This is a genomic window from Pseudomonas sp. DCB_BI (assembly GCF_026240995.1).
In the GTDB taxonomy this organism is placed as follows: Bacteria; Pseudomonadota; Gammaproteobacteria; order Pseudomonadales; family Pseudomonadaceae; genus Aquipseudomonas.
This window is the reverse complement of sequence record NZ_JAPFCG010000013.1, coordinates 1-55,989: the sequence shown is the minus strand read 5'-3', so window position 1 is coordinate 55,989 and position 55,989 is coordinate 1. Positions and strand designations below refer to the sequence as shown.

Sequence of the window (55,989 nt, the reverse complement as noted above, 5' to 3'; positions counted from 1 at the left end):
CTCTTCCTCGCGCAGGGCCTGCGGCAGGATCGAGTACTTCACCGGGCCGAACAGCGCCGAGTGGGTACCCATGCCGAACAGCGCCACCAGCATCAGCGCCAGGTGGTTGGTGATGAAGCCCAGTGCACCAATCGCCATGATGGCGATTTCGGCCAGTTTGATCGCGCGGATCAACGCGTCCTTGGCGAACTTCTCGCCAAACTGCCCGCCCAGCGCCGAGAACAGAAAGAACGGCAGAATGAACAGCAACGCGCAGAGGTTGACCCAGATCGACCGGTCGCCTTCGCCCAGGCTGAGTTTGAACAGGATCGCCAGAATCAGCGACTGCTTGAACAGGTTGTCGTTGAAGGCACCCAGCGACTGGGTGATGAAAAACGGCAGGAAGCGCCGCTTGCCGAGCAAGGTGAATTGCGAGGAGTGACTCATCGTCCTTGGTCCTGAGGGCTTTTCAATTGGAGGCGCACCGTGCGCTTCAGGCCACAAATCTGCATGGGAAATGCACCCGCTGGCAAGCACCGGCACAGGCGCTACCTCATTCGAAGCCGAACAGCACCCGCGCAGTATCCACCAACAGCGCCTGGCGCAACTCCGCCGAGCAGCCCAGCGCCTCGAACTGTTGCACTGCAGTGCCGAAGCTTACTGCCGATTCATGCTGGGTATGCGGCCAGTCACTGCCCCACATCAGCCGCTCGGCACCGTAGTGCGCTTCCAGTGCACACAGCGCCGAACGGGCAAAGGCCAGGTTTTCTTCAGGCTCACCTTCCAGCCGGTAGATACCCGACACCTTCACCCACACCTTACCCTGCCCACCCAGGGTCAGCAGCTCGGCAAACCCAGGCTGCCCCAACCCACGGCGGGCATCGGGGCGGCCGAAATGGTCGATGACGATGTCCAGGCCATAGGGCTGCAACGCCCGCACCAGCGTCGGTATATCCGCCACCTGCCGATGCAGCTCCAAATGCCAGCCCAGCTCGCCAATACGTTCCAGCAGCGGCCGCCATTCGGCGCCGGCCAGGTTGGGCAGCGCCTGGCCCATGAGGTTAAGGCGTACACCGCGTACCCCCAGACGCGCCATGTGCTCAAGGGTTTCCCGCTCGACCTCACGCTCCAGCATCACCACCCCGCGCAGTTGCCCCGGCACGGTCTGCAGGGCACTGAGCAGGTAGCGGTTGTCGGTACCGAGGAAGCTGGGCTGCACCAGCACACCATGGCTGAAACCATGGACCAGCAACTGGCCCAGGTAGTCACCCAGCGGCGCGTCGTAGCCGGGCGCATAACGCCGTTCGCTGGCCAGGTTCAGCCCACGGCTGAACACGTGGGCGTGGCTGTCGATGGCGGTCAGGGGTAAATCGGAAGCGTCAGGCATGGTTCTCATACAAGCAAAGTCAGGTTACTTTGCAGCCGCGCCGGCCATTTCCGGTGCGGGTGCAGTTTCAAGGTTGCGGCCTCGGGTTTCCGGCAGGCACAAGGCGGCGATCACGGCCACGCCGTAGGCGATGCCGGCGTCGATGCCGATGGCACTGCCCAGCGACATCGACTCGCTCATGTGGCCGACCAGGAACGGGAATACCGCCGACAGCACACGGCCGAAGTTGTAGCAGAAGCCCACACCGGCGCCGCGCACTTCGGCCGGGTACAGTTCGTTGAAGAACGCGCCCAGGCTGGCCGGGATACCGGCAGCGAAGAAGCCCAGCGGGAAGCCCAGGAACAGCATCTGGGTATTGCTCAGCGGGAAGAACACATAGGCCTGCACGGTCAGTACGCAGCACAGGGCGAACAGCAAGATGTTCTTGCGCCGGCCGATTCGGTCGATCAGCATGCCGCTGACCACGCAGCCGCACCAGAAGGCCAGGATGATCACTGCCAGGTAGCCGCCGGAGTTAAGCACCGACAGGTTGCGCTCGGTTTTGAGGAACGTCGGCAGCCAGGTCATTACCGCGTGGTAACCGCCGTGGGCACCCAGGCCGAGCAAGCCGCCAAGCAGGGTTACGCGCAGCAGTTCTGGGCGGAAGATGCCAGCCATCGACTGGAGGAAGCTGGTGGGGATGGCGTTTTCCTTCTGCAGGCGCTGGAAGCTATCCGGCTCAGGCACATTGCGGCGCACCCAGATGATCAGCAGCGACGGCAGCAGACCAACGAAGAACATCACCCGCCAGGCGAACTCCTGCGGCACCAGCGAGTAAATCAGCGTGAACAGCGCCACCGCCAAGCCCCAACCCACGGCCCAGGCACTCTGCACCGTACCCATGACCTTGCCGCGGTATTTCGGGTTGATGGTCTCGGCCATCAGCACCGCGCCGGCGGCCCATTCGCCACCAATGCCGAAACCTTGCATGGCCTTGACGAACAGCAGCGGGTAGAAGCCGGTGACGAATGCCGAAAGAAAGGTGAAGAACGAGAACCAGAGGATCATCCATTGCAGGGTCCGCACGCGGCCGTAGCGGTCGGACAAGGTGCCACCCAGCCAGCCGCCGATTGCCGAGGTCACCAGGGTCAGGCCACTGATCAGGCCCGCGTCGCCCTTGGTCAGGGAGAACGCAGCGATCAGCGCGGGGATGGCCAGGCCGAACATCTGTACTTCCAGCGCGTCGAGCGACCAGCCGCCGAAGCAGGCCCAGAACGTCTTGCGTTCCCGTGAGGTGATCTGGCGATACCAGCTGAACATGATTGTTATCCTTCTAGTCGTGGGTGTAACGGGCAGGCGAAGCCACTGCGCCGTGGCAGCACGGCGCAGGCAGGTAAAAGGGTGACGCGACCGGTTTAGCGAATGTCGATGCGGTAGCGGAAGTGCTGCGCATGCCCGCGCGAGCGGCGCCATTCCAACGGTTTGCCGGCGTAGTCCCGGGCCAGGCGCTCGATCACCACCACCGGGCTGTCGGCCGGCAGTTGCAACAAGCGGCCATGCACCGCGTCGACCGCTTCGGCGGTCAGGGTCTCTTCGGCGTAGGCGACCACCTGACCGCACAGCGCTTCGTAGATCGGGTACAGCAGTGGGCCCTTGCTGTTCAGATCCACGTCCAGCAGCGGCTGGAAGGTTTGGCGCGGCAGCCAGATTTCTTCAGCCAGCACCGGCTGGGCGCCGAGCAGACGGGTGCGAACGATGCGGATCACTTCTGCCTCCCCCGCCAGGCCCAATGCCTCGGCCACCGCCGAAGGCGCCGGAAGCGACTCGATGGAGAGAATGCGGCTTTCCGGCACTATGCGCTCGCCATTGGCGGCCTCGAAACGGAAGAAGCGGAACAGCGACGACTGGAACTGTGGGCGGCGAATGAAGGTGCCTCGGCCCTGCTGGCGCTCCAGCACGCCTTCGGCCACCAGTACATCGACGGCCTTGCGCACGGTGCCGATCGACATGTCGAACTCGGTAGCCAGGGCTGCTTCGGTCGGGATCGCTTCCCCCGGACGCCAGCGATTGTTGGCAATTTGCCCGACCATGTGGTCGCGCAGTTGTTGGTAGCGGGGCAGTCGAGCATCACCGGTCAATGGGTGCATGGGTCTCGCTCTCGTCTTGTTATATAAACATATATATGAATTTTTCGTGAGTATTCCCCGAGCCTGACGGGCTGTCAATCCTCCGCCTGTCGCCCATTTGCCCGTGAGGCGGCCTGGTGTCGCGAGTGGCTGCCCCGGTGCTGCTGCAATTACCGCATGTGGCTTATGCTTGTGCTCGGCAAACCCGCACAACAAGGACGTGGCAATGCTCGCCGCCATAAAACGCTACCCGCACACCGTTCGCCTGCTGCTCACCACCACCTTCACGCTTACCGTCGCCCGCGCCCTCACCCTGCCCTACCTGGTGGTTTACCTGGCTGACAATTTCCAGCTGCCGATCAGCCAGATCGGCCTGCTGATCGGTGGCGCGCTGATCGTCGCCTCGCTATTGAGTCTGTATGGTGGCCATCTGGTCGACAGCTTGAGCAACCACACGCTGGTCAGCGCCAGTACCCTGCTGTTCGCCCTGGCCTTCGTCGGCGCGGTCGCCAGCCGTTCGGCGCTGCCGTTCTTCTTTTGCCTGGTGTTGATCAACCTGGCCCTGGCGGTGGTCGACATCGCCGCCAAAGCGGGCTTCTGCGCGTTACTGCCGGTCGGTGAGCGGGCCGAGGTATTCGCCATCAAGTACACCCTCAGCAACGTCGGCTATGCCGCCGGCCCGTTGCTGGGCGTGGTCATGCTTGAACTGAACGACCATGTGCCGTTCCTCGCCTCTGCCCTGCTTGGCCTGGCCATGTGCCTGGCTTATTGGCGCCTTGGTGATCGCAGCCTGCAGGCAAGCGCGCCGGACAAACCCGCGGCCGGCTTCGGCCAAGTGGCGCTGGGGCTGATGCGGGATCGTCGGCTGGTGTGCTTTACCGTGGGTGGGGTGCTGAGCGCGGTGGTGTTCGGCCAGTTCACCGCCTACCTGTCCCAGTACCTGGTGGTGACCAGCAACCCAACCGAAGCCGCACGGCTGATCGGCTATCTGGTCACCACCAACGCCGTGACGGTCATTGCCTTGCAGTACCTGATTGGCCGGCGTATCAGCCGCCAGCGTCTGATGCCGTGGCTGTTGGCCGGCATGGGCCTGTTCATCGCCGGCTTGCTGGGTTTTGCGCTGGCGGGCTCGGTGCTGGCCTGGTGCCTGGCGATGCTGGTGTTCACCTTGGGCGAAATCATCGTGATCCCAGCCGAGTACATGTTCATCGACCTGATCGCACCGGAGCACTTGCGCGGGGTGTATTACGGCGCGCAGAACCTGTCCAACCTGGGGGCGGCACTGGGGCCGGTGATGGTGGGGTTCGCACTGGTACACCTGTGGCCAGGGGCGGTCTTCTACCTGCTGGTGTTGTCGGTGATACTGGCAGGGGTGTTCTATTGGTTGGGGACCCGCAGGGGTTGATGTTGCCTGTTCCGGCCTATTCGCGGGTGAACCCGCTCCTACAACCATCGTCGGCGCTGACGAAGCGGCACGCGCGTGCCAGACTGACTGATCGGGACCGCGTTATCTTTTTGCTTCGGAGTCTTCATGTCGTTGTCCAGCGGGCTGATCGCCGTGGTCGCCCTGGCCTATATGGCCGTCATGTTCGCCATCGCCTTCTATGGCGACCGCCGCAGCACGCCGTTGCCGCCGAAGCTGCGTGCCTGGGTGTACAGCCTTTCGCTGGCCGTGTACTGCACCAGCTGGACCTTCTTCGGCGCTGTCGGCCAGGCCGCCGAACAGCTGTGGGCGTTTCTGCCGATCTACCTGGGCCCGGTGCTGCTGATGGTCTTCGCACCTTGGGTGCTGCAGAAGATGGTGCTGATCAGCAAGCAGCAGAACATCACCTCGATCGCTGACTTCATCGCTGCGCGCTACGGCAAGTCGCAAAGCCTGGCCGTGGTGGTGGCGCTGATCTGCCTGGTCGGCGTGCTGCCGTACATCGCCCTGCAGCTCAAGGGCATCGTGCTGGGCGTGAACCTGCTGATCGGCGCCAACGCCGATGCCACCGGCACCCGTGTTCAGGACACCGCACTGGTGGTGTCGCTGGTGCTGGCGCTGTTCGCCATCGTCTTCGGTACCCGCAGCCTCGACGTGACCGAGCACCACCGCGGCATGGTCCTGGCAATTGCCTTCGAATCGCTGATCAAGCTGCTGGCGTTCCTTGCCGTGGGCATTTTCATCGTCTTCAACCTGTATGACGGTTTCGATGACCTGTTCAGCCAGGCGCGCCAGTCGATCCACTTGCAGGACTACTGGCAGGAAACCATCAACTGGCCGTCGATGGTGGTGCAGACCGCCGTGGCGATGATGGCGATCATCTGCCTGCCGCGGCAGTTCCACGTCACCGTGGTGGAGAACATCGAAGCGCAGGACATGCGCCTGGCGCGTTGGGTATTCCCGATGTACCTGGCGCTGGCCGCGCTGTTCGTGGTGCCGATTGCCCTGGCCGGGCAGATGCTGCTGCCGGGCACGGTGATTTCCGATTCGTTCGTCATCAGCCTGCCGCTGGCCGAGGCACACCCTAGCCTGGCCCTGCTGGCGTTCATCGGCGGCGCCTCGGCGGCCACCGGCATGGTTATCGTCGAAGCCGTGGCGCTATCGACCATGGTCTCCAACGACATGCTGCTGCCCTGGTTGCTGCGCCGCAATAACGCCGAGCGGCCGTTCGAAGCGTTCCGCCACTGGATGCTCTCGGTACGCCGGGTAACCATCGTGGTGATCTTGCTGCTGGCGTATGTCAGTTACCGCTTGCTGGGTTCCACCGCCAGCCTGGCGACCATCGGCCAGATCGCCTTTGCCGCCGTGACCCAATTGACCCCGGCCATGCTCGGCGCGCTGTACTGGAAACAGGCCAACCGCCGTGGTGTGTTCGCTGGCCTGGCCGCTGGCATTTTCCTCTGGTTCTACACCCTGGTACTGCCGATTGCAGCACACAGCCTGGGCTGGTCGCTGCAGCTGTTCCCAGGGCTGGCGTGGTTGCACGGCAACCCGCTGAATCTGCCGATCAGCCCGCTGACACAGGGCGTGGTGCTGTCGCTGGCGGGCAATTTCACCCTGTTCGCCTGGGTGTCGGTGCTGTCACGCACACGGGTTTCCGAGCATTGGCAGGCCGGCCGCTTCATCGGCCAGCAAACCAGCGCGCGGCCCAGCAGCAAGCCGCTGCTGGCGGTGCAGATCGACGACCTGCTGACCCTGGCTTCGCGCTTTGTCGGCGAGGAGCGCGCACGGCAGAGTTTCATCCGCTTCGCCTACCGGCAGGGCAAGGGTTTCAACCCTAACCAGAACGCCGACGGCGACTGGATCGAACACACCGAACGCCTGCTGGCCGGGGTGCTCGGCACTTCATCGACCCGCGCCGTGGTCAAGGCTGCCATCGAAGGCCGCGACATGCAGCTGGAGGACGTTGTCCGCATCGCAGACGAAGCCAGCGAAGTGCTGCAGTTCAACCGCGCCTTGCTGCAAGGGGCCATCGAAAACATCAACCAGGGCATCAGCGTGGTCGACCAGAACCTGCATTTGGTGGCCTGGAACCGCCGCTACCTGGAACTGTTCAACTATCCGGACGGGCTGATCAGCGTGGGCCGGCCCATTGCCGACATCATCCGCTACAACGCTGAACGCGGGCTGTGCGGCCCGGGCGAGGCCCAGGTGCACGTGGCGCGGCGCCTGCACTGGATGCGCCAGGGGCGCGCACACTCTTCGGAGCGCCTGTTCCCCAACGGCCGGGTGATCGAACTGATCGGCAACCCGATGCCCGGCGGCGGCTTCGTCATGAGCTTTACCGACATCACCCCGTTCCGCGAGGCCGAACAGGCCCTGCGTGATTCCAACGAAGGCCTGGAGCAACGGGTGGCAGAGCGCACCCACGAGCTGTCGCAACTGAACCAGGCATTGTCCGAAGCCAAGAGCCAGGCCGAAGCGGTGAGCAAGTCCAAGACCCGCTTCCTGGCCGCAGTCAGCCATGACCTGATGCAGCCGCTGAACGCCGCGCGGCTGTTCTCCGCGGCCTTGTCGCAACAGGCCGAGGGCATGAACGAAGAGGCCCAGCAGTTGGTGCAGCACATGGACAGTTCGCTGCGCTCGGCCGAAGAGCTGATCAGCGACCTGCTGGACATCTCGCGCCTGGAGAACGGCAAGATCACCCCGGATGCCAAGCCATTCGCCCTCAACGAACTGTTCGACACCCTGGGCGCCGAGTTCAAGCTGCTGGCTGCCGAGAAGGGCCTGGAATTCCGCCTGCGTGGCAGCCGCCTGCGGGTGGACAGCGACATGAAACTGCTGCGCCGGGTGTTGCAGAACTTCCTCACCAACGCCCTGCGCTACGGCAAGAGCCCGATTCTGCTAGGGGTGCGCCGCCAGGGCGAACGCCTGTGGCTGGAGGTATGGGACCGTGGCCCAGGCATCGCCGACGACAAGCTGCAGGTGATCTTCCAGGAGTTCAAGCGCCTGGACAGCCACCAGACCCGCGCCGAAAAAGGCCTGGGCCTGGGCCTGGCGATCGCCGATGGCCTGTGCCGGGTGCTCGGCCACCCACTGGAAGTGCGTTCGTGGCCAGGCAAGGGCACAGTGTTCCGTGTCAGCGTGCCGATTGCCCGCCAGGCGGCCCCGGCACCGAGCGCGCCGGTAGAGCAAGTCGGCCAGCCGCTGGCCGGGTTGCAGGTGCTGTGCGTGGACAACGAAGACAGCATCCTGATCGGCATGAACAGCCTGCTCAGCCGCTGGGGCTGCCAGGTGTGGACCGCGCGCAACCAGGCCGAATGCGAAGCCTTGCTGGCCAAGGGCATGCGCCCGCACCTGGCGCTGGTGGACTATCACCTGGACGACGGGGAGACTGGCACCGGGCTGATGGGCTGGTTGCGGGCACGGCTGGGTGAGCCAGTGCCAGGGGTGGTGATCAGTGCCGACGGCAGCAAGGAAACCATCGCCCTGGTGCACGCATCAGGCCTGGATTACCTCGCCAAGCCGGTCAAGCCTGCGGCCCTGCGCGCCATGCTCAACCGCCATCTGAGCCTGGCTCAGTAACCGCTTCGTCGGGCAGCGCCTCGTCGGATAGCGCCCGCTCCAGCAGGTCGGCCGGCAGGCTCTTGCTGGCTCGGGCGCCCAGCAACTTCAGTTGTTCACTGCGGCTGACCAGGTTGCCGCGCCCTTCACAGAGCTTGTTGCGCGCCGCAGCGTAGGCCTTGTCCACCTGTTGCAGGCGACTGCCCAGCTCGTCCAGGTCCTGGATGAACAGCACGAACTTGTCGTACAGCCAACCGGCGCGCTCGGCGATTTCCCGGGCGTTCTGGCCCTGGCGTTCCTGCTTCCACAAGCTGTCGATCACCCGCAAGGTGGCGAGCAAGGTGGTCGGGCTGACAATCACGATCTGCCGGTCGAAGGCTTCCTGGAACAGGTTCGGCTCGGCCTGCAAGGCTGCCGAGAAGGCTGCCTCGATTGGCACGAACAGCAGCACGAAGTCCAGGCTGTGCAGCCCTTCGAGGCGGTTATAGTCCTTGCTCGAAAGGCCTTTGACGTGGCTGCGCAGCGATTGCACATGCTGCTTCAGCGCGGCCTCGTCGTTACCGGCAACGAACTGCTGGTACGCGGTAAGGCTGACCTTCGCGTCCACCACCACCTGCTTGTCACCAGGCAGCATGATCAGCACATCGGGCTGGAAACGCTCACCATCGGCGCTCTTCAGGCTGACCTGGGTCTGGTACTCGCGCCCTTTTTCAAGGCCGGCATGCTCAAGCACCCGCTCAAGGATCAGCTCGCCCCAGTTGCCCTGGGTTTTCTGACCTTTCAGGGCCTGAGTGAGGTTGGTGGCTTCGTCGGACAGGCGCAGGTTGAGCTGTTGCAGGCGCTCGAGCTCCTTGCCCAACGAAAAGCGCTCGCGGGCTTCCTGCTGGTAGCTCTCCTCCACGCGTTTCTCGAACGACTGGATGCGTTCTTTGAGCGGGTCCAGCAGCTGGCCGAGGTGCTGTTGGCTGGTCTGGGCGAAGCGCTGCTCACGCTCGTCGAAGATCTTGGTGGCCATGTCGGCGAACTGGGCACGCAGCGTGTCACGTGCCTCCTGCAGGTCTTCCAGGCGCTGCTGGTGGCTTTCCTGTTGCTCGCGCAGTTCGGCGTCCAGGCGAGCGGTTTGGGCCTCCAGGCGGCGCAGCTCGGCTTCACGGTTGGCGCGCTCAAGGTGCCAGGCGTGTGCGGCATCACGGGCGTTGTCGCGGTCGATCTGCAGCAGCTCCAGTTCACGGCCCTGGGCGGCCAGCTGGGCCTGCTTGACGGCGTTGGCCTCACTGAGGTCGCTGACTTCATCGCGGCTGGCATCCAGTTGCGCCTGCAAGCCGGCTTGGGCCAACTGGGCAGCGTTGAGGCGTTCCTCAAGCAAGGCCTGCTCGCCTTGCCGGGCGCCCTGGCGGCGCTGCACCTGCATGATCCAACCCAGGCAGGGTAATGCGCCTGCCACCAAGCCCAGCAGTATGCTGGCCAGATCCACTGTCATGCTTACCCCGATGCTCTGATGCGAATTGAGTGCAGCTTATCAGCCTGACGGGTGTGTTGCCTGTAGCTACCTTAGCCAGGAAACCACTGCCGCAGCAGCCGCCGCGCGTCCTGCGAGCCCTGCCCTGCCGCCAGTTCCAGCCAGTAGCGGGCCTGTTCAGGCTCGCTCTGCTGGCACAGCTGCGCATATTCCAGCTGCGCCCGCCAGTCACCGGCACGGGCCGCCTGGCGTAGCAACTCATGACCAATGCGCCGGTCGCGGGCATTGCCGCAATCACGGCACAGCATCTGCCCAAGGCGGCTTTGCGCCACCACCACGCCCTGGCGAGCGGGTTGCTTCAACAGGCGCCCAGCCAAGTGCTTGACTTGCGGCTTGTCACCCAGGCGCGGGCTGTCGAGCAGCCACAAGGCTACCTTCAATGAAAAACGCTTCGCGGGAGGGGCATGGGTCGATACAGCGGGACTGGCGAGGTGTTTACTGCGGAACTTCATGAGCAACAGGTTTGGCGACTCGAAAGGCGCGCCACTCTACTCTTTTTTTTTCGCCCTGACCTGTCGATTTCTGGGGGATTGAAAAAAAATTTCGATGATCTTTTCTTGACGTTTCCAGGTGGATGACCAACCGGTCCGTTAGCGCATGTCGATTGTCGGACAGTTCCCTCGGCTGCTGGCACGCCCGTGCTAGAGCAAGTGCCAGGGACAATCCACAGTTCCTGTGGATAACTCGGTGGACAACCCCCTCGCATACCCCGCAAACCCCCGTGAAATGGGGGCCTTGGTCAAACTGACGATTTTTTCACCAGCTGAAAATAGTGTTTTTTTTCATTGACTTAACCACCCAGTCAAGGCATTGGCGAGACCGACCTGGGGTGTTGCCAAGCCGTTACAAGCGCCGCCCCAAATGTGAACAAGTGCACCAATAACATTCAGTTGAGTGCACGAACAGGGCACATCAGCGCGGATATGGGCCATTTGCCCCTCTTCCCAGCGGCGCAGATACGCGCCATACTGCGCGGCTACCCTCTACGAACGTAGCGCTTGCCAACCACCTGCATTTAAGGTAAGGTGCGCCTCGTTAGTACCAAGCTGAAAGTCAATTCTGGCCCCAATGTCCTTGCAGACGCCCTCCCCCCAAGAGTGGCCCTGCTGAAATCCGGACCGGCCCTTTCGATGATTCACTCGCCAGCCTTGCGCTGTTCAAGCACGAATCACCTTACAGATTGATCAGGATCCCACCCGACGGCCTAGAACCTTGGCCCCGGCGTGCTGCCTGCCCTCTGAAGTACCTACCAGTCAGCCCAGGCGCAAACCTTTGATCGCGCTCCCTCTGGCTGCCCTGTTCCAGTCAGGTTCGTTCGTCCCTTAATAAAGGCGTCACTGGAACGTTTCTATCATGCACGGATCATAACCCCCGTGTTTAAAGCAGGAACCTCCAACAATATGCAAACTCATCATCAAATTCAGGCTGCCATTGGCACCCTCTCCCAGGCCTTCTCGCCGCTGAAGTGCCTTATCGTTGCCCCACGCAAGGGCAGCTTCAGCTTCACCCTGGTAGACGAACACGGCGTCGCCTGCCACACCGAGCGCCTGTACCCTGAACAGTACAGCCGCACCGAACCGCTGCAGGCGGTGATCGCCCGGACCCGCCAGTCGCTCACCGCGTGAGTGGCGAATACCGCGGTATTCAAGCGCTGAATCGAGCCGTCTCGAGCCTGCCTGAACGTTCTTGGCGTAATTGCCTTAAGGCATATAGCCAAGGGCGTCCGGCAGCAATCGATTTAAAAACAGCCTTTTACACCACGATTATCACACTACACTTCAACTCGAGCGGTGCTTGCCGCTTCCGGCGGGCCTGATCATTCACCAGCTGCCAAGCTCCAGCGCCCGTCCGGCCCTTACTTGCTCGAGGGCATCATGGGTATTGCGGCGAATGAATTGTGTCAGTATGTGATCCGACCCACCCTGGTCTACCTGAACCGTCACTGCGCCAGCGCCGAAGCTTTGTTGCTGGGCATCGCCGCCAGCCAGTCGGCACTCGGCTCTGCCTTGCACGACCGGCGAGGGCACGGCCTTTACCGCATTGGCGAACATCGTCACCAGGCGCTCTGGGACGACTACTTGGCCCGTGACCCCGACCTGGCCAGCATGATCCGCGGCCTGGCCAGCCAGCACGCCTTCCTGGGCGGCCCGCATCTAGAGCTGACCGTCAACCTTCGCTACTCCACTGCCATTGCCTGGATGCTCGTCGAGGAGCAGTCCACGCCCTTGCCTGCGGCTGACGATTTGTTGGCGCTTGCGCGGATCTGGCGACAGATTTTCAACCCCCAAGGTCGCCTGCGCGACTTCATCAACGCTTGGCATACCTGCATAGATCGGAGATTGCCACAGGCATCTTAAGACGCGTCCTACAATAAAACCGGAAAAAAGGGAATTTTGGTCGGATTGTCCTACAAAAGCGCGCTAACTCCTGCGATTGAGGCTATAGCGCAGCGCGTGATTTGTTGGTAGCTTTTCGCCCCGGAGATCCCAAGGAGTTTTCTAATAATGAAAAAAGTAATGCTCAAAACCTCCCTCGGCGTAGCGATTGCGCTTGCTTCCAGCCAACTACTCGCCAGCGGCTTCGCGCTCAACGAACAGAGCATCAGCAGCATGGGGACAGGTTTCGCGGGACGTTCTTCTTCTGCCGATGATGCCAGCACCGTGTTTGGCAACCCGGCTGGCATGTCCCGCCTCAAGCGCGAACAGTTCACCGTGGGCGGCGCCGCCGTCATTGCCAAGTCCGACATCTCGGGCCCAGGCAGCAACCTCGGGGGGGAAACCGATGGTGACATGGTGCCTGTGGTTGGCGTGCCCATGGGCTACTACGTCAAGCCGATCGATGACCACTGGAGCGTAGGCTTCGGTGTCTATGTACCGTTCGGCCTGGTAACCGACTACGGCAGTGATGACGCCGCACGTTACTGGGGCAAGAAAAGCCACGTACAGGTTGTCACTTTCCAGCCGACTGTCAGCTATGCCTTCAACGACAAGGTCTCGATTGGTTTCGGCCCGACCATCAACCGCATCGAGGGCGAACTGGGCTCAAGCCTGATCAACCCGTTCAGCCCGGGCAGTAACGACGGCGAAGTCAAGATCAAGGGTGATGACACTGCCATTGGCTACAACATCGGTATCCTGGTCCAGGCCACCGACCGTACCCGCGTCGGCCTGACCTACCACTCGATGGTCGACTACAAGCTGGAGGGCAAGACCCGTGTCAGCACCCCGCTGATCGGGCCGTTCGACGGCGACAAGTTCGACGCCACGCTGAAGATCAAGACGCCGGAGTCTGTCGACCTTTCGGTTACCCACGAACTGGACGACCAGTGGACCCTGTACGCAGGCAGCACCTGGACGCGCTGGAGCCGCCTGGAGAACATCACCGTCCAGAACGATGTACCGGCACCATTGGCTGGTTCGGCGTTCGAGACCATCACCGAAGAGCAGAACTGGCATGACACCTGGGCCCACGCCATTGGTGCATCCTACAAGGTGAACAAGGAGTGGGTGCTGCGCACCGGCTTCACCGTCGACCAGTCGCCAACCAACAACCACGACCGTTCGCCACGCATCCCGACCGGTGACCGCAAGATCTTCAGCCTGGGTGCCGGCTGGAGCCCGAACGACGACATGACCATCGACGTGGCCTATTCCTATCTGTGGGAAGAGGACACCAAGGTCAATCAGGTCAGCGCAACCAAGGGTAGCTACCAGGCCAAGTACGAGAACAGCGCTCACGGTATCGGTGCATCCCTCACCTACCGTTTCTGATTCTTGTGCGTTGCAAGAAAAACCGCCTTCGTGGCGGTTTTTTCATTCCTGCACCTGCCAGCTATCACCCAGGCATTCGCGCAGGTAGTCCATGAACACTCGCACTTTCGTCGTCATGGCAAAACGGTCAGCCAAGCACAGATAGATGTCCATGGGTTCAGTCTGGGCGTAGGCCTGGCCACTGTCACTGAATTCGAACAATGGCACCAAGGCGCCAGAAGCCAAGTGCGGCCGCACGATGAACTCGGCCAGCCGGGTTATGCCTCCATCGTGGAGGGCCATCTGGGTAAGGGCGTCGATGTCATCGCTTATCAGCACGTTGCCAAATACTGGCTCAAAGCGCAGTCCGTCGCGCATGAATCCCCATCGCAGGAAGCGGCCGTCCACGGGGTAGCGGAACACCAGGCAGCGATGATCGCGCAAGGCCTCCGGTGTGGCCGGCTCACCGGCATTTTGCAGGTACCCGGGCGATGCACAGCAAATGAACGGGATGCGGGCGATGTGCCGGGCCAACAGCTGGTCTTCCAGTTGCGGTGCGATGCGCAAGCTCACGTCAACGTCTTCACGCGCATGGTTGACCCGGCGATCAGTCGTTACCAATTCTATCGAAAGCAGCGGATAGCGGGCGCTGAATGCGGGGATCAGTGGCGCCAGCACATGGCGGCCGAAGGCTGTCGTCGAGGCAATACAAAGCCGCCCCTGAGGTTCACTGTCCGGGGTGGTGACGGCTTGCTCGGCGAGGGCGAGGTCACGCTCTATATGGCTGACCCGCTGGTAATACTGAGTGCCAGCGGGTGTCAGGGCCATACTGCGTGTACTGCGGCTGAGCAGGCGCACCTGCAGGTGGCCTTCCAACCGGGCCAGGTTCTGGCTGACCGCCGCCGGGGTGAGACCCAGGTTGCGGGCGCCAGCGACGATGCTGCCGGCTTCAACCACCTTGATGAAGCAACGGATGGCGTTGAGCAGGTCCATGGGAAGGCTCGTGGATTCGTAAGAATTTCTTTATAAAGTACTCAATCCTGCTGGTCTACAGCTGCGACTACGCGCGTTGCTAACCTGCAGCTCCATCCATTTTCAGGAGCTTGCATGAACAACCTTTCCCAAGCGCGCAGCCGACGCAAATTGCACCCAGCCGCCACGCCCTACGTTTTCGCTTTTTACATGTCGTCGATCATGGCGCTGTTGATGTGTTTCGTGATCACTGCGGCGAATGCGGGGATTACCCCGGAGTACCTGAGCAATGTGCTGAAGGCTTATCAGTTGGCGATGCCGGTGGCGTTTGTTTGCGTGTTGGTGGTGCGGCCAGTGGTGGTGAGGCTGGTGGCGTGTACGGTGCATACGAAGTAACACAGCCCGCAAGAAACGCCGCTGTCTCGATCTCGATCTCGATCTCGATCTTGATCTTGATCTTGATCTTGATCTTGATCTTGATCTTGATCTTGATCTTGATCTTGATCTTCGCGACTTCAGGAGGCCGAACGCAGGCATTGCGGAGGCAGGTGACGGGCATGGATGCCCGTCAAGCGCTGAGGCCCCAGGATGGGGCCTTCGGCGCGGTCCTGCCGGGAGCAATGCCGGAGTGAGGGAACCCCGGAGCGCAGCGCAGGGGCCGGATGATGGGAGCGCAGCGTTTTTTGGTTACTTTTTGTCGCGTTTGACAAAAAGTGACTCGCCGTAAGGGCGAAAAGGTGAGTCAGAGTCGCCATCGCAACCGGCCTATGCGCGCCATCAAAACCAGCGCTTTCCGCTTTTCGCTTTCCGCTTTCCGCTTTTCGCTTTTCGCTTTCCGCCTCAAGGCGTGGGCATCAACATCACAGTCAACATTCATTTTCAAAGGCGGCGCGCAGTCACCTTTCCGCCCTTACGGCGGGTCACTTTTTGTCAAACGCGACAAAAAGTAACCAAAAAACGCTGGCTCCCATCATCCGGCCCCTACGCTACGCTCCGGGGTCCCCTCGCTACGGGCATGCTCCCGGGAGTACGCGCCGAAGGCCCCATCCATGGGGCCTCAGCGCTTGACGGGCATCCATGCCCGTCACCTCCCTCCGCATGCCCTTCGCTCGGCCTACTGAAGTCGCAACCTGTGTCGCCTGAACTATCGCGCACTTAGAAGCAGAATCAAAAACCGGAGCAAGAGCTAGAGCCAAAGCAAGCACCAGTAACCGGCAACCGGCAACCGGCAACCAGCAACCAGCAACCAGCAACCAGCAACCAGGTTACTGCTTCGAGGCGATAGCCTTTTCAATCGCTGCCCGGAACGCTGGATCATCCGGCTTGGTGAGGCTGGAGAAATTTCCGATCACCTTGCCCTTGCGATCCACAACATACTTGTAGAAATTCCACTTCGGCGCACTACTCTGGTTGGCCAGCTCGGCGAACAGCGGTATCGCATCTTTACCCCGCACCGGCTGGGTCTTGGTCATGGTGAAAGTAACGCCATAGTTGGCATAACAGACCTTCGCGGTCTTCTCGCTGTCGGCGTCTTCCTGCTTGAAGTCATTGGACGGCACGCCGAGCATCTCCAGGCCCTGCTCGTGATAGTGCTTGTAAGTCGCCTCAAGCCCCTCGAACTGCGGCGCAAACCCGCAGTAACTCGCAGTATTCACCACCACCAGCGGCTTGCCCGCAAACCGTTCGCACAGCTCGACCTGGCCCTTGCCCCGCAACTCCGGCAAGCTGCCCTGCAACAACGCCGGGCAATCGGCAGCCCAGCTCGATGCGCTGGCAAGTAACGCTAGCACCGGCACCGCAAACCCATGTGCACGCATGGTTCGTTCTCCCGCATTGAATCCTTGAACCTGCAGGGTAGCGCCAGAAGCACGCGAATGCCCACTTTGCGTTACGAACCCATAGCCGACGCATCGAGACATGTGGCCCGCACCACAACACTGAATGAGCGCTACCTCCGAGCAAAAGACCCGCTTCCGGGAGCCATGAAAAGGCGGCCCTATCGCCTAACAAACCCCCATGCCCAGTTGCATCAACGCCATCCCACCCCGGTGCCACCCCCACCACACCAGCGCCAATAGCGCCAGCGCAGCGACGGCCAGCAAGCCACGGGTCAGGTAGCGGTTCATGCGGCCTGTGCCTGCAGGCGGGCAACCGGGCGTTCGCGCACGGGCCAATTAAGGGCTGCAGCCAACAGGCTAAGCAGGATGGAAATTTGCCAGACCAAGTCGTAGCTGCCGGTACGGTCATACACGACCCCGCCCAGCCAGCCACCCAGGAAGGCACCCAGCTGGTGGAACAGGAACACGATACCGCCCAGCATGGACAAGTTGCGCACGCCGAACACCGTGGCCACGGTGCCATTGGTCAGCGGCACCGTGGAAAGCCACAAAAGGCCCATGGCGATGCCGAACAGATACGCACTGAACTCGCTCACCGGCGCCCACAGGAACAGCACGATCACCACCGCACGCAACAGGTACAGCCCGGTCAGCAAGCGCGGCTTGGACATGCGCCCGCCCAGCCAACCAGCGGTGAAGGTACCAACGATATTGAACAGGCCAACCAACGCCAGCACCGTGGTACCGGTAGTTGCGGCCAGGTGCTGGTCAACCAGGTAGGCCGGCAGGTGCACACCAATGAACACGACCTGGAAGCCACAGACAAAAAAGCCCAGCGCCAGCAACCAGAACCCCGAATGCGAGCAGGCCTCGCGTAGTGCCTGGCCCAGCGTCTGCTCGGTAGCACTACTGGGCAACGGGCGGTCACGCAGCAGGCCGACGAAGGGCACGATGAACGCCACCATCAACCCCAGCACCAGCAACGCTGCCGACCAGCCCAGCCACTGGATCAGGCCCAGGGTACCCGGCAGCATGGCGAACTGACCGAACGAGCCAGCGGCACTGGCGATGCCCATGGCCATGCTGCGCTTCTCGGCAGGCACTGCACGCCCGACTACGCCCAGAATGACCGAGAACGAGGTGCCGGAAAGGCCAATGCCGATCAGCAAGCCGGCACTCAGCGACAACGACCAGGCCGAGTCAGCCATGCCCATCAGGATCAGGCCGCCGGCATACAGAATGCCGCCAATGATCACTACCTTTGCCGCGCCCAGGCGGTCGGCCAGGGCACCCGCGAACGGCTGCGCCAGCCCCCAGATCAGGTTCTGCAAGGCAATTGCGAAGGCGAACACCTCGCGCCCCCAACCGAAATCGGCGCTCATGGGTGCCAGGAACAGGCCAAAGCCGTGCCGCACACCCAGGGACAGCGCCAGGATCAAAGCCGCCCCCAACAATACCCATCCGCTGGTACGCCACACCGAAGTCATTGTCGTTATCTCCAGCACATCACAAGGTTTTTGCGGGTATATACCCGCTCATAGTCGTATCGATTCAGGCCAGTTGGTCCAGCAAACGCACCAGTTCATCCCGCTGCCCTTCCCCCAGCCGCGCCACCAACTCGACCTGGGCCTTTTCCCAGGCGGGGTGGGCTGCCTGCAGCAACTGCACACCCGCATCGGTCAATAGCACCACGCGGTTGCGCTGGTCGTCGCCACCGGCCAGTGCCACCAGCCCCTCGGCCTCCAGCACCCGCAGGTTACGGCCCAAGGTGCTGCGCTCAAGGCCCATGGCCTCGGCGAGGGTGGTAATGCTGGGGCGGTCGAGCCTTTGCAGGTGCCGTAACAGGGAAAACTGCGCGACATTGACCCCGAAGCCGGCAAGGGCCTCGTCGTAATGCCGGCTCACCCCACGGGCGGCCCGACGCAAATGGGTACAGATGCATTCACTGGTCAGCATGGATACGTGTATATACCCGCGTCACCAGTGTTGCAATCAATTTCATGGTCTGGCTTCAAGCCAACCTGGGGCCAAGCGCTTGCGGATGGGCTCGAACTCCACCGTGGCCTTGCGCGGCAGCGGGTCCGGCGCCCCCTGGTCAATCGCCTGCCAATAGCGCCACGGCACCTTGGCCGACCCCAGTTCGTAGTCCATGCCATCCCAGCTGTCTTCGCGGAAGCTATAGAACGCCCAGTGCAACTGATCGCGCTCCATGACTCCGAGCACGTCCTCGAGATACTGCAGGCAACCCGGCAACCGGCGCATGCAGCCGAACTCGCCCACCACCAGGCGTGAACGCGGCACGTTCATGGCCTCTGCCCACGCCATTGGTTGCTGCAGGTACTGCTCCACGCGCTGCCTGTTCCACTGCTGGGTTTGCCCGGCAAACGGTGCGGGGCCGGGATAGGCGATGGGCTGTTTGCGCGCCATGTTGGGCGAGCTGGTCACATGATAAGGCTCGTACATGTGCACGCTGTACAGTACCCGCTGGTCTTCCAGGGCGCTCGGCCAGTATGCGAACGCATCTGCAGCCGCGAACCAGCCGGCATCGACCATGATCGGCGTGTCAGAGTCCTCCTCGCGAATGGCCGCTATCAGTTGCCGGTATAACGCCGGCAGATCACGCGCACCGCCCTGTTCTCGGGCATACCACTGCTGCATCTGCCCAGGGTCAGCATGCTCGGCCAAGTCGCTGTGCTTTTCTGGCGCAGGCTCATTGATCAGGTTGTAGGCGGCGATGGCTGGGTGGCCTTTCAGTTCACGCGCCATGTCCTGCCAGAAACCTGCAGCCTGTAACCAGAAGCGTTTGTCCTGCCACAGACGGTCATCGAACCGGCCCTGGTTGTTTTGCGACCAACGCATGCCGGGCAGCGAGAGCGGCGCGATGACCACCTTCAGCCCCGCCTGGTGCGCACGGTCGAGCGTGGCGCGCAGCGTCGCCAAATCGGCAGCGGGCAGGCCGACATAGGAATCAGCGTTGCCGAGGAGGAAATCACGGTCTGCCGGTTGCCATTTGTCGTAGGAAAGCCGCACCCAGGTGGCACCGTAGCCGCTCAAGGCATCGAAATAGGCTTGGTCGGGTGGCAATCGGTTGAAGCTGTTGCCGCCGTGGCGGGGGGCGTCCCAGAACGCCATGAGGTCAGCTGCAAACACAGCGGGACTCATGGCTATCAACAAGATCGTGAGCACGTAATGACGCATGGGCAGATCCTCCCCTTCGACCAAAACCGGGAGCATAAGCCAACTGAAAGATCTGCGCAGTTTCTGGGTTTTTCCAGACAGTTACCATCCGTTTCTGCTCAGAAACGTCTTACAGAAACCGCCTCACCTTCGACAGTTTGCGCCTGCAGATGCTGCGCAAGGCAACGGTTCAAATGCCCAATGCCAGCGCCAGCACTACGGTCAGTTCGAGCAGCTCCAGCATTGCGCCTGCGGTATCCCCGGTGGTCCCGCCCAAGCGCCGACACATCATCTGCCGCAACCAGGCGAACACCATCAGCGCCAGCAGCACGGCCCATCCGCCCAGGCACAGGCAGAACAGCGCAGTGCCCAGCAACACCCACCCGGCTGCACGTCGGGGCAGGTACTCGGCCAGCGCCTGGCCCAAGCCACCTGGCCGAACATAAGGCGTGCAGAGAAACAACCCCAGCATCGCCGCCCGCCCGATCAGTGGCGCCAGCAGCAACTGCACGCCAACTCCCTGCTCTACCAGTACCCACAGGGCGCAAAACTTCAGCAGCAGCACCACCACCAGGGTGACCACGGCAATGGGCCCACTGCGCGGATCCTTCATGATGCGCAAGGTGCGCTCACGGTCGCCAAAGCCGCCTAGCCAGGCATCGGCGCTGTCCGCCAGGCCATCCAGGTGCAAGGCACCACTGAGCAGCACCCACAGCGTCAGCAGCAACGCCGCATGCAGCGGCGCCGACGTGCCTTGCAGCAGATGGCTCGCCAGCCACAACAGCAGGCCGAACAGCAGCCCGACCAGCGGATAGCACAATAATGAGCGCCCGGTATCACGGGGCGCCGGCATGCCCGGCAGGCTCACCGGCAGGCTGCTGAGAAACTGCAAGGCTATCCAGAAAGGCAACATCTCAAACTTCCTCGACCCACTGCCCGCTGTCATCCGAAACCAGCCGCATCAACGCGCCATGCCCGACTTCGACCTGCAGCAAGTGCTCTCTCGGCAAACCACGAGCACGGGCCAGCAGCAGGCGCATCACTCCACCATGGGTGACCAGCAGCACGCGCTTGCCGGCATGTTGAAGGCGCAAACCCTCGACTGCCGCCAACACCCGCTCGGAGAACGCTTCGACCGGCTCACCATTGGGCGGCGTGAAGGCGTAGGGGTCAGCCCAGAAACGCCCGAGTGCATCCGCCTGGGTTTCCATGATCTGCGCAGCGCTGTGGCCTTCCCAATCGCCAAAATGCAGCTCCTGCAAACGCGGTTCGCGCTGCACCGGCACATCCAGGCGCGCACCCAGCTCATCGGCAAAACGCGCACAACGCTGCAGCGGCGAGCTGACCAGCACCTGCCACGGGCCGGCCTCGGCCACGGCACTGCGCATCTGCGCCCAGCCCTTTTCAGTCAAGGCATCGTCAAGGCTGCCGCGCAGGCCGCCCTGCTCGGTTTCACCGTGGCGCAGCAGATCGAGGATCATGCCGGACGGTCCGCCACCGCGGCCTCGGCAAAGGTCGCCATCTGCCCGTGCAGCGCACAGGCCAGGCGCAACAGTGGCACTGCCAAGGCAGCGCCACTGCCCTCGCCCAGGCGTAGGCCCAGGGCCAGCAACGGCTCAGCCTGCAGCGCAGCGAGCAAGGCCTTGTGCCCAGGCTCGGCCCCTTGATGGGCGAACAGCAACCAGGCCCGACACTGCGGGTTGAGACGTACCGCCACCAGCGCAGCGACGCTGCAGATGAAGCCGTCCACCAGCACCACGACGCCTGCCTGCGCGCAGCCCAGGTAGGCACCGGCCAGCGCGGCAATCTCGAAACCACCTACACAAGCCAACGCTTGCAGCGGCTCCTCGGCACGCAAGCCATGCAGTTGCAACGCCCGCTCGATGACCTCAGCCTTGTGCCGCACCCCGGCGTTGTCCAAGCCGGTGCCCGGCCCGCTCAGTTCTGCTGCCGGGCAGCCCAGCAGGACGCTGGCCAAGGCCGCGGCCGCCGTGGTGTTGCCAATGCCCATTTCGCCACCGATGAACAACTGCGCGCCCTGTTCGGCTGCACGCAGCGCGCTCTCGCGCCCGGCCTGCAAGGCGGCTTGCAGTTGGGCCTCGGTCATCGCCGGCTGGCGGGCAAAGTTGGCGGTGCCGGCGCCGAGGCGCAGATGGCGCACGCCGGGCAGTTCCAGCTGTGGGTCGATGGTGCCGAGATCGACCACGTCCAGGCTGGCCTGCAGTTGCCGCGCCAGCACGCTGATAGCGGCGCCGCCGCCGACGAAGTTGCGCAGCATCTGCCCAGTCACCGCCTGCGGGTAAGCCGAGATGCCCTCCTCGACCACGCCGTGGTCGCCGGCAAAAATGCCGATCGCGGCCTTATCGAGCGAGGGGCGTTCTTGCCCCTGCAAGCCAGCCAGCTGAATGGCCAGGCCTTCGAGCTGGCCCAGCGAGCCGGCAGGTTTGGTCAGCTGTTGCTGACGGGCGCGGGCCTTGTCCATGGCGGCGTTGTCCAGAGGTTGGCAGGCTTCGCGCCACCAGGCTTGAGTCATAGAGCAGGTCCTTTGAGTATCAGGGGCAGGCCGGCCACGGTCAGCACCACGCGCTGACAGCGCTCGGCCACGGCTTGGTGCAGCCAGCCGGCCAGGTCGACATAACGCCGGGTCAGCTCGCCCATGGGCACCACGCCCAGGCCGGTTTCGTTACTGACCAGAATGAGGCTGCCGGGCAACTGTTCCAGGCAAGCCAGCAAGGCATCACGCTCCTCGGCCAGGCGCTGTTCGTCTTCGAGCATCAACAGGTTGGTCAACCACAGGGTCAGGCAATCGACCAGCAAGCAGCGCCCTTCGTCCGCCTCGGCGCGCAGCACGGCAGCCAAGGCCAGAGGCTCTTCAATCAACCCCCAATCAGCAGGGCGACGCTGGCGGTGCAGCTGAACGCGTTCGTTCATTTCACCATCCAGCGGCTGACTGGTGGCAATGTAGGTCACGGGCAGCCCGCTGGCACTGGCCAGCTGTTCGGCCAGGCGGCTCTTGCCGGAACGCGCGCCGCCAAGGATCAGGTTAAGCATTTCAGGCCACCCCACACAGCTGGCGCAGGCGCGCGGTGTCCAGGTGCGTTTCCACCAGGTCGGCCAGGCGCTCGATGTCGCGCTCGCGCAGGGCCTCGTAATCAATCATCTGCACATCCTCCAGGCCAGCCCAGCGCAGCAACGCAGCGCACGACTGGCTACCTTCGAACAGACCATGCAGGTAGGTGGCAAGCACCTGCCCGTCGGCACTGATGGCGCCATCGCAGCGGCCATCTGCCAACTGCATGGCAGGCCGCTCCAGAGCCGGGCCGGTGGTGACTCCGGCATGGATCTCGTAACCGCTGACCGGCGAGGCTTCAAGGTTGAGCGTGCCCGCCACGTTGCGCAGCTGCTTCTCTGCTTCAAGCACCGTGGTGTAATCGAACAGGCCCAGCCCCGCGCTTGAGCCAGCAGCCCCCTCCAGCCCGAGCGGGTCATGCACCGCGCGGCCAAGCATCTGCAGGCCACCGCAAATACCGATCAGCTTGCCGCCATAGCGCAGATGCCGATCGATGGCCTTGTCCCAGCCGCGCTCGCGCAACTGCGCCAGATCGCCCCGCACACTTTTGGAGCCTGGCAGGATGATCAGGTCGGCAGCGGGGATCGGCTGGCCCGCGGCGATGAACTGCAGGTCTACCTGCGGGTGCAGGCGCAGTGGGTCGAAATCGGTGTGGTTACTGATACGCGGCAATACCGGCACGATCACCTTGAGCACGCGTTCGTGCTTCGCGCCCTGGCGCATGTCGATACCGTCTTCGGCCTCCAGGTGCAGGTCGGTGACGTAAGGCAGTACGCCCAGCACCGGTTTGCCGGTGCGCTGCTCCAGCCAATCCAGCCCCGGTTGCAACAGCGCGATGTCGCCACGGAAGCGGTTGATCACAAACCCTTTCACCCGAGCCTGCTCACTGGGCGAAAGCAGCTCCAGGGTGCCCACCAGATGGGCGAACACCCCACCACGGTTGATATCGGCGACCAGGATCACCGGGCAGTCCACTGCTTCGGCAAAGCCCATGTTGGCGATGTCGCCAGCACGCAGGTTGATCTCCGCCGGCGACCCTGCGCCTTCAACCATCACCACCGGCCAGGCGGCACTCAGGCGCTGGTGCGAGGCCAACACTGCCTGCATGGCGATCGCCTTGTAATCGTGGTAGGCCACTGCGTTCATGCTGGTAACGGCGCGGCCTTGGATGATCACCTGGGCGCCGGTATCGCTGTTGGGCTTGAGCAGCACCGGGTTCATGTCGGTATGCGGCGCCAATCGGCAGGCCTGGGCCTGTACCGCCTGGGCGCGGCCGATTTCACCGCCATCGGCGGTCACGGCACTGTTCAACGCCATGTTCTGCGGTTTGAACGGCACCACACCGATACCCTGGCGCAACAGCCAGCGGCACAGCGCGGTCACCAGCGTGCTCTTGCCGGCGTCGGAAGTGGTGCCTTGCACCATGAGGGTGGTCATGCCGTTTCCTTTTGATAGGCCGCCAAGGCCAGCGCCAGGCGCTGCTCATCCACTTCAGAGGCAGGCAGGCCCAGGCGCACCGCCGCAGGGTGTTCGAACAGGCGCACCAGGATGCCGCGGCGGGCGAGAAAGTCGTGCAATCGCGCAGCACGTTCGCTGCGCACGTACTGGAACAGGTCGCAGCCACCACTGGGCGCCAGGCCAGCACCGCTCAGCATCGCTGCGAGCCGGTGGCTGGCCGCGGCACAGCGTTCGATCTGCGTACGCTGCGCAGCCTGATCAGCCAGGCTGGCCTGTGCCAGCACCCGGGTCGGGCCATTCACCGTCCATGGCCCAAGCCATTCGGCCAGCCGCAGCAGCAGGCTGTGCTCGGCAGCGACGAAACCAAGGCGTACCCCGGCCAGGCCGAAGAACTTGCCGAACGAGCGCAGCACAATCAGGCCCGGGCGCTCGGCGCAGTCCATCACGCTGCCTGCCGGGGTGTTGTCCATGAAGGCTTCATCAACTACAAGCCAGCCACCCCGCGCGGCCAGACGAGCATGCCAGGCCAGCAGGCGATCACGCGGCACTCGGTGCCCGGTGGGGTTGTTGGGGTTGACCAGCACCAGCACGTCGAGGCTGTCGAGCGCCGCCTCAACCTGGCTTTCGCCCAGCTCCACCAGCTGATGCCCTGCGCGCTGCCAGGCATACGGATGCTCGGCATAACAGGGTGAAAGCACCCCGACCCGGCAGGCTGCGCGCATCAGCGGCAACGCCTGGATAGCCGCCTGCGAGCCGGCCACCGGCAGCAACTGGCTGGCGCCATAATAGGCACGCGCGCTGTCTTCCAGGCCGTCCTCGGTTTCCGGCAGGCGGGCCCAGGCATCGAGTGGAATTGCCGGAATCGGGAACGGCCAGGGCGCAATGCCGCTGGACAAGTCGAGCCACTGCTCGCGGGCAATTCCGTATTGGCGCACCGCGCGCAGCAGGCGACCACCGTGTTCAAGCATTGATATAAGCCCCCAGGCAGATCACCAGCAGCCACAGCCAGACGCCGCGCTGCACCAGGCCCCAACCGCGTTCGATGGCGTCGGCATCGGCCATCGGCCCTTCACCCAGGCGAGGCCGCTCGTGCAATTCGCCGTGGTAAACCGCCGGGCCGCCGAGCTCCACGCCCAGCGCCCCGGCGCCGGCAGCCATCACCGGCCCGGCGTTGGGGCTGTCCCACAGCGGGCCCTGCCTGCGCCAGCAGGCCAGGGCCAGGCGGGTCTTGCCGAGCAGCGCATAGGTGAGCGCCACCAGCCTTGCGGGAATATAGTTGAGGACGTCGTCGATGCGCGCCGCACACCAGCCAAAGCGCTCGAAGCGTTCGTTGCGGTAACCCCACATGGCATCCAGGGTATTGCTCAGGCGGTACAGCACCACGCCTGGTGCGCCAGCCACGACAAACCAGAACAGCGCAGCGAACACGGCATCACTGCCGTTCTCCAGCACCGACTCGGTGGCCGCCCGGGCCACCGCCGGCTCGTCCAGTTCGCGGGTTTCGCGGCTGACCAAAAAGCCGACCCGGCGCCGCGCTTCCTCCAGGTCACCCTGCCGCAAGGCGTTGGCTACCGGCAGCACATGCTCGCCCAGGCTGCGCAACCCCACCGCACAGTACAACGCCAGCACATCCACCAGCCAGCCGACATACGGCAGCCAGGACAGCACCAGCGCCACCAGGGTCAGCGGTAATACCGCCAGAACCCAGGCGCTCACGCCATGACTGCGCCAACCACGACCGCCAGCATTCAATCGGCGCTCGAGGTTGCTGGCCATCTTGCCGAAGGCCACCAGTGGATGGCGCCGCTGCGGTTCGCCCAGCAATGCATCCAGGGCCACCCCGGCCACGGTCAGCAAGGCCACGCTCATTGCTGCTCTCCCCATTGGTTCTCAAACAGCATTTCACTCAAAGGCCGTGCTTCGGCCCAGTTTTCCTGCACCAGCATCGGCACTGGGTAAAACTCGGTGACCGGGCCCAGGCACAGCACCGCGACCGGCTTGGCACCCGCAGGCATACCCAGCAGCGCCGCCAGTTCAAGCGGGTCGAACAGCGACACCCAGCCCATCCCCAGCCCTTCGCCACGGGCTGCCAGCCACAGGTTCTGGATGGCACAGGCCAGCGAGGCCAGGTCCATTTCCGGCAGGGTGCGGCGGCCGAAAATGTGCGGTTCGCGGTTGTCCATCAAGGCTGCCACCAGCAGTTCGGCACAGTCGTTGATGCCTTCCACCTTCAGCTTCATGAAGTCGTCGGAGCGTTCGCCCAATGCCGCGGCAGTGCGCACGCGCTCCGCCTCAACCAAGGCCTGGATCTGCCCACGCAGCTCGCGCCGGGTAATGCGGATGAAGCGCCAAGGCTGCATGAGCCCGACGCTGGGCGCCTGGTGCGCAGCGGCCAGCAGGCGACCGAGCAAGGCAGGCTCAACCTGGCCGCCAGCGAAGTGGCGCATGTCGCGGCGCTCGCCGATGACGCGGTAGATCGCGGCGCGTTCGGTGTCGCTGAAAGCGTGTTCGCTCATGGTCGCAACAGCGCCGCCGCCGCATCCGGGTTGGAAGGGAAGTAGAAGTGCACGTAGGAGGCCGTCAACCGCCCCAGACGGTACACCGCTTCGTTGCCGCGCCCGCCATTGGGGCTCAGGCCGCGGGCAATCGGCTCCAGCCCGGTGCTGGTCAGCGAATGGTGATAGGTGTGCCCGCGCAAGGTACCTTCCGGTAACTCCACCGCCTGCAGCGCCAGGGCCGCGAGGCGCTTCTGCATGGTCGCCTCGCCCGACAGCAGGCCAAGCAGTTCGGCGCGTTCGCCTGCCACATCGGTCAAGGCATCGAGCAGGTACAGCATGCCGCCGCATTCGGCCAACAACGGCTTACCCTGTGCGTGGTGGGTGCGGATCGCCTCGCACATCGATGCGTTCGCTGCCAGCGCCCGGTGATGCAGCTCCGGGTAGCCGCCCGGCAGGTACAGGCTATCGACCTCCGGCAACTCGCGGTCGTGCAACGGCGAGAAGAATTCCAGATGGGCGCCGAGGTTGCGCAGCAGGTCGAGGTTGGCGCCATAGGTGAAGGCGAACGCCTCGTCCCGCGCCACGCCGATTCGCACACCGGCCAGCGCGGCCACGCAGGCTTGAGGCTGCGGTGCGGCAAAGCTCACCGGCGGCGGCAAGGCGGCGTCACAACTGCCACCTAGCGCCTCGGCAGCAGCATCCAGGCGGGCATCCAGGTCATTCAGCTCACTGGCCTGGACCAGCCCCAGATGGCGGCTGGGCAGCTCGATGCCGCGCTCGCGGGACAAACCGCCATACCAGCGCAGGCCCTCGGTCAGGCTGCCCTCCAGCAATTGTGCGTGGCGCAGGCTGCCCACCCGGTTGGCCAGCACGCCGGCAAACGGTAAGTCGGCCTGGTAACGCGCCAGGCCCAGGGCCAATGCACCGAAGGTCTGGGCCATGGCTGTGCCATCTATCACCGCCAGCACCGGTACGCCAAAATGGCGCGCCAGGTCGGCACTGGACGGGGTGCCATCGAACAGCCCCATCACGCCTTCGATCAGGATCAGGTCGGCCTCCCCGGCGGCTTCCCACAATAGCCGGCGGCTTTCCTCCGCGCCGATCATCCACAGGTCCAACTGGTACACCGGCGCGCCGCTGGCCCTTTCCAGGATCATCGGGTCAAGGAAGTCTGGCCCGCACTTGAACACCCGCACCTTGCGCCCGAGATTTCGGTGCAGGCGGGCCAGTGCGGCAGTAACCGTTGTCTTGCCCTGGCCAGAAGCGGGTGCCGCGATCAACACGGCGGGGCAATGGCGCGCCTGGCTCACAGTTCGACGCCCTTCTGTGCGCGGATGCCGGCCTGGAAGGCATGCTTGAGCATGCCCATCTCGGTCACGGTGTCGGCCAGTTCGATCATCTCAGGCTTGGCTGCACGGCCAGTGACGATCACATGCTGCATCGGCGGGCGGGCCTGGATGTCGGACAACACCTGATCGAGGTCGAGGTAGCCATGCTTGAGCGCAATGTTCAGCTCGTCCAGCACCACAAACTGTACGTTCGGGTCCTGCAGCAGCTGGCGCGACACCGCCCAGGCCGCTTCGGCCGCAGCGATGTCGCGTTGACGGTCCTGGGTTTCCCAGGTAAAGCCTTCGCCCATCACGTGGTAGCGCACCTGCTCGGGGAAGCGCCGGAAAAACAGCTCTTCGCCGGTGCTGTTGCGGCCCTTGATGAACTGCACCACGCCGCACTGCATGCCATGGCCCAAAGCGCGCGCGAGCATGCCGAAAGCCGAGCTGCTCTTGCCCTTGCCATTGCCGGTTAGCACCAGCAGCAAGCCGCATTCGTTGGGGGAGTTGGCGATACGTTCGTCGATGACCGCCTTCTTGCGCTGCATACGCGCCAGGTGGCGTTCGTCGCGTTCGGTGGATTCGCTCATCAGGGTTCTCCGCTGGCTGGCACCGCGGCAACGCGCGACGACAGGTAATAGGCAGGCAGACGGAGAGCGCGCAGGGGCCATGGCAAGCGCCACGGTGCACCGCGCATCACCCTCCGTGATGCCGTTGGCAGATATCAGGCCGGTCTCCGGGCTTGTGAGCGGGCCTAGGCCCTGGCCTGCGCGCCTTCCCGGGTGTTGGCACCCAGTGGCCATGCGCGGCCGCGACTCACCTACCGTTGCGGGGGCAGCGCCGGAATCGCGCCACGCTGGCGCCCACCGGCTTCCCAGTTTCACCCTGCCCAGTCGAGGCTGGCAGGGCACCTGAAACACGCGCGAAGGTTAGAGGGTTGCACCCATAGCGTCAATCCAAGCGGCCCGTTTGCTGTCGAACAGGCGTTTTGCTTGACGGCGGGGGGCGGTATCACCGTCAGCATTCATTTTTTCAAAGGGAACCGGCGCTTTGGCTTTTGGGCTTTTGGGCTTTTGGGTTGTGGGCTTTCACATCACGCAGACATTCATTCGCGATAGTGGCGCCTACTCACCTTTCCGCCCTTACGGCGGGTCCCTTTTTGTCCTGGCAAAAAGGAACCAAAAACCGTCCGCTCCCATCATCCGGCCCCTACGCTACGCTCCGGGGTCCCCTCGCTACGGGCATGCTCCCGGGAGTACGCGCCGAAGGCCCCATCCATGGGGCCTCAGCGCTTGACGGGCATCCATGCCCGTCACCTCCCTCCGCATGCCCTTCGCTCGGCCTACTGAAGTCGCAATCTGTGTCGCCTGGGCTACCGCGCGCTTAGAAGCAAAAGCAACAGCTAGAGCCCCGCCGGCCCTGTGGCTTGCGATCGCTTGGCGCTTTTCGCTTTTCGCTTTTGATCTTGCTTCTAAGCGCGCGGTAGCTCAGGCAACGCAGATTGCGACTTCAGGAGGCCGGAGCGAGGGAACCCCGGAGCGCAGCGTAGGGGCCGGATGATGGGAGCGCAGCGTTTTTTGGTTACTTTTTGTCGCGTTGACAAAAAGTGACTCGCCGTAAGGGCGAAAAGGTGAGTCAGAGTCGCCATCGCAAATGGACTATGCGCGCCATTAAAACCAGCACTTTCCCGATTCAAGCTTCAAGGCGTGGTGAGCCAGCCTGTCAACCGAACCTGCCGCCCGCCCCTCAGGGGTTCTGAGCCAGGTGCCCTTGCGGGATCACCCGCTTGGCCTGCAGGTAAGCCTTGGCCCAGTAGCTGTTCGACAGGTAGTCCAGGCGCACCGTGCCACCCGTAGAAGGTGCATGCACGAAGCGCCCCTCGCCGACGTAGATGCCGGCATGGCTGACCTGCGAGCCGCCGCTGGTGGCGAAGAACACCAAATCACCCGACTGCAACGACTTGGCATCCACCGTGGGTGCACGCATCACGATCATTTCCCGCGTCGAACGCGGCAAGCTGATGCCGGCAGCATCTCGGTAGACGTACTTGATCAGCCCGCTGCAGTCAAAGCCAGAGTCCGGCGTGTTGCCACCCCAGCGATAAGGCGTGCCAACCAGACCGATGGCGCGAATCAACACGTCGTCTGCAATCGGCGAAGGGCTGGGCTGGCTGTAGGTCACCTGCGGCTGTACCACAGGGGCCGGCGCAGGCGCACGGCTGGAGCAGGCAGCCAGCAAGGCTGCCAAGGAGAGAAATGCGAAGCGCGCCATCTTTATCATGGCCAGAACATCCTGTCTGAGACCGCTGCGCAGCAGCCGAAAAGAGTTGAGAATTTAGATTAGACGCTTTCTGTAAATGCGCACGGCGGCGAGCTTTTTTCAAAGCATCGCCGCCGCGGCAGGATATATCATTTGGCCATCAGTTGCGCGCGATATTCGTCGGCGCCATGGCCAGGGCACGCTTGGCCTCAATGAAGGTCTTGCTCCAGTAGCGATCACCGAGGCTGTCGATGCGCACGCCACCGCTACGGCGGCTGCTGGAGTGGATGAATTGGTTATCACCCAGGTAGATGCCGGCATGGCTGACGCGACCGCGGCCATTGGTGCTGAAGAACAGCAGGTCACCTGGCTTGAGCTTGTTGCGCGCCACTTTAGGGGCATCGACGTTGATCATTTCACGCGTGGAGCGTGGCAGGGTCATACCTGCCTCCTCGCGGAACAGGTAGCCGATGAAGCCACTGCAGTCGAAGCCAGACTTTTCCGAGGTACCACCAAAGCGGTAGCGGGTGCCGATCAACGACATGCCGCGCTCGAGAATGCTGTCAGCCAGGACTGGCAGCTGGTAAGGCTTGCTGCTGGAGAAGGACGCCAGGTCATCTTCGGTGGCCAGTTCTTCCGGCTCGCCGAACACCGACGAGGGCGAGGCTTTGGCCTTGATTGCCGACTGTGCGGCGATCGGGGTGTGATCCTGAGGCTGTGGCTCTGAATGAGACGCCGGGCCTTGAGCCGCGCAGCCAAAAAGCAGGGTCACGAGTGCGAGTGGCACGAGGGGTGCGAAGCGCTTCAGCATGGGCACGACCGTGTCTGTAATCCTTTAGAAGGGTGAAACTATGCCCTCTATCATGGCCATTTGCAAATTTTATCGAAAAAGATGTGACTTTTTCGTTTTGCCGCTCTGGCCCAGCGTTTTCAGGGGGTTACCAGCCGAGGGTTTCCTTGAGGAAAGGAATGGTGAGCTTGCGTTGTGCCTGCAGCGAAGCCTGATCGAGGCGCTCCAGCAGGTCGAACAATGCGCTCATGCTGCGCGCGCCACGGGTAAGGATGAAATGGCCGACTTCGTCGGTGAGGTGCAGGCCACGGCGGGAAGCGCGCAGCTGCAAGGCACGCAGCTTGTCTTCGTCAGACAGACCACGCATCTGGAAAACCAACGCCAGGGTCAGGCGCGACTTCAGGTCCGGCAGCTTGATCGGCAGTTCGCGCGGCGATGCCGAGGCAGCCAGCAGCAGGCGCCGGCCGCTGTCACGCAGGCGGTTGAACAGGTGGAACATAGCCTCTTCCCAGTCGGCCTTGCCGGCGATCACATGCAGGTCGTCGATGCATACCAGTTCGTACTGGGCGAGGTAGTCAAGCAACTCTACGCCGCGGTCGAGCAACTGTGCCAGGGGAAGGTAGACAGCGGGTTCGCCGCGCTGCTGGAAGCGGTGGGTGGCAGCCTGCAGCAGGTGGCTACGGCCAACACCCTGCTTGCCCCACAGGTAGATAAGGCTCTCGGTCCAGCCGGCGTCGGCTTCGCATAGCCGCTCGACGTAGCCCAATGCCGCAGCATTGGCGCCCGGATAGTAGTTGATGAAGGTGGCGTCATCGCGCAGGCGCACACCCAGGGGCAACTGGATCGGTGGTTTCATGCTCGCGGGCGGTCGACAGGACCGCAGGGGGCCTTTGCTGAACAATGTGCAAAGTCTATACCTGCAACGCGGGGCGCACAATCACGGCAATGGATAGCACAAGTAAAATCAACAAGTTGCGCCAATGCGAGGCTGATGGTGTATGTCATTCGATCTCACAGGCGCCCCAAATCCAAGGATGAACGTGCCGGCCATCACAACTCCGGGTCAATGTCTCCGGCGTACATGTCCGATTCCTTGTACAGATCATGCACATGCCGCAACAGCACCATGATCACCGCCGCCACCGGCAGCGCCAGCAGCACCCCGGTAAAGCCGAACAGCTCACCGCCGGCAAGAATCGCAAAGATCACCGCCACCGGGTGCAGGCCGATGCGGTCGCCGACCAGCAGCGGCGTCAGCACCATGCCTTCCAGCGCCTGGCCGACCATGAACACGGCGACAATGCCCAGCATCGGGTAGAGGTCGCCGCCGAACTGGAACAGGCCGGCCACCAGCGCGGCTCCGATACCAATGATGAAGCCCATGTACGGCACAATGGCCGCCAGGCCGGCGAGCATGCCGATCAACAGCCCCAGCTCCAGCCCAACCAGCATCAGCCCGGCCGAATAGATGATGCCCAAGGCCACCATCACCATCAGCTGCCCCCGCACGAACGCACCCAGTACCTCATGGCATTCACCTGCCAGGCCCACTACCTGTGGCTCATGCTGGCGCGGCAGCAGGCCGCGCAGCTTGGCCATCATCACGTCCCAGTCCCGCAGCAGGTAAAACCCTACAACCGGAATCAGCACCATGTTGGCCAGCCAGGCAATCAGCGCCAGGCTCGAGGCCGTGGCCTGGGACAACACCACGCCGACAATGTCGGTGGTCTGGCCCATGTGTTCGCTGATGGCGGCCTTGATCTTGTCGAACTTCCAGAACCCGTCTGCCAGCCCCAACCGATGCTGCACCCACGGCAGCGCCACATGCTGCAGCCAGTCAAGCATCTGCGGTGCCAGCTCATAAAGCCGCACCAGCTGCTTGGCCAACATTGGAACCAGGACCAGCAACAGGGCCATGAGCAGCAGGGTAAAGAGGCCGAACACCACGACCACACCCCAGGTCCGCGACAACCCCCGACGCTCCAGCCAGTCAACCAGCGGGTCGGCCAGGTAGGCCAGGAGAATGCCGATCAAGAAAGGGGTAAGGATGTTGTGCAAACCATACAAAAGCACGGCAACCAGCAGCGCGGCACCCAGCCAGATCCAGCGGCGCATGTCAGACAATGTCAGTACTCCTTACCAACGAAAACGCAGGCCGTCGAACGGCTTGGGGACGGGCTGCTGCGGGGCGGTCGGCTCCTGGCCGGCAGCCGCCGGTGGCGTGGCTGGTGCTACTGGCGCCTGCTCTACCGGCACTTCCTGCAGCTTGGCCAGGCCCAGTTGAGCCCGTAGCTGCTCACGGTTGCCAGTCACCCCGTAGGTCAAGGTAGTGCCTTCGGCGAGTTGCAGGCGGGGGCCATAAGGCTCCAGTACGCGGGCCAGTTCGGCGTAGCGCTGCAGGTTCATACCCTGTACTTGCAGCTGCAACTGGCTGCTGGCGCCTGGTCGGGTGACGTAGCGCGGCGCCAGGCGGGTGCTTACCGCCAGCATTACCGCATCGGCCAGCGCAGCCTGGTCGGCGCCCTCGGCACTGCCTTGCTCACGCTGGTCACCCAGCCACAGCTGCCACTTGCCTTGCCACTTGCCATCGGCCTCCTGGGCATGTACCGCCAGCAAGGCATCGGCGCCATAGCGCTCGGCAGCCTGGCGCAGCGGCGCCGGGTCGCTTGCTTCGAGCTGCTTGGCATTGGCCACCAATTGTTCCTGAAGGTCGGCCAGCGGCAGGCGCAGCGGTAGCCCGCGGTGCTGAGCGGCGCGGCGCAAGGGCTGGGCACTGGCCTGGCCGTCACCGACCAGATTACTGCCTTCGGCGCTGTCGTACAGCCACCAGCCAAGGATCGACGGCCGGTTGCTGCCCCACAAGGCCAGGCCTGCCTTGCGCAGGGCCCGTTCGGTGCTGCCGGGGTCGAACTCGACCAGTACGGATTCAGGCGGGCCGGCTTCGCTGCCGACCTGATTGATGACTTGCTGCGGGTCTTTGCGCAGCTCGGCCAGCGCCGGGTTCTGCGCAGCCTTGGGGTCGCCGGTGAGGCGCAACACCAACGTGTCGAGCGCCTTGGCGGTCGCTGCAGTACGGGCTTCGGCGCCCTGCCCGCTGACGGGTTCGCGTACCTGATAAAGGCCCGAAACATTTTCAGCCATGACAGAGGCCGACATAAGGGCCAGGCAACCGGCTGCCACAATATTGAACAAACGCATGGAAGGTTCCTGTCCATTTACCGCAATGCCTATACCTTATACACGGGGGCGCAAGGTAACCAGTCGCGACGGGTGAAAGATTGGTTGCGGGAGATATGCGTGGGGTCTGACAGATGCCCGCGCCGAGAGGTTCAGCGCCCAACTATTTACCCATTTTCATGCCCTGCCCGTCGGCCTGAGGATGGCCGCTGCCCGGCAACCCTGATAAAATCGCGCGCCTTCACAGACCACTGACGTTTCAGGCAGCCGCTGCTTACCCGCCGGCCTTGGCCGTCATGGTCGTTTTTAAGAATCCCTCCCTCCTAAAGGCCTGGATCAATGAGCAAGCAACCCTCCCTGAGCTACAAGGACGCCGGTGTAGACATCGACGCCGGCGAAGCACTGGTCGAACGCATCAAGGGCGTGGCAAAACGCACCGCACGCCCTGAAGTCATGGGTGGCCTGGGCGGCTTCGGCGCCCTCTGCGAGATCCCGGCCGGCTACAAGCAGCCGGTGCTGGTCTCCGGCACCGACGGCGTCGGCACCAAGCTGCGCCTGGCACTGAACCTGAACAAGCACGACAGCATCGGCCAGGACCTGGTCGCCATGTGCGTCAATGACCTGGTCGTCTGCGGTGCCGAGCCGCTGTTCTTCCTCGACTACTACGCCACCGGCAAGCTCAATGTCGACGTGGCCGCCACTGTGGTCACTGGCATCGGCGCCGGTTGCGAACTGGCCGGCTGCTCGCTGGTCGGTGGTGAAACCGCCGAAATGCCTGGCATGTATGAAGGCGAAGACTACGACCTGGCCGGTTTCTGCGTCGGCGTGGTGGAAAAGGCCGAAATCATCGACGGCTCCAAGGTTGCCACCGGTGACGCGCTGATCGCCCTGCCGTCCTCGGGCCCGCACTCCAACGGCTACTCGCTGATCCGCAAGATCCTCGAAGTGTCCGGCACCGACATCGAGAACACGCAACTGGACGGCAAGCCGCTGACCGACCTGCTGATGGCGCCGACCCGCATCTACGTCAAGCCACTGCTGCAACTGATCAAGAACACCGGCGCCGTCAAGGCCATGGCCCACATCACCGGTGGCGGCCTGCTGGACAACATCCCGCGCGTCCTGCCGAAAAACGCTCAGGCCGTGGTTGACGTGGCCAGCTGGCAGCGCCCGGCGGTGTTCGATTTCCTGCAGGAAAAAGGCAACGTCGACGAGCACGAAATGCACCGTGTACTGAACTGCGGCGTGGGCATGGTCATCTGCGTGGCCCAGGACCAGGTCGAAGCCGCCCTGAACGAACTGCGCGCCGCTGGCGAGCAACCATGGGTGATCGGCCACATCGCCGAAGCCGCCGAAGGCGCTGCCCAGGTCGAGCTGCACAACCTCAAGGCACACTGATGCCGAGCAAGACCTGCAATGTAGTGGTACTGCTGTCGGGTTCCGGCAGCAACCTGCAAGCGCTGATCGACAGCAGCAAGGCCGCAGACAGCCCGGTGCGCATCCGTGCGGTGGTTTCCAACCGCGCCGATGCCTTCGGCCTGCAGCGCGCCGCAGCGGCCGGCATCGACAGCGCCGTGCTCGACCACACCCAGTTCGACGGCCGTGAAGCCTTCGATGCCGCGCTGATGGCGCGGATCGACGGCTTTGCCCCGGACCTGGTGGTGCTGGCCGGCTTCATGCGTATCCTCAGTGGCGACTTCGTGCGCCACTATCAGGGGCGCCTGCTCAACATTCACCCGTCGCTGCTGCCCAGATACAAAGGCTTGCATACCCACCGCCGAGCGCTGGAAGCGGGCGATGCCGAGCATGGCTGCAGCGTACACTTCGTGACTGAGGAACTCGATGGCGGCCCATTGGTCGTACAGGCTGTGGTACCGGTGGCGCCTGACGACACCGTCGAAAGCCTGGCCCAGCGGGTACACCAACAGGAACACCTGATCTACCCACTGGCGGTGCGCTGGTTCGCAGAAGGTCGCTTGCGCCTTGGCGAACAAGGTGCATTACTGGATGGCCAGCCGCTGCCGGCCAGCGGTCACTTGATTCGATCCTAGGAGAATTTATGCGTCGCGCCCTGCTCTTGGCTCTCGCCGTGCTCGCCCTGCCCCTCCAGGCAGCTGATCTGAAGCCTTTCTCGGCCAGCTACACCGCCGACTGGAAGCAACTGCCCATGAGCGGCACCGCCGAGCGCAGCCTGGTCAAGAATGCCAACGGCACTTGGGACCTTAACTTCAAGGCCTCCATGATGATCGCCAGCCTGACCGAGCAAAGCACGCTGCGCCTGGATAACGACACCCTGCTGCCGCAGAAGTACCACTTCGAGCGCGGCGGCCTGGGCAAGGCCAAGAAGGTTGACCTGAACTTCGACTGGAACGCCAAGAAAGTCACCGGCAGCGACCGTGGCGACGCTATCACCCTGCCGCTGAACCGTGGTGTGCTGGACAAGTCCTCCTACCAGTTGGCCCTGCAGCATGACGTGGCCGCCGGCAAGAAGAGCATGACCTACCAGGTGGTCGACGGTGACGAGATCGACACCTACGACTTCCGCGTACTGGGTACCGAAAAGGTCACCACCAAGACCGGCCAGGTCGATGCAGTGAAGGTCGAGCGCGTGCGCGACCCAAGCCAGAGCAAGCGCATCACCGAACTGTGGTTCGCCAAGAACTGGGACTACTTGCTGGTGCAACTGCGCCAGGTAGAGACCGATGGCAAGGAGTACGTGATCGTGCTGCAGGATGGCACGGTCGATGGCAAGCCGGTGAAGGGTAACTGACCCCGCGCTGCCAGCAGCACCCGAAGCCCCGCCCAGTGCGGGGCTTTTTTGTGCCCGCCTTGCGCAACCTCCTGCAGGAGCGGTTCATGAAACTTGTTTCATGGCTGTTTTATTTACTTAGGCAGCTAACAAACTCTATAAAGAGGGTGTGCGACACACTGTCGCAGCCAACTGAAGAAGTGGAGTTTACCGATGACTGTCCAAGTAACCGAACGCGACGAATCGAAAATGTCCCACGAAGGCCAGGCCGCCGGCCTGCGGATCTGGGATGTGCACCAGCAAGGCCAACTGGTCGGCATGTTCCATAATGAACACGAAGCCCACCAGTACCGTGCAGAGCTGGAAAACCTGGAAAACCAGCGCACCACGCAATGATCAGTCTTCCAATGAAAAACCCCGCCAAGGCGGGGTTTTTCGTGTTTACCACATCAGATCATCAGGGATCTTGTAGGCCGCGTACGGATCGTCCTCATCCGCTTCCTCGACATGGGTGTTGAGCAGCAGGATACGATTGGGATCACGCTCCTGGATCTTCACCGCCGCCTCACGAGGGATGACCTCATAGCCGCCGGCATGGGCCACGACCGCCAGTGCACCGTTACTCAACTTGGTCCGCATCAGGGCGTTGACGGCAATCCGCTTGACCTTCTTGTCGTCGACGAAGTTGTAGTAATCCTCGGTGTTCAGCTTGGGCAGGCGGGTGGCTTCGATCAACTGTTTGATCTGCGCGGCACGGGCCTTCTGCTCGGCCTTTTCCTGCTGCTGACGGTTCAGCTCCTGGTCGCGCTTGACCTTTTCGGCCATGGCTTCCTTGGCAATGCGCTGCTGGCTGTCGTCGACTTCGACCTGGCCTTTGTGCTCCATGCGCTTTTGTTTCTTTTCAGCTTTGTTGGTCTGCGAGACCTGTTTCTGGTTGACCAGACCGGCTTTGAGCAATTGGTCGCGAAGGGAAAGGCTCATGAATGTTCACTCACTTATGCAACAGCTCAGCCGCAGCTGGGCAGGTTCTTTTCCTGACGCTTGGCTTCACCCCAAAGGGCGTCCAGCTCGTCAAGGTTACAATCTTCAATGGGACGACCGCTGTCGCGCAATGCCTGCTCGATGAACCGGAAACGTCGTTCGAACTTGCGGTTGGCGCGGCGCAGCGCATGCTCTGGGTCCTGCTTGAGGTGGCGGGCCAGGTTGACCGCGGCAAACAGCAAGTCGCCGACTTCATCTTCCAGCGCATCGGCATCGCCGTCGGCCATGGCCTGCAGCACTTCATCCAGCTCTTCGCGGACCTTGTCCAGCACCGGCAACGCCGCCGGCCAGTCGAAACCGACCGTGGCCGCACGTTTTTGCAGTTTGGCTGCCCGCGACAGCGCCGGCAAGGTTGCCGGCACGTCATCAAGCAGCGACAGCTGTTCGGGCTGGCTCTTCTCCGCGCGCTCTTCGGCTTTGATTTCTTCCCAGCGCGACTTGACCTGGGCTTCACTCAGGCTGGGCGTGTCCACCGGCGCGTACAGCTCGCCCGTGGGGAAAACGTGCGGGTGGCGGCGGATGAGCTTGCGGGTGATGCTGTCGACCACGCCATCGAACTCGAAACGCCCTTCTTCGCGGGCCAGCTGGCTGTAGTAGACCACCTGGAACAGCAAGTCGCCCAGCTCGCCTTGCAAGTGCTCGAAGTCGCCGCGCTCAATGGTGTCAGCGACCTCGTAGGCCTCTTCGATGGTGTGCGGGACAATGCTGGCGTAGTTCTGCTTCAAGTCCCACGGGCAGCCGTACTGCGGGTCACGCAGGCGGGCCATGAGGTGCAGCAGGTCTTCGAGGGTGTAGGTCATTCAATCAAGTCCTTCGGTGGAGCCTGCTCCGCGGGTGAACCCGCGAAGCAGGCGCCGCGGTCTCAAGGGGTACGATTACGCCGCGTCTCGATGATGTTCGGCAACTGCGAGATACGCCCCAGCAGGCGCCCCAGCGCGTCCAGGCCTGGAATCTCGATGGTCAGCGACATCAGCGCGGTGTTGTCTTCCTTGTTCGAGCGGGTATTCACCGCCAGCACGTTGATCTTCTCGTTCAGCAACACTTGCGACACGTCGCGCAGCAGCCCCGGGCGATCGTAGGCGCGGATGACGATGTCGACCGGGTAGGTCTGCACCGGGATCGGCCCCCAGCTCACCTGGATCATCCGCTCCGGCTCCTTGCCCGCCAGCTGCAGCACCGAGGCACAGTCCTGGCGGTGGATGCTCACGCCACGACCCTGGGTGATGTAACCGACAATCGCATCGCCCGGCAGCGGCTGGCAGCAGCCGGCCATCTGCGTCAGCAGGTTGCCGACACCCTGGATCTGGATGTCGCCACGCTTGCCGGTACGCGGGCCGCTAGGCTTGCGCGGCACCAGCTCGATCTGCTCGATGCGCTCGGGCTCCAGCAACTGCTGAGCGGCGTTGACCAGATGCGCCAGGCGCAGGTCGCCAGCACCGAGCGAGGCGAACATGTCCTCGGCGGTTTTTACGTTGGTCTTTTCGGCCAGGCGCTCGAAGTCCACCTGTGGCAAGCCCAGGCGGCTGAGCTCGCGCTCGAGCAAGGTCTTGCCGGCGGCGACGTTCTGGTCGCGCGCCTGCAGCTTGAACCAGTGGACGATCTTGGCCCGCGCCCGCGAGGTGGTGACGTAACCCAGGTTGGAGTTCAACCAGTCACGGCTGGGGTTGCCGTGCTTGCTGGTAATGATCTCGACCTGCTCGCCGGTCTGCAGGCTGTAGTTCAGCGGCACGATACGGCCGTTGATCTTCGCACCGCGGCAGTTATGGCCGATTTCGGTGTGCACGCGGTAGGCGAAGTCCAGCGGCGTGGCGCCCTTGGGCAAGTCGATGGCATGACCGTCCGGGGTGAACACATAGACCCGGTCCGGCTCGATATCGACCCGCAGCTGCTCGGCCAGGCCACCAATGTCGCCCAACTCTTCGTGCCACTCCAGCACCTGGCGCAGCCAGGAGATCTTTTCTTCATAGTGGTTGGAGCTGGGCTTGACGTCGGTGCCCTTGTAGCGCCAGTGCGCACACACGCCAAGCTCGGCTTCCTCGTGCATGCCGTGGGTGCGGATCTGCACTTCCAGCACCTTGCCCTCGGGGCCGATCACAGCAGTGTGCAGCGAGCGGTAGCCGTTCTCCTTGGGGTTGGCGATGTAGTCGTCGAACTCCTTGGGGATGTGCCGCCACAGGGTGTGGACGATACCCAACGCGGTGTAGCAGTCGCGGATTTCCGGCACCAGTACGCGCACTGCGCGCACATCGTAGATCTGGCTGAACTCCAGGCCTTTGCGCTGCATCTTGCGCCAGATCGAATAGATGTGTTTTGCCCGGCCGCTGATGTCGGCCTTCACGCCGGTAGCCAGCAGCTCGTTCTGCAACTGGTTCATCACGTCGCTGATGAAGCGCTCGCGGTCCAGCCGGCGCTCGTGCAGCAGTTTGGCGATCTGCTTGTACTGGTCGGGCTCCAGGTAGCGGAAAGACAGGTCTTCCAGCTCCCACTTGATGTGGCCGATACCCAGGCGATGCGCCAGCGGCGCATAGATGTCGAACACCTCGCGCGCGACACGCAGGCGTTTTTCGTCGTCGGCAGACTTGACCGCACGGATCGCGCAGGTACGTTCGGCCAGCTTGATCAGCGCCACGCGCACGTCGTCGACCATGGCCACGAGCATCTTGCGCAGGTTCTCGACCTGCGCCTGCGAGCCCAACACCAGCGACTGCCGGGGGCTGAGGCTGGCACTGATGGCGGCCATGCGCAGCACGCCGTCGATCAGCTTGGACACCACCGGACCAAAGCGCTGGCTGACTTCGGCCAGGGTCACCTTGCCCTCGCGCACCGAGCGATAGATGACCGCCGCCACCAGCGAGTCCTGGTCGAGCTTGAGGTCGGCGAGAATTTCGGCGATCTCCAGCCCGGCCTGGAAACTGGACGTACCGTCCGCCCAGGAATGCTTGGCCGGGTTGCCCTTTTTCTCTACTTCATGGGCAAACTCGCAGGCCTCTTTCAGCGCTGCGCGATCCAGTGCCGAATCGACGCTTACCACATGGTCCAGCCATGCATCGAGATTGATACTGCCGTCGGTATTGACCGGCTGGTGCACTCTCACCTGTACCATCTTTGTTTTACCTTTCCATACAGCGCACCACGCGGGTGCACTGGCGATCACCGTGCGACTGCCCTTCCGTGGCAGCCGCACCAAGGGGCCAGTCAGCTAGCCCGCTTCGAATAACGCCATGGCCTCGACATGCGCCGTTTGAGGAAACATGTCGAGAATCCCGGCCCTTTTTAACCGGTACCCCTGGCCGACCAACACCTGGGCGTCTCGCGCCAGCGTGGCCGGGTTGCACGATACATAGACCAGCCTGCTGGCCTTGAGGCGGGCGATGCCTTGCACCACCTCGTAAGCACCGTCGCGCGGTGGATCCAAGAGTACCGCAGAAAAGCCCTCGGCGGCCCATCCGGTGCCTGCCAAAGGCTGCGATAAATCGGCCTGAAAAAACCGTGCGTTATGCACATTGTTGTTTCGGGCATTGGCCGCGGCGCGGTCGACCATGGCCTGCACGCCTTCTACTGCCACCACCTCACGCGCCTGGCGGGCCAGCGGCAGCGCGAAGTTGCCCAGGCCGCAGAACAGGTCAAGCACCCGCTCATCGGCCTGCGGCGCAAGCCAGGCCAGCGCCTGCTCGATCATTGCCGTGTTGACCTGGGCATTGACCTGCACGAAGTCGCCTGGCCGCCAAGCCAGTTCCAGTTGCCACGGCGCAAGGGCAAAGCCCAGTTGCGCGGCCGGTTCCACGGGTTCCGGCTCACCTTCACCGTGTAGCCACAGCTGGGCATTGGCCTGCTCGCAAAACGCCTGCAGCCTGACCAGATCCTCTGCCGGCAGCGGCGCTACATGGCGCACCAACAGCGCTTCAGCCGTACCGCTGAACAGTTCCACATGGCCCAGCGCCTGTGGTTTGCTCAACGAACGCAGCACGGTCGGCAAGTGGCGCAGAATCGACTGCAAGGGCTGTACCAGCACCGCACAATCGTCGATGGCGATGATGTCCTGGCTGGCTTCCGCGCGGAAGCCCACCTCCAGCTGACGCGTCTTGAAGTCCCAGCGCACGGCCACACGTGCCCGGCGCCGGTAGCCGAATTCGGGCCCGCTCAGCGGGGCGGCCCATTCTTCAGGCTGCACGCCGGCCACCCGCTGCAACTGCTCGGCCAGAGTGCGCTGCTTGAGCGCCAGTTGCGACGCGTGCGGCAGGTGCTGCAGGTTGCAGCCACCGCAGCGGTCGTAATGCCGGCACGGTGCTTCCCGGCGCTCCGGGCTGGCCTGCAGCAAGCGCTCCAGCCGGGCTTCTACCACTTTGCCACGGGCGTTGAGCACCCGTGCCTCCACGGCCTCACCGGCCAGGGCGCCACTGACGAACCAGGTACGCCCTTCGAGGAACGCGATACCCCGGCCGTCACCAGCCAGGCGCTCGATATCCAGGCGCTGCTTCTTGCCCACCGGGACCTGGGGGCTGCGGTTACCGCCAGCCGGCTGGAAGCGCAGGCCGCTGTTGGGTTTTTTCTTGGACATTTAGCTCGGATCGAACAGGCCGGTGGACAGGTAACGGTCGCCGCGGTCGCAGATGATCGCAACCATCACGGCATTTTCCACCTCGCGGGACAGGCGCAGCATGGCAGCGACCGCACCACCGGAAGACACGCCACAGAAAATGCCCTCTTCACGGGCAAGGCGACGGGTGGTGTCTTCGGCTTCCTGCTGCGACATGTCGACCACGCGGTCGACGCGGGTGGCGTCGAAGATTTTCGGCAGGTACTCCTCGGGCCAGCGGCGGATGCCCGGAATGGCGGAGCCTTCCATCGGTTGCAGGCCAATGATCTGCACCGCCGGGTTCTGTTCCTTGAGGTACTGCGAGCAGCCCATGATGGTACCGGTGGTGCCCATCGAGCTGACGAAATGGGTGATGCTGCCCTGGGTCTGCTGCCAGATCTCCGGGCCGGTGCTGTTGTAGTGGGCGATTGGGTTGTCGCCGTTGGCGAACTGGTCAAGCACCAGGCCACGGCCTTCGGCTTGCAGCTTCTCGGCAAGGTCCCGGGCGCCTTCCATGCCCTCTTCCTTGGTGACCAGGATCAACTCGGCACCGTAGGCGGTCATGGCAGCCTTGCGCTCGGCGGTGGAGTTGTCGGGCATGATCAGGATCATCTTGTAACCCTTGATTGCCGCCGCCATGGCCAAGGCGATACCGGTGTTGCCGGAGGTGGCCTCGATCAGCGTGTCGCCGGGCTTGATCTGGCCACGAAGCTCGGCGCGAGTGATCATGGACAGTGCCGGGCGGTCCTTCACCGAGCCGGCAGGATTGTTACCTTCCAGCTTTAGCAGGAGGGTATTGCTGGTTTCGCCAGCGATGCGCTGCAGGCGAACCAGAGGCGTATTGCCGACGCAATCGGCGATGGTTGGGTACTGCAAGGTCATGGCGTATTTCACAATCCGGACGGCAGGGGCGCCTATCATACCGGCAAACCCTTCCCGGCCATATCACGCAATCTGTGGTGGATATAGCTACAAGCTATATCGCTGATTTGATCCACACCCTTCGCAGGCACCACCGCTCCCGCAGGGATCGCGTTGCCCTCAAGATAAATGCTGTACCTGTGGAAGCGGGCGTGCCCGCGAAGGGGCCGGCACATGTATCGGCAACCTCATCCACAACCGCAGCCCATGCTTGCCATTCTGCGCCCACAAGGTCCCACCCTGGCGCTGAATGGCACTGCGGGCGATGCTCAGCCCCAGGCCAAAACCACCATCCCCGGGCCGCGAACCGTCCAGCCGCGAGAACGGCGCGAAGATCCGTTCCAGGTCGTCTTCCGCTACCCCGCCGCCCTCATCCTCCACCCACAGCCACCAGTAACTAGCCTCACGCTGCCCACCTAACCGCACAACCCCTTCGGCCGGCGAGTGACGGATGGCATTGCGCAATATGTTTTCCAGCGCCTGAGCCAAGTGGTTGAGGTTGCCCTGCACCCAGCAATCAGCCGGTACTTCGCAACGCAACCGCGCAGGCGACCAGCCACTTTCATAGCAGGCATTCTCGGCCAGCAATTCCCACAGGGCGTGGACCTCGATCGGCTCCAGGTTCATCGGCGCGCGCTCGGCATCCTGCCAGGCCAACTGCAGGGTGTCCTCGACCAACTGCTGCATGCAGTCCACCTCGCGGGTAAGGCGCTCGCGCAGGCGTTGCAGGTCGGTCTCTCCGTCGCCTGCCACCCGCAAGCGGCTCAGCGGGGTACGCATTTCGTGGGACAGGTCGCGCAGCAACTGCTGCTGCATGGCGACCGTGCCCTGCAAGCGTTCGGCCATTTGGTCGAACGCCCGCGCCAGCTCACCCAATTCGTCATGCCGGGCGATGGTGCGCGAGTCCAGGCGTGCCGACAGCTGGTCGGCGCGCCAGGCATTGGCCTGCTCACGCAGTTGGTTCAGCGGAACGATCAACATGCGGTACAGGCCCACGCAGAGCAGCAAGGTGAACAGGCCTGGGATGATGCCGTTGGTGACCATACGCCACAGCAAGCGATACTGGCCCGGATTGAAACGCTCCGGCAGTTCGATCACCAGCATGCCCTGCTCCGGCGCCCCCGGAAATGGAATGCGCACCCATGGCTGATGGACACTGCGCCGACTCATCGGCCAGTCGACACCGCGCAGGCGAGTCAGCCGCTGCATGATCTGCGGGTTGAGGGTGGCACTGTCGAGCGGTCGCAGGTTCATATCGAGCACGCCCACCCAGCCGCGTTCGCGCTGGTGCATCACCGCCACCCACTGGTCCAGCCCTGCCCGCCCGCCACTGCGCCAGGCCTGCTCGGCCTCGCTGGCATAGCCACGCAAGGCTTGCCGTGCCGGTTCGGAGAGAAAGGCGTTCTGGGTTTCCATGTGGCGGCCCCAGGTGTAGCTGAGGCCGATCATCAGCAGGCAAAAACCCACCAGCAGGATGGCCAGCTTCCAGAACAGCGAATGGCGATTGAGCATGCCTATTCCGCCTCGCTGGCACTGAGCACGTAGCCCTTACCCCATACGGTGCGGATCTGCCGATCGTGATAGCCGATGCCCTTGAGCTTGCGGCGTATCTGGCTGACGTGCATGTCCAGGCTACGGTCATGGCGCGAATAGCCGCGCTGCAAAACCTGCTGGTAAAGGAACGGCTTGCTCAACACGTCGTCAAGGTTGCGGTTGAGGATGTCGAGCAGGCGGAATTCGCTGGGCGTCAAACCGGCCAGGTGGCCATTGAGGCGCACGTCGCACACCCCCTCATCGAATTGCAGCTCGCCGTAGCCGGCTTGCTCCAGCGGCGCTTGATGACGACGCTCAAGCGCCACGCGGCGCAGGATCGCTTCGATGCGCACCTGCAGCTCGGCCATGCTGAACGGCTTGGGCAGGTAATCGTCGGCGCCACGCTGGAAACCGCTGATGCGGTCGGCCTCCGCCCCCAGTGCCGACATCAGGATCACTGGCGTGGCGCTGCGCTGGCGCAGTTGCGCCAAAGCGTCCAGGCCATTGAGCCCGGGCAGCAGGATGTCCATGAGCACCACATCGAACACCTGGCGCCCAGCCGTTTCCAGCCCTTCCAGCCCACTGCGGCACCAGGTTACGCGGAAGCCACCGCGCTGGAGCTCTTCGTGCAGGTACGCACCCAGCACCGGATCATCCTCGATGGCGAGGATATTGGAGTTGTAAATAGCTACAGGATTCATTGGCAACTGCCATGCATTCTCAATTACGTGATTATTGAGCATCCCGAGCCCGCCAGGCAACCGCCCTGCGACCAATGCCATGGCATCGAAATAAAACACCTACTAAAGAGGTGCAATGGTGCGGCAGGCGGAGTAACTTCCCGGCTTGGCCGTCAGCACTTGACGGTATCCAGGCACATCACAGGAGGCGAATGTGCTCGATCGCTTGGGAATCCGCAGCCGGGTCCTGCTACTGGCGCTGCTGCCGGCCGGCCTGATGGCGCTGGTGCTGGGCAGCTACTTCACCTGGCTACAACAGAATGACCTGCGCACACAGTTGCTGCAGCGCGGCAAAATGATCGCCGAACAGCTGGCGCCGTTGGCCGCGCCCGCCATGGCCCGGCTGGCGCCAGCGCAACTGGAGCGGATCGCCGCGCAAACCCTGGAACAGTCGGACGTACGCGCGGTGGCTTTCCTCGCCCCGGATCGCACGCGCCTGGCCCATGCCGGCCCGAGCATGCTCAACCAGCCGCCCAGCGGCGGCACCGGCACCCAGCTGCTGCAACGCAGCGGCAATGACGCCACCCGGTACCTGATGCCAGTGTTCGGCCACCACCGCGACCTGGCCACCGATGCCGTGCCGGCCGAAGCCGAGCGCCTGCTGGGCTGGGTCGAGATCGAGCTGTCGCACGATGGCACGCTGCTGCGCGGCTACCGCAACCTGTTCACCAGCCTGTTGCTGATCCTCGCCTGCCTGGTGCTCAGCGGCCTGCTGGCGCTGCGCATGAGCCGCACCATCAATGATCCCATCGAACGCATCAAGCATGCAGTCAATCAGCTCAAGGACGGCCACCTCGAAGAACGCCTGCCGACCATGGGCAGCCATGAGCTGGACGAACTGGCGCGCGGCATCAACCGCATGGCCGAGACCCTGCAAAACGCCCATGAAGAGCTGCAGCACAGCATCGACCAGGCCACCGAGGACGTACGCCAGAATCTGGAAACCATCGAAATCCAGAACATCGAGCTGGACATGGCGCGCAAGGAGGCGCTGGAAGCCAGCCGCATCAAGTCCGAATTCCTGGCCAATATGAGCCACGAGATCCGCACACCGCTCAATGGCATCCTCGGCTTTACCCACCTGCTGCAGAAAAGCGAGATGACGCCGCGCCAGCTGGACTACCTGAGCACCATCGAGAAGTCTGCCGACAACCTGCTCGGCATCATCAACGAGATCCTCGACTTCTCCAAGATCGAGGCCGGCAAGCTGGTGCTCGACAGCATTCCGTTCAACCTGCGCGACCTGATCCAGGACACCCTCACCATCCTCGCCCCGGCCGCACACGCCAAGCAGCTGGAGTTGCTCAGCCTGATCTACCGCGACACCCCGTCGTCGCTGATCGGCGACCCGTTGCGGCTCAAGCAGATCCTGACCAACCTGGTCAGCAATGCCATCAAGTTCACCCGCGAAGGCACCATCGTCGTACGCGCCATGCTCGACGACGAGCACGAGGACTTCGCCCAACTGCGCATCAGCGTGCAGGACACCGGCATCGGCCTGTCACCGCAGGATGTGCGCACGCTGTTCCAGGCCTTCAGCCAGGCCGACAACTCGCTGGCCCGCCAGCCTGGCGGCACCGGCCTGGGGCTGGTGATTTCCAAGCGCCTGATCGAGCAGATGGGCGGCGAGATCGGCGTCGACAGCACACCGGGCGAAGGTTCGCAGTTCTGGATCAGCCTCAACCTGCCCAAAGCCCACGACGATATCGAAGAGCTGCCGTTGCAACCCTTGCTGGGCCGCCGCGCCGCGATCGTGGACGGCCACGAACTGGCACGCCAGGCGCTGGAACACCAACTGGAAGACTGCGGCCTCAGCGTCAGCCTGTTCACCTCCTATGAACAGTTGCTGCAAGCCGTGCAAGCCGCCAGCCAAGCCGGCCAGCCATTCGAGTTCGCCGTGCTCGGGGCCAACCTGGGCAATCTGTCACCCGAGCAACTGGGCCACTACCACCAGCAGCTCGAGCGTTACCACTGCCAGTGCGTGGTGCTGTGCCCTACCACCGAACAGGCGCTTTACCATCCTTACCTGCCCAACGGGCATGGCCAGTTGCTCTCCAAGCCTACCTGCACCCGCAAGCTGCGCCGGCTGCTGCTGGAACTGCTGCAACCGCGTCGGCCGCAAGGCGAAGTTAACAAGGTCAACGGCCAGCGCCAACCGAAGGTCCTGTGCGTCGACGACAACGCCGCGAACCTGCTGCTGGTGCAGACCCTGCTTGAAGATCTGGGTGCCGAGGTGCTGGCGGTCGACAACGGCTATGCGGCAGTGAAGGCCGTGCAGGACGAGCCGTTCGACCTGGTGCTGATGGACGTGCAGATGCCGGGCATGGACGGCCGCGCCTGCACCGAGCAGATCCGCCTGTGGGAAAACACCCAGAGCGGCAACCCGCTGCCGATCGTTGCCCTCACCGCCCATGCCATGGCCAACGAGAAACGCGCGCTGCTGCACGGCGGGATGGACGACTACCTGACCAAGCCGATCAGCGAGCGCCAACTGGCCCAGGTGGTGTTGAAATGGACCGGCCTGAGCCTGGGCATGCCCCAGCAGGGGCAGGCCGAGCAACCACCCAACAGCGATGAGCTGAAGGTGCTCGACCACGAAGAAGGCCTGCGCCTGGCCGCTGGCAAGGCCGACCTGGCAGCCGACATGCTGAGCATGCTGCTGGCCTCGCTGGACGCCGATCGCGAAGCCATACGCGCCGCCCGTGAGGCCGAGGACCACAACGGCCTGATCGAGCAGGTGCACCGCCTCAACGGGGCCTCGCGCTATTGCGGCGTGCCGCAATTACGCGCGGCGTGCCAGCGGAGTGAAACCCTGCTCAAGCAGGAGAGTCCGCAGGCGCAGCAGGCGCTGGATGAACTGGACGCGGCGATCAACCGCCTGGCTGCCCAGGCACGCCTAAGCGCCTGAGTGGGCTCGTGAGATCGGGCGGCGCCCGATCTCACGGGCAGCGGCCAACAGAAGACATGCACCACAAAGGAAACCATCACCATGCGCGCCCTGTTGTTCAGCAGCCAGCACTACGACCAGGAAAGCTTCAGCGAGGCCGCCAGGGGCAGCAGGCTGGACCTGCATTTCCAGCCCGCCCGGCTTACCCTCGACACCGCCGCCCTGGCCGATGGTTACGAGGTCGTCTGCGCCTTCATCAATGACGAGCTCGACGCTCAGGTACTGCAACGCCTGGCCACCGGGGGCACGCGCCTGATCGCCCTGCGTTCGGCCGGCTACAACCACGTCGACCTGGCCGCTGCCAAGCGCCTGGGCCTGGCCGTGGTGCGCGTACCGGCCTATTCGCCACACGCCGTGGCCGAGCACGCCGTAGCGCTTATCCTGGCCCTGAACCGGCGACTGCACCGGGCCTACAACCGCACCCGCGAAGGCGATTTCACCCTGCACGGGCTAACCGGCTTCGACCTGCACGGCAAAACCGTCGGGGTGGTCGGCACCGGCCAGATCGGCTTGGCCTTCGCCCGCATCATGGCTGGCTTCGGCTGCCAGCTGCTGGCCTACGACCCCTACCCCAACCCAGAGCTGCTGGCCCTCGGCGCGCGCTATCTGCCACTGCCCGAGCTGCTGCGCGAAGCCCGCATCATCAGCCTGCACTGCCCGCTTGACGAGCACAGCCGGCACCTGATCAACGCGCAAAGCCTGGCCCAGCTGCAGCCCGGCGCCATGCTGATCAATACCGGCCGCGGCGCGCTGGTCGACACGCCAGCGCTGATCGACGCGCTAAAAAGCGGCCAGCTCGGCTACCTGGGCCTGGACGTCTACGAAGAAGAAGCCCAGCTGTTCTTCGAAGACCGCTCCGACCTGCCCCTGCAGGACGATGTGCTGGCCCGCCTGCTGACCTTCCCCAACGTGATCATCACCGCACACCAGGCCTTCCTTACCCGCGAGGCGCTGGATGCCATTGCCGCGACCACCCTGGAAAACATCAACCGCTGGGCGGCAGGGAATCCCCAGAATCTGGTGATGGGTTAGTGCTAGGATACGCGGCATTTCTGGAGGACCCATGGTCGAGCACGATTTTCGCTACACCCTTTTCAACCCGCAACACACCCTGATCGAGTGCCGCGCGCTGGTGCCGGGCCGTTACCAGGTCACTGGCAACGGCGGCTCGATGCATAAAGGCGACACCCTGCTGGTCACCCTCAAGGGCAGCAAAGACCTGTCCATGCGACTGACCGTGGAAAGCGTGCGCCACCTGATCAACCCGCGCGGCCAATGGGTCGCCGTGGCCAGCGGCCCGGTGTTCAACGAGCTGGAAATCCTCACCTGGCAGGTCGAATGCGACAGCTGCGACGCCGTGCTGGACTTCGAGTTCGCGGTGGACGCCAAGCTCGGCAAGCAAGCCCGCCAGCCTGCGGCCAGCGCGCGTATCGCCGAGCTGGGCTGGGCCAGCCGTGGCGAAAAACACCTGTGCCCGCGTTGCCAGGAGAGCGCCGAGTGAAAAATCTGCTGACCGGCGCGCTGATTGCCACCGGCCTGCTCGGTTGTGCCGCCGAACCTTCCAGGCTGCAGCAGGAACGCAGCTATGTGCTGGAGTGGATTGGCGAACGCCCGCTGATCGACTACAGCCACCTGACCCTGACCCTGGCCAGCGACGGCCGCGCCTATGGTAACGGTGGCTGCAACCACTGGTTTGCAACCTACACGCTGGAGGGCGAACACCTTAGCTTCGGCAAGGTGGGCAAGACCCGCAAGCTGTGTGCACCGGCGTTGATGGAGCAAGAAAAACGCTTCTTGCAGGCGCTGGAAACGGTCCAGCGCTGGGATGTGTCGGCAGTGGAGCAAATACGCTTCTGGCCGGCCGAAGGCAAGCCGCTGCGATTCTGGCCTGAGGAAGGCTGAGGATTGCCGGGGCCGCTTTGCGGCCCCGAATGCATCAAGCGCCTTTCAGGGCCTTGATCTTGGCCTGCAACCCTTCCAGGGTCTGCTCGCCCATCAACTGCTCACGCACCTTGCCCTTGTCGTCGATGATGTAAGTCACCGGCAACGCCTCGCTACGCGGCAGGTCATAGCGCTCGGCCGGGTCCTGGGCCAGCACGGTGAAACCGATACCCAGGGTTTCGGCAGCCTGCTTCAGGTCCTGCCCCTGCAGGCCATCGAAGTTCACCCCCACCACCTTGATGCCGTCAGCCGCCCACTGCTTGGCCGCTGCGTTCAGTTCCGGGATTTCGGTACGGCACGGCCCGCACCATTCGGCCCAGTAATTGAGCACCAGCCAGTGCCCTTCGATCTGTTCGGCCTTAACCGTATTACCATGTTGGTCCACGCCATAATCGGCACCGCAACCACCGAGCAACAGGCTCGCGGTGATGGCCAGTACTGCTGCCAGACGCCTTGCCATGGGTCAATCCTTCTCGAGTTTTAAAGCAAATTGGTCAGTCGCTGCGGTTAGAATAGCCGCCACACCCTGCTGGATGCGACCCGACATGACCGACCTCACGCTCTATCATAACCCGCGCTGCTCGAAATCCCGCGGCGCGCTGGAACTGCTCGAAGCCCGCGGCCTGGCCCCGGCCATCGTACGCTACCTGGAAACCCCACCCGACGCCGCTACCCTCAAAGCCCTGCTCGGCAAGCTGGGCATCGCCCCGCGCCAACTGCTGCGTACTGGCGAAGACGAGTACAAGGCTCTGGGCCTGGCCACCCCGGCATTGACCGACGCGCAGCTGATCGAAGCCATGGTCCAGCACCCCAAGCTGATCGAGCGGCCGATCCTGGTAGCCGGTGATAAAGCCGTGGTCGGCCGCCCGCCGGAAAAAGTGCTGGAGATCCTGCCGTGAGCCAACCTTACATTCTGGTTCTGTACTACAGCCGCCACGGTTCGACCAGCGAAATGGCCCGGCACATCGCCCGCGGCATCGAGCTGGCGGGCATGGAAGCGCGCCTGCGCACGGTGCCGGCGATTTCCACCGAATGTGAAGCAGTGGCCCCGGACATTCCAGCCAGTGGCGCGCTGTACGCGACCCTCGACGACCTGCGCCACTGCGCCGGCCTGGTGCTGGGCAGCCCGACCCGCTTCGGCAACATGGCGGCGCCGCTCAAGTACTTCCTCGATGGCACCAGCAGCCTGTGGCTGGGCGGTGAACTGGTCGGCAAGCCGGCTGGGGTGTTCACCTCCACCGCCAGCCTGCACGGCGGCCAGGAAACCACCCTGCTGTCGATGATGCTGCCGCTGATGCACCACGGCATGCTGGTGATGGGCTTGCCCTACAGCGAGTCGGCACTGCTGGAAACCCGCGGCGGCGGCACCCCGTACGGCGCCAGCCACCACGCCGGTGCCGACGGCAAGCGTGAACTCGACCCACATGAAATCGCCCTGTGCCGTGCCCTTGGCCAACGCCTGGCGACCACGGCCAAGGCCCTGGAGGCCGCGCGTGGCTAAAAAGCCCAAGGTGTTGCCGCCGCTGGATTGGCTGGCACCGCGCCTGCGCCTGACGCGGGCGCTGAGCCTGGCGTTCTTCGTGGGGCTGATCACCCTACTGGTGGTGAACAACCTGTGGTTCGCCAACCTGCATGGGGCGCGGGTCGAGGTGATCCTGGCGATCGAGCTGCTGCCACTGGGGTTGCTGCTGCCGGGCATGCTGCTGGGCAGCGCCCGGGCGCATGCCTGGACCTGCTTCGTGGTGAATATCTATTTCATCAAGGGCGTGCTGGCAGCGTTCGACCCGGCGCGGGCAGTGTTTGGCTGGATCGAGGTGGCGATCAGCCTGGGGCTGTTCATTGCCGGGCTGCTGTATGTCCGCTGGAAGTTCCAGCATGAACGGCGCATGGCGGGCGAAGGGCATTAGGAGTGGGGGCTGCGGTGCAGCCCCGCCGACCTCAATGGTTGACGGTATGCGCCAGCATCACCGACAACTGGCACAGCGGCCGCCCGCTTTCGGCATGCCACTGGTTGAACGCCTGCTGCACCAGGGCCAGGTCGCGCTGGCTGGTCGGCTGTTTGTCGATCACCTTCTGCGCAATCAACGCCGCAGCCATGTCATCGGTCGGGATGAACGTGTCTTTGCCGACCATGCGCAAGAACCGTGGCGCCGACAACCCGCCCAACTGGTTGCCATGCTTGGCCAGGTACTTCCACAAGCCGACAATGTCGGTCACTGGCCAGTCGGCGATGAAGGCCCCAAAACTGCCCTGTGCCTTGGCGATATCCAGCACCATTTGCGCATTGCGCGGCACGCTCTTGAGCTTGCCCAGGTGGCGGATAATGCGCTCATCCTGCATCAACCGCTCCAGATGCTCGGCGCCCATCAGCACCACTTTCTCCGGGTCGAAGCCGAAGAACACCTGCTCGAACGCCGGCCACTTGGCGTCCACCAGGCTGTGCTTGAGGCCCGCGCGGAACACACGCAGGGCCAGCGTCGACAGGTAGCGATCGTCGCTGATGGCGCGCAATTGCGCTGGCGTACGTGGCTGCGGCAGAAAGGCCTCAAGGGCCTGGGCCGAGCCAAAGCGGTTCAGGCAGTACTCATGCAGCCACTGGTAATCACGCATGGGTTCAGATGTTCACCACGTCGAGGAAGCGCGGGGTGGCGTTCTCGTCGATCTTCAGGCTGGTGAAGTCGAACAGGTTGCGGTCGGCCAGCTGCGACGGCGCCACGTTCTGCATGGCGCGGAAAATACTCTCGGTACGGCCTGGGTGCTTGCGCTCCCACTCCACCAGCATGTCCTTGACCACCTGGCGCTGCAGGTTTTCCTGCGAACCACACAGGTTGCACGGGATGATCGGGAATTCCTTCATGTCCGAGTAGGCCTGGATGTCCTTCTCGCTGCAGTAGGCCAGCGGGCGGATCACCACGTTGCGGCCATCGTCGGCGCGCAGTTTCGGCGGCATACCCTTGAGTGCACCGTTGAAGAACATGTTGAGGAAGAAGGTTTCGACGATGTCGTCGCGGTGGTGCCCCAACGCCATCTTGGTCGCGCCGATTTCGTCAGCGAAGGTGTACAGGGTGCCACGGCGCAGGCGCGAGCACAGCGAACAGGTGGTCTTGCCCTCGGGTACCAGCTCCTTGACCACCGAGTAAGTGTCCTTCTCGACGATGTGGTACTCGACGCCCAGTTCCTTCAGGTACGCCGGCAGCACGTGCTCAGGGAAGCCCGGCTGCTTCTGATCCATGTTCACCGCGACGATCTCGAACTTGATCGGTGCAACCTTCTGCAGGTGCAACAGAACGTCGAGCATGGTGTAGCTGTCCTTGCCGCCGGACAGGCAGACCATGACCTTGTCGCCATCCTCGATCATGTTGTAGTCGGTGATGGCTTCGCCAGCGAGACGACGCAGGCGTTTTTGCAGTTTGTTCTGGTTGACCGAGAGGGTGCCCATAGCGCTTGAATCCGCGAGGTGTGACAAAAGGCGGCTATTTTACGCACAAACGGGCCGCAGCTGTAGGCATTCCGATAAAGACTTCAAGGTAATCAACAGCGCCGTATACAGCGCAATTTGCTCTAAAAAGCACGGTTTATGCCGGTAACGGCTTCCTATACTGCGACATAAGGCCACATTACCGCTTGCATCGGTGTTCGGGCCTCGGGCCGCTTGCGCTCCATCTGGGGGGCGTTTGGCAACATTGAGAGGAGTGACGGCATGATCCATCACGTTGTGGGGCTGTTTACCCATCCCGACCAGGAATGGCGGGAGATTCGTGGCGAAGAAGAAACCATCAGCCACATGTACCTGACACACACCCTCATCCTGGCGGCGATCCCCGCCGTTTCCGCGTTTATCGGCACCACACAGGTCGGCTGGGTGATCGGCGACCGGCCAGCGGTGATGCTGACCATGGAAAGCGCCATCTGGATGAGCATCATGTCGTACCTGGCGATGCTCGCCGGGGTGGCCGTGATGGGGGCGTTCATCCACTGGATGGCTCGCACCTACGACGCCAACCCGTCCATGGCGCAGTGCATTGCCTTCGCTACCTACACCGCCACACCGTTGTTCATCGGCGGCCTGGCGGCGCTGTACCCGCACCTGTGGCTGGGCATGCTGATCGGCACTGCCGCCATCTGCTACACGGTGTACCTGCTGTATGTCGGCTTGCCGACGTTTATGAACATACCCTCTGACGAAGGCTTCCTCTTCTCCAGCTCAGTGCTGGCAGTAGGCCTTGTGGTACTGGTGGCGATCATGGCTGCCACGGTGATCATCTGGGGACTGGGCGTGGGGCCCGTCTACACCAACTAGAACAGACTGAACCAACACTGGGGCATCAACCAGGGGCCGCCGCAAGGCGGCCTCTGGCTGTGCGCTGACCGGTGGCTCGGCAAGCCGCCCACGGTTACGGCATAATGCCCGGTCAGGAGAACCACCCCGCCATGCCCGAGCTGCTCCGACAACGCGTCGAAACCTGTTACCAGCAAGCCGAAACCTTTTTCAAGCGCCCCTTCCCGCGCCCGGAAGTCAGCTTCAAGCTGCGCGGGCAAAAAGCCGGGGTCGCTCACCTGCACGAGAACCTGCTGCGCTTCAACCTGCAGCTGTACCGCGAAAACCAGGATGACTTCCTGCGCCAGACCGTCGCCCATGAAGTGGCACACCTGGTGGCCCACCAATTGTTCGGTGACCGTATCCAGGCCCATGGCGAGGAATGGCAGTTGATCATGCGCGGGGTGTACGAACTGCCGCCCAACCGTTGCCACAACTACGAGGTGCAACGGCGCGTGGTCACCCGCTATATCTACCGATGCCCTTGCCCGCAAAGCGATTTCCCGTTCACCGCCCAACGGCACAAGCTGGTGCACCAGGGGCGGCGTTACCTGTGCAAGCGCTGCCGGGAGATTCTGGTGTACAGCGGTGAGACGCGCATCGAATAGAGTGTGTATTACCGGTGCAGGCCCTTCGCAGGGCAACCCGCTGCCCCAGGGATACCCTGGATCCTGGGAATTGATGCCCTTGTGGAAGCAACTGTCTTGCTCAACTTCTAGAATCTAGCGCAATCCCCTGTGGGAGTGGCTTTAGCCGCGAACACCGGCGGAGCCGGTGCCATGTACCGTGTTGGATGCTTCGCGCCAATTCGGCGACCGTGGCACGGATGGCCTTTGCCGTATCCAGCGCGTTGGCGCCGGTTGCCAGTTTTATCGCCATACCCGAAGCTGGAAGCCCGTTGTACTGGGCGCTGACGTTGTAGCTCTCGCC

The 55,989-nt window shown here is 63.4% G+C and carries 56 protein-coding genes, 1 pseudogene and 1 riboswitch (1 of these 58 only partly in view); of the genes and pseudogenes, 19 read left to right on the top strand and 38 right to left on the bottom strand.

From position 1 onward, the window contains the following. From OO258_RS15500 to OO258_RS15485, 4 genes are all read right to left on the bottom strand, one after another. Positions 1-426 carry the 5' end (the start) of an MFS transporter gene (locus OO258_RS15500; RefSeq protein ID WP_266031390.1) on the bottom strand. The gene continues 1,452 nt to the left of window position 1, outside the view, so the window shows 426 of its 1,878 coding nt (coding positions 1-426); the start codon lies at positions 424-426; the stop codon falls past the left edge of the window. Between the two features lie 106 nt (positions 427-532). Then, the gene (locus OO258_RS15495; RefSeq protein ID WP_266031388.1) at positions 533-1,366 is read right to left on the bottom strand and encodes an amidohydrolase family protein; all 834 of its coding nucleotides are present in this window, start codon (positions 1,364-1,366) and stop codon (positions 533-535) included. Between the two features lie 24 nt (positions 1,367-1,390). Beyond that, positions 1,391-2,665 (bottom strand): MFS transporter, encoded by a 1,275-nt coding sequence (locus OO258_RS15490; RefSeq protein WP_266031386.1) that lies wholly within the window; start codon positions 2,663-2,665, stop codon positions 1,391-1,393. 95 nt (positions 2,666-2,760) lie between these two features. Beyond that, on the bottom strand, positions 2,761-3,492 hold the full coding sequence (locus tag OO258_RS15485) for a GntR family transcriptional regulator (protein WP_266031384.1): 732 nt from the start codon (positions 3,490-3,492) through the stop codon (positions 2,761-2,763). Positions 3,493-3,697: 205 nt separating this feature from the next. On the opposite strand from OO258_RS15485, the gene OO258_RS15480 reads away from it, so the two are divergent. After that, positions 3,698-4,876: an MFS transporter gene (locus OO258_RS15480; protein WP_266031382.1), complete on the top strand. Its 1,179-nt coding sequence runs from the start codon at positions 3,698-3,700 to the stop codon at positions 4,874-4,876. 126 nt (positions 4,877-5,002) lie between these two features. Next, complete coding sequence (locus tag OO258_RS15475; protein ID WP_266031380.1) at positions 5,003-8,479, top strand: PAS domain-containing hybrid sensor histidine kinase/response regulator; 3,477 nt, start codon at positions 5,003-5,005, stop codon at positions 8,477-8,479. Here OO258_RS15475 and rmuC read toward each other — a convergent pair. Next, the gene (rmuC, locus tag OO258_RS15470) at positions 8,451-9,824 is read right to left on the bottom strand and encodes a DNA recombination protein RmuC (RefSeq protein ID WP_266031537.1); all 1,374 of its coding nucleotides are present in this window, start codon (positions 9,822-9,824) and stop codon (positions 8,451-8,453) included. The genes OO258_RS15475 and rmuC overlap by 29 nt on opposite strands. 185 nt (positions 9,825-10,009) lie before the next feature. Next, positions 10,010-10,429, bottom strand: a complete 420-nt coding sequence (locus tag OO258_RS15465; RefSeq protein WP_266031379.1) for a tetratricopeptide repeat protein — start codon at positions 10,427-10,429, stop codon at positions 10,010-10,012. 948 nt (positions 10,430-11,377) lie between these two features. On the opposite strand from OO258_RS15465, the gene OO258_RS15460 reads away from it, so the two are divergent. The 3 genes from OO258_RS15460 to OO258_RS15450 all read left to right on the top strand — a co-directional run bounded on the left by OO258_RS15460 (position 11,378) and on the right by OO258_RS15450 (position 13,747). Continuing rightward, positions 11,378-11,602, top strand: coding sequence for a hypothetical protein (locus OO258_RS15460; RefSeq protein WP_110745620.1), 225 nt, complete (start codon positions 11,378-11,380; stop codon positions 11,600-11,602). A gap of 249 nt (positions 11,603-11,851) precedes the next feature. Next, entirely contained in the window at positions 11,852-12,334 is a 483-nt protein-coding gene (locus OO258_RS15455) for a hypothetical protein (protein ID WP_266031376.1), read from the top strand. 147 nt (positions 12,335-12,481) lie between these two features. After that, positions 12,482-13,747 carry an OmpP1/FadL family transporter gene (locus tag OO258_RS15450; protein WP_266031374.1) on the top strand — a complete coding sequence of 422 codons (1,266 nt, stop codon included), beginning with the start codon at positions 12,482-12,484 and terminating at the stop codon, positions 13,745-13,747. 42 nt (positions 13,748-13,789) lie between these two features. On the opposite strand, the gene OO258_RS15445 is transcribed toward OO258_RS15450, so the two are convergent. Beyond that, positions 13,790-14,719 carry a LysR family transcriptional regulator gene (locus OO258_RS15445; protein WP_266031372.1) on the bottom strand — a complete coding sequence of 310 codons (930 nt, stop codon included), beginning with the start codon at positions 14,717-14,719 and terminating at the stop codon, positions 13,790-13,792. A gap of 114 nt (positions 14,720-14,833) precedes the next feature. On the opposite strand from OO258_RS15445, the gene OO258_RS15440 reads away from it, so the two are divergent. Beyond that, positions 14,834-15,094, top strand: coding sequence for a DUF2798 domain-containing protein (locus OO258_RS15440; RefSeq protein WP_266031370.1), 261 nt, complete (start codon positions 14,834-14,836; stop codon positions 15,092-15,094). Positions 15,095-15,963: 869 nt separating this feature from the next. Here OO258_RS15440 and OO258_RS15435 read toward each other — a convergent pair. The 20 genes from OO258_RS15435 to OO258_RS15340 all read right to left on the bottom strand — a co-directional run bounded on the left by OO258_RS15435 (position 15,964) and on the right by OO258_RS15340 (position 34,314). Then, on the bottom strand, positions 15,964-16,515 hold the full coding sequence (locus tag OO258_RS15435) for a glutathione peroxidase (protein ID WP_266031368.1): 552 nt from the start codon (positions 16,513-16,515) through the stop codon (positions 15,964-15,966). A 186-nt stretch (positions 16,516-16,701) separates the two neighbouring features. After that, complete coding sequence (locus tag OO258_RS15430) at positions 16,702-16,824, bottom strand: hypothetical protein (RefSeq protein WP_256590639.1); 123 nt, start codon at positions 16,822-16,824, stop codon at positions 16,702-16,704. After that, positions 16,821-18,023 (bottom strand): MFS transporter, encoded by a 1,203-nt coding sequence (locus OO258_RS15425; protein WP_416309209.1) that lies wholly within the window; start codon positions 18,021-18,023, stop codon positions 16,821-16,823. The genes OO258_RS15430 and OO258_RS15425 overlap by 4 nt, the downstream gene beginning before the upstream one ends. Positions 18,024-18,087: 64 nt before the next feature. Next, positions 18,088-18,492, bottom strand: coding sequence for a MarR family winged helix-turn-helix transcriptional regulator (locus OO258_RS15420; protein WP_110746117.1), 405 nt, complete (start codon positions 18,490-18,492; stop codon positions 18,088-18,090). Positions 18,493-18,534: 42 nt separating this feature from the next. Beyond that, positions 18,535-19,668 carry a glycoside hydrolase family 5 protein gene (locus OO258_RS15415; RefSeq protein WP_266031533.1) on the bottom strand — a complete coding sequence of 378 codons (1,134 nt, stop codon included), beginning with the start codon at positions 19,666-19,668 and terminating at the stop codon, positions 18,535-18,537. Positions 19,669-19,903: 235 nt separating this feature from the next. Beyond that, a complete protein-coding gene (locus OO258_RS15410; RefSeq protein WP_266031365.1) occupies positions 19,904-20,626 on the bottom strand; it encodes an adenosylcobinamide-GDP ribazoletransferase in 723 nt (240 codons plus the stop codon). A gap of 1 nt (position 20,627) precedes the next feature. Next, positions 20,628-21,194: an alpha-ribazole phosphatase family protein gene (cobC, locus tag OO258_RS15405; protein WP_266031363.1), complete on the bottom strand. Its 567-nt coding sequence runs from the start codon at positions 21,192-21,194 to the stop codon at positions 20,628-20,630. Next, positions 21,191-22,246 (bottom strand): nicotinate-nucleotide--dimethylbenzimidazole phosphoribosyltransferase, encoded by a 1,056-nt coding sequence (gene cobT / locus OO258_RS15400; RefSeq protein WP_266031361.1) that lies wholly within the window; start codon positions 22,244-22,246, stop codon positions 21,191-21,193. The genes cobC and cobT overlap by 4 nt, the downstream gene beginning before the upstream one ends. Beyond that, entirely contained in the window at positions 22,243-22,764 is a 522-nt protein-coding gene (gene cobU / locus OO258_RS15395) for a bifunctional adenosylcobinamide kinase/adenosylcobinamide-phosphate guanylyltransferase (RefSeq protein WP_266031359.1), read from the bottom strand. The genes cobT and cobU overlap by 4 nt, the downstream gene beginning before the upstream one ends. A 1-nt stretch (position 22,765) precedes the next feature. Next, the gene (locus OO258_RS15390; protein ID WP_266031357.1) at positions 22,766-24,220 is read right to left on the bottom strand and encodes a cobyric acid synthase; all 1,455 of its coding nucleotides are present in this window, start codon (positions 24,218-24,220) and stop codon (positions 22,766-22,768) included. After that, positions 24,217-25,209 (bottom strand): threonine-phosphate decarboxylase CobD, encoded by a 993-nt coding sequence (cobD, locus tag OO258_RS15385; RefSeq protein ID WP_266031355.1) that lies wholly within the window; start codon positions 25,207-25,209, stop codon positions 24,217-24,219. Before cobD ends, OO258_RS15390 begins: the two co-directional genes overlap by 4 nt. Further along, positions 25,202-26,110 carry an adenosylcobinamide-phosphate synthase CbiB gene (gene cbiB, locus OO258_RS15380; protein ID WP_266031353.1) on the bottom strand — a complete coding sequence of 303 codons (909 nt, stop codon included), beginning with the start codon at positions 26,108-26,110 and terminating at the stop codon, positions 25,202-25,204. Before cbiB ends, cobD begins: the two co-directional genes overlap by 8 nt. Next, positions 26,107-26,757 (bottom strand): 5,6-dimethylbenzimidazole synthase, encoded by a 651-nt coding sequence (bluB, locus tag OO258_RS15375; RefSeq protein ID WP_266031352.1) that lies wholly within the window; start codon positions 26,755-26,757, stop codon positions 26,107-26,109. Before bluB ends, cbiB begins: the two co-directional genes overlap by 4 nt. Next, the gene (locus OO258_RS15370) at positions 26,754-28,049 is read right to left on the bottom strand and encodes a cobyrinate a,c-diamide synthase (protein ID WP_266031350.1); all 1,296 of its coding nucleotides are present in this window, start codon (positions 28,047-28,049) and stop codon (positions 26,754-26,756) included. Before OO258_RS15370 ends, bluB begins: the two co-directional genes overlap by 4 nt. Further along, positions 28,046-28,657: a cob(I)yrinic acid a,c-diamide adenosyltransferase gene (gene cobO / locus OO258_RS15365; protein WP_110746106.1), complete on the bottom strand. Its 612-nt coding sequence runs from the start codon at positions 28,655-28,657 to the stop codon at positions 28,046-28,048. The genes OO258_RS15370 and cobO overlap by 4 nt, the downstream gene beginning before the upstream one ends. Before the next feature lie 119 nt (positions 28,658-28,776). Further along, positions 28,777-28,997, bottom strand: a riboswitch (cobalamin riboswitch). 816 nt (positions 28,998-29,813) lie between these two features. Next, positions 29,814-30,347, bottom strand: coding sequence for a C40 family peptidase (locus OO258_RS15360; protein WP_110746105.1), 534 nt, complete (start codon positions 30,345-30,347; stop codon positions 29,814-29,816). A gap of 139 nt (positions 30,348-30,486) precedes the next feature. Then, entirely contained in the window at positions 30,487-31,137 is a 651-nt protein-coding gene (locus tag OO258_RS15355; protein ID WP_266031348.1) for a C40 family peptidase, read from the bottom strand. Between the two features lie 127 nt (positions 31,138-31,264). Beyond that, positions 31,265-31,972: a DnaA regulatory inactivator Hda gene (hda, locus tag OO258_RS15350; protein WP_003252443.1), complete on the bottom strand. Its 708-nt coding sequence runs from the start codon at positions 31,970-31,972 to the stop codon at positions 31,265-31,267. Positions 31,973-32,166: 194 nt separating this feature from the next. Then, positions 32,167-33,240 carry an AI-2E family transporter gene (locus OO258_RS15345; protein ID WP_266031346.1) on the bottom strand — a complete coding sequence of 358 codons (1,074 nt, stop codon included), beginning with the start codon at positions 33,238-33,240 and terminating at the stop codon, positions 32,167-32,169. Positions 33,241-33,252: 12 nt separating this feature from the next. Continuing rightward, positions 33,253-34,314 carry a DUF2066 domain-containing protein gene (locus OO258_RS15340; RefSeq protein WP_266031344.1) on the bottom strand — a complete coding sequence of 354 codons (1,062 nt, stop codon included), beginning with the start codon at positions 34,312-34,314 and terminating at the stop codon, positions 33,253-33,255. Between the two features lie 318 nt (positions 34,315-34,632). Here OO258_RS15340 and purM point away from each other — a divergent pair, with 318 nt between their 5' ends. From purM to OO258_RS15320, 4 genes are all read left to right on the top strand, one after another. Beyond that, on the top strand, positions 34,633-35,691 hold the full coding sequence (gene purM / locus OO258_RS15335; protein WP_110746101.1) for a phosphoribosylformylglycinamidine cyclo-ligase: 1,059 nt from the start codon (positions 34,633-34,635) through the stop codon (positions 35,689-35,691). Beyond that, positions 35,691-36,344, top strand: a complete 654-nt coding sequence (purN, locus tag OO258_RS15330) for a phosphoribosylglycinamide formyltransferase (protein ID WP_266031341.1) — start codon at positions 35,691-35,693, stop codon at positions 36,342-36,344. The genes purM and purN overlap by 1 nt, the downstream gene beginning before the upstream one ends. A gap of 8 nt (positions 36,345-36,352) precedes the next feature. Further along, complete coding sequence (locus OO258_RS15325; protein ID WP_266031339.1) at positions 36,353-37,063, top strand: DUF3108 domain-containing protein; 711 nt, start codon at positions 36,353-36,355, stop codon at positions 37,061-37,063. Positions 37,064-37,255: 192 nt separating this feature from the next. Beyond that, the gene (locus OO258_RS15320; protein ID WP_110746098.1) at positions 37,256-37,438 is read left to right on the top strand and encodes a hypothetical protein; all 183 of its coding nucleotides are present in this window, start codon (positions 37,256-37,258) and stop codon (positions 37,436-37,438) included. Between the two features lie 45 nt (positions 37,439-37,483). Here OO258_RS15320 and OO258_RS15315 read toward each other — a convergent pair whose 3' ends face one another. From OO258_RS15315 to OO258_RS15285, 7 genes are all read right to left on the bottom strand, one after another. After that, complete coding sequence (locus OO258_RS15315) at positions 37,484-38,023, bottom strand: DUF2058 domain-containing protein (protein ID WP_110746097.1); 540 nt, start codon at positions 38,021-38,023, stop codon at positions 37,484-37,486. A 26-nt stretch (positions 38,024-38,049) separates the two neighbouring features. Then, positions 38,050-38,883, bottom strand: a complete 834-nt coding sequence (mazG, locus tag OO258_RS15310) for a nucleoside triphosphate pyrophosphohydrolase (protein ID WP_110746096.1) — start codon at positions 38,881-38,883, stop codon at positions 38,050-38,052. A gap of 62 nt (positions 38,884-38,945) precedes the next feature. Further along, a complete protein-coding gene (gene relA / locus OO258_RS15305; protein ID WP_110746095.1) occupies positions 38,946-41,186 on the bottom strand; it encodes a GTP diphosphokinase in 2,241 nt (746 codons plus the stop codon). Between the two features lie 96 nt (positions 41,187-41,282). Beyond that, the gene (gene rlmD / locus OO258_RS15300) at positions 41,283-42,641 is read right to left on the bottom strand and encodes a 23S rRNA (uracil(1939)-C(5))-methyltransferase RlmD (protein WP_266031335.1); all 1,359 of its coding nucleotides are present in this window, start codon (positions 42,639-42,641) and stop codon (positions 41,283-41,285) included. After that, entirely contained in the window at positions 42,642-43,541 is a 900-nt protein-coding gene (gene cysM, locus OO258_RS15295) for a cysteine synthase CysM (protein ID WP_024717686.1), read from the bottom strand. Positions 43,542-43,700: 159 nt separating this feature from the next. Next, positions 43,701-45,092, bottom strand: coding sequence for a sensor histidine kinase (locus tag OO258_RS15290; RefSeq protein ID WP_266031332.1), 1,392 nt, complete (start codon positions 45,090-45,092; stop codon positions 43,701-43,703). Between the two features lie 2 nt (positions 45,093-45,094). Continuing rightward, on the bottom strand, positions 45,095-45,814 hold the full coding sequence (locus OO258_RS15285; RefSeq protein WP_110746091.1) for a response regulator transcription factor: 720 nt from the start codon (positions 45,812-45,814) through the stop codon (positions 45,095-45,097). Positions 45,815-46,007: 193 nt separating this feature from the next. On the opposite strand from OO258_RS15285, the gene OO258_RS15280 reads away from it, so the two are divergent. From OO258_RS15280 to OO258_RS15265, 4 genes are all read left to right on the top strand, one after another. Continuing rightward, positions 46,008-48,761: a response regulator gene (locus OO258_RS15280; protein WP_266031329.1), complete on the top strand. Its 2,754-nt coding sequence runs from the start codon at positions 46,008-46,010 to the stop codon at positions 48,759-48,761. A gap of 81 nt (positions 48,762-48,842) precedes the next feature. Beyond that, positions 48,843-49,832 (top strand): 2-hydroxyacid dehydrogenase, encoded by a 990-nt coding sequence (locus OO258_RS15275; RefSeq protein ID WP_266031327.1) that lies wholly within the window; start codon positions 48,843-48,845, stop codon positions 49,830-49,832. Between the two features lie 31 nt (positions 49,833-49,863). Next, entirely contained in the window at positions 49,864-50,301 is a 438-nt protein-coding gene (locus tag OO258_RS15270; RefSeq protein ID WP_110746088.1) for a hypothetical protein, read from the top strand. Then, positions 50,298-50,702 (top strand): META domain-containing protein, encoded by a 405-nt coding sequence (locus OO258_RS15265; protein ID WP_266031326.1) that lies wholly within the window; start codon positions 50,298-50,300, stop codon positions 50,700-50,702. The genes OO258_RS15270 and OO258_RS15265 overlap by 4 nt, the downstream gene beginning before the upstream one ends. Positions 50,703-50,736: 34 nt before the next feature. Here OO258_RS15265 and OO258_RS15260 read toward each other — a convergent pair whose 3' ends face one another. Next, positions 50,737-51,201 (bottom strand): TlpA disulfide reductase family protein, encoded by a 465-nt coding sequence (locus tag OO258_RS15260; RefSeq protein WP_023047672.1) that lies wholly within the window; start codon positions 51,199-51,201, stop codon positions 50,737-50,739. Positions 51,202-51,286: 85 nt separating this feature from the next. On the opposite strand from OO258_RS15260, the gene arsC reads away from it, so the two are divergent. From arsC to OO258_RS15245, 3 genes are read left to right on the top strand one after another with little or no spacing between them, the layout of a single operon-like run. After that, positions 51,287-51,640: an arsenate reductase (glutaredoxin) gene (gene arsC / locus OO258_RS15255; RefSeq protein WP_266031324.1), complete on the top strand. Its 354-nt coding sequence runs from the start codon at positions 51,287-51,289 to the stop codon at positions 51,638-51,640. After that, positions 51,637-52,242, top strand: a complete 606-nt coding sequence (gene wrbA / locus OO258_RS15250; protein WP_110746085.1) for an NAD(P)H:quinone oxidoreductase — start codon at positions 51,637-51,639, stop codon at positions 52,240-52,242. The genes arsC and wrbA overlap by 4 nt, the downstream gene beginning before the upstream one ends. Continuing rightward, on the top strand, positions 52,235-52,648 hold the full coding sequence (locus OO258_RS15245) for a DUF2069 domain-containing protein (RefSeq protein WP_266031323.1): 414 nt from the start codon (positions 52,235-52,237) through the stop codon (positions 52,646-52,648). The genes wrbA and OO258_RS15245 overlap by 8 nt, the downstream gene beginning before the upstream one ends. Positions 52,649-52,679: 31 nt before the next feature. Here OO258_RS15245 and OO258_RS15240 read toward each other — a convergent pair whose 3' ends face one another. Beyond that, complete coding sequence (locus OO258_RS15240) at positions 52,680-53,351, bottom strand: DNA-3-methyladenine glycosylase I (RefSeq protein ID WP_110746083.1); 672 nt, start codon at positions 53,349-53,351, stop codon at positions 52,680-52,682. A 4-nt stretch (positions 53,352-53,355) separates the two neighbouring features. Then, positions 53,356-54,180, bottom strand: a complete 825-nt coding sequence (gene ttcA / locus OO258_RS15235; RefSeq protein WP_027918067.1) for a tRNA 2-thiocytidine(32) synthetase TtcA — start codon at positions 54,178-54,180, stop codon at positions 53,356-53,358. A gap of 261 nt (positions 54,181-54,441) precedes the next feature. On the opposite strand from ttcA, the gene OO258_RS15230 reads away from it, so the two are divergent. After that, entirely contained in the window at positions 54,442-55,041 is a 600-nt protein-coding gene (locus OO258_RS15230; protein WP_003252385.1) for a Yip1 family protein, read from the top strand. A gap of 131 nt (positions 55,042-55,172) precedes the next feature. Then, positions 55,173-55,667, top strand: a complete 495-nt coding sequence (locus OO258_RS15225) for a SprT family zinc-dependent metalloprotease (protein WP_266031321.1) — start codon at positions 55,173-55,175, stop codon at positions 55,665-55,667. A 175-nt stretch (positions 55,668-55,842) separates the two neighbouring features. Here the strand turns inward: OO258_RS15225 and OO258_RS27695 are convergent. Continuing rightward, positions 55,843-55,989: pseudogene (locus tag OO258_RS27695) on the bottom strand (efflux RND transporter permease subunit); the annotation flags it as partial.

What these genes read in the sequence shown, in the direction of transcription:
- OO258_RS15230 (WP_003252385.1), top strand. Translation starts at nt 54,442, where the DNA reads ATGATCCATCACGTTGTGGGGCTGTTTACCCATCCCGACCAGGAATGG.
- OO258_RS15425 (WP_416309209.1), bottom strand. Translation starts at nt 18,023, where the DNA reads ATGACTTCGGTGTGGCGTACCAGCGGATGGGTATTGTTGGGGGCGGCT.
- OO258_RS15290 (WP_266031332.1), bottom strand. Translation starts at nt 45,092, where the DNA reads ATGCTCAATCGCCATTCGCTGTTCTGGAAGCTGGCCATCCTGCTGGTG.
- OO258_RS15275 (WP_266031327.1), top strand. Translation starts at nt 48,843, where the DNA reads ATGCGCGCCCTGTTGTTCAGCAGCCAGCACTACGACCAGGAAAGCTTC.
- OO258_RS15455 (WP_266031376.1), top strand. Translation starts at nt 11,852, where the DNA reads ATGGGTATTGCGGCGAATGAATTGTGTCAGTATGTGATCCGACCCACC.
- OO258_RS15485 (WP_266031384.1), bottom strand. Translation starts at nt 3,492, where the DNA reads ATGCACCCATTGACCGGTGATGCTCGACTGCCCCGCTACCAACAACTG.
- OO258_RS15430 (WP_256590639.1), bottom strand. Translation starts at nt 16,824, where the DNA reads ATGAACCGCTACCTGACCCGTGGCTTGCTGGCCGTCGCTGCGCTGGCG.
- OO258_RS15440 (WP_266031370.1), top strand. Translation starts at nt 14,834, where the DNA reads ATGAACAACCTTTCCCAAGCGCGCAGCCGACGCAAATTGCACCCAGCC.
- rlmD (WP_266031335.1), bottom strand. Translation starts at nt 42,641, where the DNA reads ATGTCCAAGAAAAAACCCAACAGCGGCCTGCGCTTCCAGCCGGCTGGC.
- OO258_RS15415 (WP_266031533.1), bottom strand. Translation starts at nt 19,668, where the DNA reads ATGGCGTTCTGGGACGCCCCCCGCCACGGCGGCAACAGCTTCAACCGA.
- cbiB (WP_266031353.1), bottom strand. Translation starts at nt 26,110, where the DNA reads ATGAGCGTGGCCTTGCTGACCGTGGCCGGGGTGGCCCTGGATGCATTG.
- OO258_RS15340 (WP_266031344.1), bottom strand. Translation starts at nt 34,314, where the DNA reads ATGCGTTTGTTCAATATTGTGGCAGCCGGTTGCCTGGCCCTTATGTCG.
- OO258_RS15285 (WP_110746091.1), bottom strand. Translation starts at nt 45,814, where the DNA reads ATGAATCCTGTAGCTATTTACAACTCCAATATCCTCGCCATCGAGGAT.
- purM (WP_110746101.1), top strand. Translation starts at nt 34,633, where the DNA reads ATGAGCAAGCAACCCTCCCTGAGCTACAAGGACGCCGGTGTAGACATC.
- OO258_RS15420 (WP_110746117.1), bottom strand. Translation starts at nt 18,492, where the DNA reads ATGCTGACCAGTGAATGCATCTGTACCCATTTGCGTCGGGCCGCCCGT.
- cobT (WP_266031361.1), bottom strand. Translation starts at nt 22,246, where the DNA reads ATGACTCAAGCCTGGTGGCGCGAAGCCTGCCAACCTCTGGACAACGCC.
- OO258_RS15460 (WP_110745620.1), top strand. Translation starts at nt 11,378, where the DNA reads ATGCAAACTCATCATCAAATTCAGGCTGCCATTGGCACCCTCTCCCAG.
- OO258_RS15480 (WP_266031382.1), top strand. Translation starts at nt 3,698, where the DNA reads ATGCTCGCCGCCATAAAACGCTACCCGCACACCGTTCGCCTGCTGCTC.
- OO258_RS15260 (WP_023047672.1), bottom strand. Translation starts at nt 51,201, where the DNA reads ATGGCAAGGCGTCTGGCAGCAGTACTGGCCATCACCGCGAGCCTGTTG.
- OO258_RS15435 (WP_266031368.1), bottom strand. Translation starts at nt 16,515, where the DNA reads ATGCGTGCACATGGGTTTGCGGTGCCGGTGCTAGCGTTACTTGCCAGC.
- cobC (WP_266031363.1), bottom strand. Translation starts at nt 21,194, where the DNA reads ATGATCCTCGATCTGCTGCGCCACGGTGAAACCGAGCAGGGCGGCCTG.
- OO258_RS15495 (WP_266031388.1), bottom strand. Translation starts at nt 1,366, where the DNA reads ATGCCTGACGCTTCCGATTTACCCCTGACCGCCATCGACAGCCACGCC.
- OO258_RS15270 (WP_110746088.1), top strand. Translation starts at nt 49,864, where the DNA reads ATGGTCGAGCACGATTTTCGCTACACCCTTTTCAACCCGCAACACACC.
- OO258_RS15450 (WP_266031374.1), top strand. Translation starts at nt 12,482, where the DNA reads ATGAAAAAAGTAATGCTCAAAACCTCCCTCGGCGTAGCGATTGCGCTT.
- OO258_RS15465 (WP_266031379.1), bottom strand. Translation starts at nt 10,429, where the DNA reads ATGAAGTTCCGCAGTAAACACCTCGCCAGTCCCGCTGTATCGACCCAT.
- cobU (WP_266031359.1), bottom strand. Translation starts at nt 22,764, where the DNA reads ATGCTTAACCTGATCCTTGGCGGCGCGCGTTCCGGCAAGAGCCGCCTG.
- hda (WP_003252443.1), bottom strand. Translation starts at nt 31,972, where the DNA reads ATGAAACCACCGATCCAGTTGCCCCTGGGTGTGCGCCTGCGCGATGAC.
- OO258_RS15355 (WP_266031348.1), bottom strand. Translation starts at nt 31,137, where the DNA reads ATGCTGAAGCGCTTCGCACCCCTCGTGCCACTCGCACTCGTGACCCTG.
- arsC (WP_266031324.1), top strand. Translation starts at nt 51,287, where the DNA reads ATGACCGACCTCACGCTCTATCATAACCCGCGCTGCTCGAAATCCCGC.
- OO258_RS15445 (WP_266031372.1), bottom strand. Translation starts at nt 14,719, where the DNA reads ATGGACCTGCTCAACGCCATCCGTTGCTTCATCAAGGTGGTTGAAGCC.
- OO258_RS15240 (WP_110746083.1), bottom strand. Translation starts at nt 53,351, where the DNA reads ATGCGTGATTACCAGTGGCTGCATGAGTACTGCCTGAACCGCTTTGGC.
- relA (WP_110746095.1), bottom strand. Translation starts at nt 41,186, where the DNA reads ATGGTACAGGTGAGAGTGCACCAGCCGGTCAATACCGACGGCAGTATC.
- mazG (WP_110746096.1), bottom strand. Translation starts at nt 38,883, where the DNA reads ATGACCTACACCCTCGAAGACCTGCTGCACCTCATGGCCCGCCTGCGT.
- OO258_RS15360 (WP_110746105.1), bottom strand. Translation starts at nt 30,347, where the DNA reads ATGATAAAGATGGCGCGCTTCGCATTTCTCTCCTTGGCAGCCTTGCTG.
- OO258_RS15225 (WP_266031321.1), top strand. Translation starts at nt 55,173, where the DNA reads ATGCCCGAGCTGCTCCGACAACGCGTCGAAACCTGTTACCAGCAAGCC.
- OO258_RS15390 (WP_266031357.1), bottom strand. Translation starts at nt 24,220, where the DNA reads ATGACCACCCTCATGGTGCAAGGCACCACTTCCGACGCCGGCAAGAGC.
- cobO (WP_110746106.1), bottom strand. Translation starts at nt 28,657, where the DNA reads ATGAGCGAATCCACCGAACGCGACGAACGCCACCTGGCGCGTATGCAG.
- purN (WP_266031341.1), top strand. Translation starts at nt 35,691, where the DNA reads ATGCCGAGCAAGACCTGCAATGTAGTGGTACTGCTGTCGGGTTCCGGC.
- OO258_RS15410 (WP_266031365.1), bottom strand. Translation starts at nt 20,626, where the DNA reads ATGTTGCCTTTCTGGATAGCCTTGCAGTTTCTCAGCAGCCTGCCGGTG.
- OO258_RS15475 (WP_266031380.1), top strand. Translation starts at nt 5,003, where the DNA reads ATGTCGTTGTCCAGCGGGCTGATCGCCGTGGTCGCCCTGGCCTATATG.
- cysM (WP_024717686.1), bottom strand. Translation starts at nt 43,541, where the DNA reads ATGACCTTGCAGTACCCAACCATCGCCGATTGCGTCGGCAATACGCCT.
- cobD (WP_266031355.1), bottom strand. Translation starts at nt 25,209, where the DNA reads ATGCTTGAACACGGTGGTCGCCTGCTGCGCGCGGTGCGCCAATACGGA.
- ttcA (WP_027918067.1), bottom strand. Translation starts at nt 54,180, where the DNA reads ATGGGCACCCTCTCGGTCAACCAGAACAAACTGCAAAAACGCCTGCGT.
- bluB (WP_266031352.1), bottom strand. Translation starts at nt 26,757, where the DNA reads ATGAGCGAACACGCTTTCAGCGACACCGAACGCGCCGCGATCTACCGC.
- OO258_RS15325 (WP_266031339.1), top strand. Translation starts at nt 36,353, where the DNA reads ATGCGTCGCGCCCTGCTCTTGGCTCTCGCCGTGCTCGCCCTGCCCCTC.
- OO258_RS15320 (WP_110746098.1), top strand. Translation starts at nt 37,256, where the DNA reads ATGACTGTCCAAGTAACCGAACGCGACGAATCGAAAATGTCCCACGAA.
- OO258_RS15315 (WP_110746097.1), bottom strand. Translation starts at nt 38,023, where the DNA reads ATGAGCCTTTCCCTTCGCGACCAATTGCTCAAAGCCGGTCTGGTCAAC.
- OO258_RS15490 (WP_266031386.1), bottom strand. Translation starts at nt 2,665, where the DNA reads ATGTTCAGCTGGTATCGCCAGATCACCTCACGGGAACGCAAGACGTTC.